Source organism: Streptosporangium sp. G12, assembly GCF_052983175.1.
Genome location: NZ_JBRIQO010000015.1, coordinates 1 through 57409, shown reverse-complemented (window position 1 = coordinate 57409; position 57409 = coordinate 1). Strand labels below are relative to the sequence as shown.

Genomic DNA, 57409 nt, shown 5'->3' with positions numbered 1-57409 from the left:
GCTCATACCGAAGTGCGCCCTGAAGCGGCGGGCGAAGTGGTTCTGATCCGGCCAGCCGACCAGGTACCCGACGCGCGACACCGGGTGGTCGGTCTGCATGAGCAGCGTCGCCGCCGTCTCGGCCCGCAGGTGGGTGAGGTAGGCCATGGGGGGCATGCCGACGCTCGCCTTGAACAGACGGACCAGGTATCCCGGTGTCAGGAAGGAGGCGTCGGCCAGCTCGCCGAGTGACCAGCCGTGCCCGAGGTCGTTTTCCATCCGCCGGATGACCTCGGCCACCGCGGGGGGAATCGCCGGCTCGGTCGTGTCGTCCTGATCGGGTGGGCCGGTCCCGGCGCGGGTGAGCGCGCTGAGGAACAGCAGGAGCCGTCCGATGAGATCGGCACGGTGGGTCGTCGCGGATTCGGCGGTCAGCTCGCGCAGGGTATCGAGATGCATGACGCAGTCAGCCAGTGCCCGCGGATCGAGGACCGGTTCCCGGCGGCCCGGGATCGTCGCCTCTCGGCCGGCTGCGGGAACATCCGGCTTCTTCCGGTACGGTCCATCGCGTCCGGCGTCGTCGCCGAACAGCCGGGTGAGAAGCGGATCATCCCTGATCCAGGCCAGCTCGCGCAGGAGCAGACCGAGCCGCAGGCCGCAGGCGTACAACTCCAGCCGGTCGCACTCCTCGTAGGCGTGCGGTGTTCCGGCGGGCAGGAGGATGACGCTGCCCTGCCGGACGCGGTGCCTTCCGACGGGCGTGCGGTGGATCGCCTTCCCCGCCGTGACGACGGCGATTTCGGCATGGGGGTGCGCATGAGGGGGCTCGGTCACCGATCCGGGCTGGAAGCGGTCGATCCGCAGATCGAGGGGGCCGGTTTCCTGGCAGGTCGTCTGAGCGCTCCTGGCATGGGTCCGGTACGGAGCCACCCGGTGGCGCGCATGCGGGGTGGTCGGCTGCCCGCCGTTCACGAGATCACCGTGCCCGAAGCGGGAGCGGTGGCGGCCGGAGAAGCTCTCCGAGGAGCGGATTCGCCTCACCGGTGGGAGAACCGGCGGGAAACGCGTTCACCACGAGTCTCCTTTCGCGGGGGCGAAGGCCCGGAGCCCGGCAGCGCGAACGGGCAGGAGGCGGACGGCGAACGTCCGCAGGAACGTGGAGAGGAGAGGCTTCTCCGGGCCCGTTCGCCCTTATGGTTCTCATCACTCTGCGACAAGCGGGAAGATTTGGGAAATAGATAAGTCGGATAACCGCATTCGCCAGGTGGATGGCCAGGTGGCATCCCGCCCCCCCTTTTGCGGGAGGTCATCCCGGTGGGCGCCGTCCGTCAGGCGGTCCCGCCGGGTGTCCCGGGCCGAAGTTCCTGGCGGAGTTCGTCGCTCAGCGTGACGGACCGGTGGGTGAAGCTCTTGCGGTAGCCGGAGGGGTTCATGCCGAAGTGGGCCTTGAATCTCCTGGCGAAGTAGTTCGGGTCTCCCCAGCCCACCTGCTCGCCGATCTGGGCGATCGGCCTGTCGTCGAGCAGGAGCAGGGCCGCGGCGGTCTCGGCCCGCTGTCTGGCCAGGTACGCCATCGGCGGCAGCCCTGTCGCGGTCGTGAACAGGCGTACCAGGTATCGCGGGGTCAGGTGCAGGTGCTCGGCCAGCTCCGTCAGCGTCCAGTCGTGAGCCACCCTGGCCTCCATCAGCCGCATCGCCCGCATGACGGCCGGATGGGCGGGGCCGGCGGACTCCTGGGCGCCCTCCCGGGTCCGGGCGGCGGCGCGCGCGAGGTTTCCCAGGAGCACCGACAGGTGGCCGATGATGTCGCCGCGGTGGCGGGAGATCGGGCGCGTGTGCAGCCGCTCCAGCCCGTCCAGGTGGGTCAGGCACTCCTGCAGGGCGTCCTCGGAGAGGTTGAAGGAGAGTGTTCCCCTGCAGCCCATCGAGTACGGGCCGGTCCACAGCAGGTAGCCCAGCAGCGCGTCCTCCCTGATCCAGGCGAGCTCCCGGTTCAGCAGCTCGGCGCTGAAGCAGCAGTTGTACAGCTCCAGCCGGTCGCACTCCTCGTACCCGTGCCAGGCGCCGGGCCGCAGCAGGACGACGTCTCCGCGGCTCAGCGGCTCCCGGCCCGTCGTCGTGTGGTGGACGGCGCTGCCGCCGGTGACGACCGCCACCTCGACGAAGCTGTGGGTGTGGGTGTGGAAGAAGCCGTGGTGGAGGTACCGGCCGGCGTAGGCGAGCGAGCCGTCGGTGAAGTAGAGCAGCCCTTCTGCCTCCGCCACCGGATCGTTATGCATGGGCGCACCCTACCTGGCCCCACCTCACCAGCCGAGGTGAATTTCGTGCTACTAACTGGCGAATAGCGGCCTATCCGCCCGAGCTCTGCAGGGTGCACGATCCAGTGCACACACCGAGAAACCTGCTGGAAACATCCGGCGCTGGACTAGGGGCTTTCGCAGCCGATTAAAACGTTCCACCGGCCGGGCCACGCGGGATGCCGCACGGGCCCCTCGCCGGGGGCGTTCGGGGGTTCGGCGGCTCACGCGCACAGCCTCACCGCCGCGGTCGTCCGGCCAGTCTTAGCAGAACCCCAGGGAGACGAAGTGAAACTCAAGGCATCACTGGCGCTGATCTCAGCGTCCCTCCTGCTGACCGCCTGCGGTAACGGCTCGGGCTCCGAGCCCGCCGCCGACGGCGGCCCGGTCACCCTGTCCTTCCTCGTCGACAAGGACCCGCTCACCCTCGACGGGGCCACGGCGCTCGCCGACGCCTTCATGAAGGCCGACTCCTCCGTCAAGATCGAGCTGGAGACCCGGCCGGGGGGTACCGAGGGCGACAACATCGTCAAGACCCGGCTTTCCACGGGCGACATGGCGGATGTGTTCTGGTACAACTCCGGCTCGCTGCTGCAGGCCCTCAACCCCGCCCAGAGCATGGTCGACCTGACCGGCGACGCGGTGCTCAAGAACGTCCAGAAGGACTACCTGCCGGTGGTCAGCCAGGCCGGCAAGGTCTACGGCGTGCCGGCCGGCGCCGGCATGGGCGGCGGCATCCTGTACAACCGCACGGTCTACGACAGGCTCGGCCTGAAGGTGCCCACGACCTGGGCCGAGTTCATGGCCAACAACGAGAAGATCAAGGCGGGCGGGATCACCCCGGTGATCACCACCTTCAAGGACACCTGGACCTCGCAGCTGTTCGTGCTGGGCGACTTCCACAACGTCCAGGCCGCGGTACCGGACTTCGCGCAGAACTACACCGCGGGCACGGCCAAGTTCGCCACCACCCCGGCCGCCCTGGCGGGCTTCGAGCACCTGGCCGAAGTGCACGCCAAGGGGTATGCCAACAAGGGCTTCGGCTCGGCCACCAACGAGCAGGGCCTGAAGATGCTGGTGGAGGGCAAGGGGGCGCACTACCCGATGCTCAGCGCCACGCTGCCGCCCCTGCTGAAGGACAACCCGCAGGTCGCCACCGACATCGGCTTCTTCGCCGTCCCGGGCGCCGACGCGGCCACGAACGGCGCGACCCTGTGGGAGCCGCCGGGCATCTACATCGCCAAGAGCACCGAGCACCTGGACGCGGCCAAGAGGTTCCTGGCCTTCGTCGCCTCACCCGCCGCCACCGAGGCGGTGGGCAAGGTCGTCAAGCCCGCCGGACCGTACCGGATCGAGGGCGCCAAGCTCCCCGACGATGCGATCCAGGCGGCCAAGGACCTGCAGGCCTACATCGACAAGGACGCCAGCACGCCCGCCCTGGAGTTCCTGTCCCCGGTGAAGGGGCCCTCCCTGGAGCAGATCACCGTCGCCGTCGGCTCGGGACTGACCCCCGCCGCCGAGGGCGCCGCCCAGTACGACAAGGACGTGGAGAAGCAGGCCAAGCAGCTGGGACTCGAAGGGTGGTAACCAGGCAACGGCCGAACACCAGGGCGGCCGGACCCCGCGGCGCGGGGTCCGGCCGCCCGGCCCGGCGCGCCCACGCCCACCGCCGGTGGAAGGCCGGTCCCGCCTACCCCTACGCCCTCTACCTGCCGGCCGCCGTCGTCTACATCGTGATCTTCCTCATTCCGACGGTGATGGCCTTCTACTTCGCCCTCACCCGCTGGACGCTGTTCGACAGCGAGTTCGTGGGCCTGGACAACTTCCGGGACTTCCTGGCCGAGCAGAACCTGAGCGTCGGTTTTCGTAATACCGTCGTCTACGCGGCGGTGACCAGTGGCCTGAAGGTCGTGCTCGGGCTGGGCCTGGGGGTGCTGCTCACCTCCAAGCTGCGGCTGCGCGGGTTCCTGCGCTCGGTGGTGTTCTTCCCGGTGCTGGTCTCCACGGTCGCGGTCGGCATCACCTTCAGCGTGCTGCTCAACCCCGACACCGGGCTGGTGAACCAGGTCCTGGCGCTGGTCGGGATCTCCGGCCCGGACTGGCTCGGCGACGCGGGCACCGCGCTGCTGTCGGTGGCGCTGGTGGACGTCTGGAAGGGCGTGGGCCTGGCCACCGTCATCTACATCGCCGGGATCCTGTCCATCCCGCAGGACTACTACCAGGCGGTCGCGGTCGACGGCGGCAGCGCCTGGCACCGGTTCCGGCACATCACGCTGCCGCTGAGCTGGCCGGCCACCTACTCGGTGATCATCCTCTCCTTCATCGGCGGCCTACGCTCGTTCGACCTGATCTGGACGATGACCCGCGGCGGTCCCGGCTTCACCAGCGACGTCATCGCCTCGATCATCTACAAGCAGTACCAGGCCGGCTTCTTCGGCCTGTCCACCGCGGGCAACGTGCTGCTGTTCGTCGTCGTCACCGCCATCGTGATCCCGCTCAACTGGTTCCTGGGCAGAAGGCAGGTCGCCCCATGAGAAGCCTGCGCAAGACCGGCGCCGAGGTGGCCGCGCTCGTCGTGGCCGCCGTCGTCTTCCTCGTCCCCTTCTCATTCATGCTGCTGACCGCCGTCAAGGACAGCAAGCAGGCCGCCGACCTGGACTTCTCCTGGCCCACCAGCTGGCCGATCGTGGCCAACCTCATCGAGGTGATCTCGGCACGGGACTACGTGCTGCTGCGCGCCTACGTCAACAGCACGATCCTCACCGTGGCGTCGGTGGCCCTGATCGTGGTGTTCGCCGCGATGGCCGGCTACGTCCTGCAGCGGCGAGCCGGGAGGATCGGCACGCTGGCCAACTTCCTGGTGCTGTCCGGGCTGATCATCCCGCCCGCGATCGTGCCGACCATCTGGCTGCTGCAGGCGATCGGCCTGTTCAAGACGATGCCCGGATTGATCCTGGTGGAGGTCGCCTTCGGCCTGTCGTACGCGGTGCTGCTGTTTCGCGCGTTCATCGCGGCGATCCCCCGGGAGCTGGACGAGGCCGCGATGATCGACGGCTGCGGCGGCCTGACCCTGTTCTTCAAAGTGATCTTCCCGCTGCTGCGGCCGGTCACGATCACCGTCGTCCTCACCCAGTCGGTGGCCGTCTTCAACGACTTCGTCAACCCGCTCTACTTCCTGCCCGGCGACGAGAACGCCACCGTGCAGGTCACCCTCTACAACTTCCAGAGCCAGTACAGCACCCAGTGGAATCTGCTGTTCATGGACATCGTCCTGATCACCATCCCGCCGCTGCTGGCCTTCGTCTTCTTCAACCGCAAGATCGTGGCCGGCATGACCGCCGGCGCGGTCAAGGGTTGAACATGAGGAGCACCACGTCCGTGTCCTTCCTGAACGTCACCGCCCCCGGCTACGAGCACCACCGAGACCCCGTGGGCATCGGCGAGAGCGCCCCGCGCCTGTCGTGGACGGTCCGCACCGACCTGCCCGGCTGGGTTCAGCGGGCCTATGAGATCGAGCTCGACGACGGGAGCGCGACCGGGCCGATCGAGTCCGGGCAGTCCGTGCTGGTCGGCTGGCCGGGTACGGAGCTGGTCTCGCGCGAGCGGCGCGGGACACGGGTGCGCGTGCACGGATGCGACGGCTCGGTCAGCGACTGGAGCCCCTGGTCCTGGGTGGAGGCGGGCCTGCTGGAGACGGCCGACTGGCGGGCGGGCGCGACCGCGCCGCCGCCGGAGCTGCTGGGCGCGCCGGACGGCCCCGCGCCGCTGCTGCGGCGCGAGTTCACCGTGCGCGCCCCGGTGGCCGCGGCCCGCCTGTATGTCACGGCCCATGGCCTGTACGAGGTCGAGCTCAACGGCTGGCGCGTCGGCGACGACGTGCTCGCACCGGGCTGGACCAGCTACTCCCATCGGCTGCGCTACCAGACCTTCGACGTCACCGCTCTGCTGCGCGAAGGCGGCAACGCCGTCGGCGCCACCCTGGCCGATGGCTGGTTCCGCGGCAAGGTCGGCTTCGAGGGCGGCCGGACCCGGGTGTACGGCGAGCACACCGCGCTCGTCGCCCAGCTGGAGATCCGCTACAGCGACGGCACCGTTGACGTGGTGGTCACCGACGAAGACTGGCGCTGCGCGCCGGGTCCCGTCACCGCCGCGAGCCTGTACGAGGGCGAACGCCACGACGCCCGGCTGGAGCAGCGCGGCTGGTCCTCACCCGGCTTCGACGACTCGGACTGGCAGGCGGCCCGCGTCGTGCCGCACGATCCCGCCCTGCTGACGGCGCCGACCGGTCCCGCCGTGCGCCGCATCGAGCACCGGGCCCCGGTGAGGGTCCTCACCTCACCCTCCGGCAGGACGATCCTCGACTTCGGGCAGAACATCGCCGGACGGCTGCGCATCCGGGTCCGCGGCGAGGCCGGCCGTACCGTCACCCTGCGCCACGCCGAGGTGCTGGAAGACGGTGAGCTGTGCGTGCGCCCGCTGCGCGCCGCCTCCTGCGTCGACACCTACACCCTGCGCGGGGGCGGCGTCGAGGAGTGGGAGCCGCGCTTCACCGTCCACGGCTTCCGCTACGCCGAGGTCGACGGCTGGCCGGGCGAGATCGGCCCGGCCGACGTGCGCGCGGTCGTCTGCCACACCGACATGGAGCGGACCGGCTGGTTCGAAAGCTCCGACGAGACCCTGGACCGGCTGCACGAGAACGTGCTGTGGAGCATGCGCGGCAACTTCGTCGACATCCCCACCGACTGCCCGCAGCGCGACGAGCGCCTGGGCTGGACCGGCGACATCCAGGTCTTCGCCCCCACCGCCGCCTTCCTGTACGGCTGCGCGGGAATGCTGACCTCCTGGCTGGCCGACCTGGCGGCCGAACAGGCCGAGCTCGGCACGGTCCCGGTCTACGTGCCGTGGGTCCCGCTGTCGTTCCCGGCCGAACCCGTCGCCGCTTGGGGTGACGCGGCCGTCGTCGTGCCCTGGACGCTGTACGAGCGCTACGGCGACCTGGAACTGCTGCGCGGGCAGTACCCCAGCATGAGGGCCTGGGTCGACCAATGTGCCGAACGCGCCGGCGATGACCACCTGTGGAACACCGGCTTCCAGCTCGGTGACTGGCTCGACCCCGCCGCCCCCGCGGAGCGTCCCTTCGAGACCCGTACCGACCGTTTCCTCGTCGCCACCGCCTACCTAGCGCACTCGGCGCGCCTGCTGTCGGAGACGGCCTCGCTGCTGGGCGAGGAGAAGGACCACCGCCGCTACGGCGACCTCGCCGACCGCGTGCGCGCCGCTTTCGACGCCGAGTACCTCTCGCCCTCCGGGCGCCTGGTCGGCGACTCGCAGACCGCCTACGCGCTCGCTCTGCGGTTCGATCTGATCGCCGGGGCCGGGCGCCGTGCCCGCGCGGGTCGGCGGCTGGTCGAGCTCGTGCGCGAGAGCGGCCACCGCATCGGTACCGGTTTCGTCGGCACCCCGCTCATCTGCGACGCCCTGGTCGCGGCCGGCGCCGTCGACGACGCCTACCACCTGCTCATGCGGCGCGAGTGCCCCTCATGGCTGTACCCCGTCACCATGGGGGCGACGACGGTCTGGGAGCGCTGGGACAGCCTGCTGCCCGACGGCACGGTCAACCCCGGCGACATGACCTCCTTCAACCACTACGCGCTGGGCGCGGTCGCCGACTGGCTGCACCGCACCGTCGCGGGCCTGGCCCCCGCAGCCCCTGGGTACCGGCGCATCCTGGTGCGCCCGCTGCCCGGCGGGGGTCTTCGCCACGCGCGCGCCGCGCTCCGCACCCCCTACGGCAGGGCGCAGGTGCGCTGGCAACGCTCCGGCGGCCGACTCGACCTGGAGGTCCTCGTCCCCGTGGGGGCGACGGCCACGGTGGTCCTGCCCGACGAGCCCGGAGGGGAGATCGAGGTCGGCGCGGGACGCCACCACTTCGCGTGTGCCTTCCGCGACGCCGACGACGACCCGGTCGCCGAGCGGCCCGCCTTCTTCGGCCCGCCGGGCCCGCGGCCGGACGACACCGCGGACCTGGTCGTCGAAGGCGCCTGAGACGGCCCCGAGAACGCCGGGAAGAACGCAAGAACAGGGAGACAGCACCGGCATGACAGCCGCCGAGCCGTACCGGGACTCGTCCCGTTCCGTCACCGAACGCGTCGAGGACCTCCTCGCCCGGATGACCCTGCGAGAGAAGGCGGGACTGCTCTTTCACGACATGGCCACGCTGGACGACACCTTCCCCGAACCGGTCGCCACCCGCGTCGGCGAGCGGCTGATGAGCCACTTCAACCTCGTCGGCGGCGGCTCGCCCCGCGAGATCGCCCAGTGGCACAACCGCGTCCAGCAGGAGGCGCTCGCCACCCGGCTCGCCATCCCCGTGACCGTCTCCAGCGACCCCCGCCACTCCTTCTCCGACACCCCCGGGATCGCCGCGGCGGCCGGGGCGTTCTCCCGGTGGCCCGAGCCGCTGGGCCTGGCCGCGATCGGCGACGAGGCGCTGGTCGAGCGGTTCGCCGACACGGTCCGCCGGGAGTATCTCGCCGTCGGCATCCGCCTGGCCCTGCACCCGCAGCTCGACCTGGCCACCGAACCGCGCTGGGCCCGCGTGAGCGGCACCTTCGGTACGGACGCCACCATGGTCTCCCGCCTGGCGCGGGCCTACATCCGGGGACTGCGCGGCGATGCTCTCGGCCCGCGGAGTGTGTCGTGCATGGTCAAGCACTTCCCGGGCGGCGGGCCGCAGAAGAACGGCGAGGACCCGCACTTCCCCCACGGGCGCGAGCAGGTCTACCCCGGCGGCCGTTTCGAGTACCACCTCGCCCCCTTCGAGGCGGCCCTCGCGGCGGGCGCCACCCAGGTCATGCCCTCGTACGGCGTACCTGTCGGCACGCCGTACGAGGAGGTCGCCTTCGCCTTCAACAAGGGGGTGATCACCGGGCTGCTGCGGGAGCGGTACGGCTTCGACGGTGTGGTGTGCACCGACTGGGGTGTGCTGACCGACGGGTCGTTTCGCGGCGAGCCGATGCCCGCGCGCGCCTGGGGGGTGGAACACCTCACCCCGGCGGGTCGGGCGCGACGGGCACTGGAGGCGGGCGTCGACCAGTTCGGCGGGGAGCGCTGCCCGGAACTCGTCGTCGAACTGGTCGGCGACGGCTCCGTCACCGAAAGGCGCGTCGATGGCTCCGTGCGCCGCCTGCTCCGGGAGAAGTTCACGCTGGGCCTGTTCGACCGGCGGTTCGTGGACCCGGACGAAGCCGAGGAGGTCGTCGGCCGATCGGAGTTCCGGAATGCCGGGCTGCGGGCGCAGAGCGAGGCCGTCACCGTTTTGAAGAACGGCGCGCTGCCGCTGCGCGCGGGAGCGAGGATCTACTGCGAGGGTCTCGACGGCCGAACGGCCGCGGCCTACGGCGAAGTGGTCGCCACCCCTGATGACGCGGAGGTCGCGCTCGTCCGGCTCGCCGCGCCGTACGAACCGCGGCCCGGCGCGTTCGAGTCGTTCTTCCACGCGGGAAGCCTGGCCTTCCCCGACGCCGTGATCGGCCGGCTGCGGGACCTGGCCGGCCGGGTACCGATCGTCGTCGACGTCCACCTGGAGCGTCCGGCCGTCCTGTCGGAGATCGCCGAGGCCGCGGCCGCGCTGCTGGGGAGTTTCGGCGCCTGTGATGAGGCCCTGCTGGACGTCGTCTTCGGCCGTCGCGTACCTCGTGGCAGGCTCCCCGTCGAACTGCCCCGGTCGATGGAGGCGGTGCGTCACAGCAGGTCCGACGTCCCTGGTGACACCCAGGATCCTGTCTTCCCGCTGGGGCACGGCCTGGAGTTTCCCGATGACACCCACTGGCAGGCTCAGGACGGGACAGCGGCGTCAGCATGAGTTTCCACAAGATTAAAACGTTTTATCCACATGACCGCCCGAAGAACGGAGCCACCATCATGATCCAGAGGGACCAGACGAGCACCGACGACGTCAAGCGAGCGCTGCGAGCACAGCACATCGAGACACCGTCATGGGCGTACGCCAACTCCGGGACCCGCTTCAAGGTGTTCTCCCAGCAGGGCGTCCCCCGTGACCCGTACGAGAAGATCTCCGACGCGGCCCTTGTGCACCGGCTCACCAGTGTGGCTCCTACTGTGGCGTTGCACATCCCCTGGGACAAGGTGGATGACTACGCCGCCCTGGCCGCCCACGCCGCCGACCAGGGGATCGCGCTGGGAGCGATCAACTCCAACGTCTTTCAAGACGACGACTACAAGCTGGGCTCGGTGACCAACCCCGACCCGCGCGTGCGCCGCAAGGCCACCGATCACCTGCTCGAATGCGTCGACATCATGGACGCCACCGGCTCGCGGGACCTGAAACTGTGGTTCTCCGACGGCACCAACTACCCCGGCCAAGACGACATCCACGCCCGCCAGGACCGGCTGGCCGAGGCGCTGCGCGAGGTCTACGACCGTCTCGGCGCCGACCAGCGGATGCTCCTGGAGTACAAGCTCTTCGAACCGGCCTTCTACACCACCGATGTGCCGGACTGGGGCACCGCCTACGCCCACTGCCTGGAATTGGGACCCAGGGCCCAGGTCGTCATCGACACCGGCCATCACGCGCCGGGCACCAACATCGAGTTCATCGTGGCGTTCCTGCTGCGGCAGGGAAAGCTCGGCGCCTTCGACTTCAACTCCCGCTTCTACGCCGACGATGACCTCATGGTCGGCGCGGCCGACCCGTTCCAGCTGTTTCGGATCATGTACGAGATCGTGCGGGCTGACGCGCTGCGGCCGGAGTACGGCATCGCGTTCATGCTGGACCAGTGCCACAACATCGAGCCGAAGATCCCCGCGATCATCCGTTCGGTGATGAACGTCCAGGAGGCCACCGCCAAGGCCCTGCTGGTGGACCGCGACTCGCTCGCCGCCGCCCAGCACTCGGGTGACGTGCTCGGCGCCAACGCCGTCCTGATGGACGCCTACAACACCGACGTGCGGCCACTGCTGGCCGACCTGCGCGTCGATCTCGGCCTGGACCCCGACCCGATCGCCGCCTACGCCCGCTCCGGGTACCTCGAGAAGATCTCCGCGGAACGTGCCGGCGGACAGCAGGCTGGCTGGGGCGCCTGAACTCCGAACCCGCCCATCTCACCGGCACCTCTCTCAGGAAGATCATCATGACCAATCCCGCAGTGCACGATCTGCTGGCCCGTAGCAACCGGCTCGGCGCCGACCCCCGAAACACCAACTACGCCGGCGGCAACACCTCCGCCAAGAGTGAGACCATCGATCCCGTCACCGGGACCTCGGCAGAACTGCTCTGGGTCAAGGGCTCCGGCGGCGACCTGGGCACCCTGACCGAGGACGGGCTGGCCGTGGTGCGCCTGGACCGGTTGCGCGCCCTCGCGGACGTCTATCCCGGGGTGGAACGCGAGGACGAAATGGTCGCCGCGTTCGACTACTGCCTGCACGGCCGCGGCGGGGCCGCGCCCAGCATCGACACCGCCATGCACGGCCTGGTGGAAGCCGCGCACGTCGACCACCTGCACCCCGACTCCGGCATCGCCGTCGCCACCGCCGCCGACGGTCCCGCGCTGACCAAGGAGATCTTCGGCGAGCGGGTCGTCTGGGTGCCCTGGCGGCGCCCCGGTTTCCAGCTTGGCCTAGACATCGCCGCCGTCCACCGGGCCAACCCGCGGGCCATCGGGATCATCCTCGGCGGCCACGGCATCACCGCCTGGGGTATGAGCAGCCAGGAGTGCGAGCGCAACTCCCTGGAGATCATCGAAACCGCGGCGCGGTACATCGCCGAGCACGGCCGGCCCGAGCCGTTCGGTCCTGTCGTTCACGAGCCCCTGGCCCAAGACGAGCGCAGGGAGCGGGCCGCCGCCCTCTTCCCGGTCCTGCGCGGCCTGGCCTCAACCGACCGGCCGCAGGTCGGCCACCACACCGACACCGACGTCGTCCTGGACTTCCTCTCCCGCGCCGAGCACCCCCGGCTGGCCGCGCTCGGCACCTCCTGTCCCGACCACTTCCTGCGCACCAAGATCCGGCCGATGGTGGTGGACCTGCCGCCCACCGCGCCACTGGAGGACGTGATCGCCCGCCTCAAGGAACTGCACGCCGCCTACCGCGAGGACTACCGCGCCTACTACGAGCGGCACGCCGTACCCGGCAGCCCCGCGATGCGCGGCGCCGACCCGGCGATCGTCCTGGTACCCGGTGTGGGCATGTTCAGCTTCGGCGCCACCAAGCAGACCGCCCGGGTGGCGGGCGAGTTCTACGTCAACGCCATCAACGTGATGCGCGGCGCCGAGGCCGTCTCGGCGTACGCGCCGATCGACGAGGGGGAGAAGTTCCGGATCGAGTACTGGGCGCTGGAGGAGGCCAAGCTCCAGCGCATGCCCAAGTCCAAGGCGCTGGCCACCCGGATCGCTCTCGTCACCGGCGGCGGGTCCGGCATCGGGCGGGCGATCGCCCACCGGCTGGCCGCCGAGGGCGCGTGCGTCGTGGTGGCCGATCGCGACGCCGAGGCCGCGGCGAGGGTCGCCGCCGAGCTCGGCGGCACAGACACGGCGCTCGCCGTCACAGCCGATGTGACCGATGCGGGCGCGGTGGCGCGGGCGGTGCGGGCGTCGGTGCTGGCGTTCGGCGGGGTGGACCTGGTGGTCAACAACGCCGGGCTGTCGGTCTCCAAGCCGCTGCTGGAGACCGATGAGTCCGACTGGGACCTCCAGCACGACGTCATGGCGAAGGGCTCGTTCCTGGTCTCCCGCGAGACGGCCAGGGTGATGGTCGCCCAAGGTATGGGGGGTGACATCGTCTACATCTCCAGCAAGAACTCGCTGTTCGCCGGTCCGAACAACGTCGCCTACGGTGCCGCCAAGGCCGACCAGGCCCACCAAGTGCGGCTGCTCGCCGCCGAGCTCGGTGAGCACGGTATCCGCGTCAACGGCGTCAACCCCGACGGTGTGGTCCGCGGTTCCGGGATCTTCGCCGGCGGCTGGGGAGCTCGGCGCGCGGCCGTGTACGGCGTGCCCGAGGAGGAACTCGGCGCCTTCTACGCTCAGCGCACCCTGCTCAAGAAGGAGGTGTTGCCAGAGCATGTGGCGAACGCCGTGTTCGTGCTGACAGGCGGGGAGCTGTCGCACACCACCGGCCTGCACATCCCGGTCGACGCCGGCGTCGCCGCGGCGTTCCTACGATGACAGCGGCGCCCCCAACGCTCCCCTCCCGCACGGCCGGCGGCGACCTCGCCGTCGCGGCCGTCGACCTCGGCGCCTCCAGCGGACGCGTCATGGTCGGCCGCCTCAGCTCCGGCCGACTCGATCTGACCCAGGCGCACCGCTTCGCCAACGAGCCAGTCCGCGTAGGCGCCACCCTGCACTGGGACATCCTGGCGCTGTACGCGGGCGTGCTGCGGGGACTGCGCGCGGCCGGACCGGTCACCGGCATCGGCGTCGACTCCTGGGCGGTCGACTACGGGCTGCTGGACCTCTCCGGCTCGCTGCTGGGCAACCCGGTGCACTACCGCGACGCCCGCACCGACGGCGTCGCCGACCAGGTGGCCGAACGGCTCGGCGCCGAACGCTTGTACGCCACCACGGGCTTGCAGCACCTGCCCTTCAACACCCTCTACCAGGTAGCCGCCGCCACGGGCACGCCCCAGTACGAGATGGCACACCGGCTGCTGCTCATCCCCGACCTGCTCACCTACTGGCTCACCGGCGAGATCGGTGCGGAGGTCACCAACGCCTCCACCACCCAGCTGTACGACCTGCGCCACCGCGCCTGGGCCTTCGACCTGATGGTCGAAGCGGGCATCAGGCCGGAGCTGTTCGCGCCGCTGCGCGAGCCCGGCACCCGGATCGGCCCGGTGCTGCCCGGGGTCGATGTGCCCGGTAGTCCGCAGGTGGTGGCCGTCGCCTCACACGACACCGCCTCGGCCGTCGTAGCGGTGCCCGCCTCCGCGGAGCACTTCGCCTACATCTCTTGCGGTACCTGGTCCCTGGTCGGTGTCGAGCTGGACCGGCCGGTGCTGAGCGAGGCGAGCCGACGGGCCAACTTCACCAACGAGGTCGGCGTCGACGGCACCATCCGCTACCTGCGCAACGTCATGGGGCTGTGGCCGCTGCAGGAGGCGCTGCGTTCCTGGGGCGAAACAGACCTGCCCGGCCTGCTGCGCCGGGCAGCCGAGCAGCCGGCGTTCACATCCCTGGTCGACCTGGACGACCCGCTCTTCCTGCCGCCCGGCGACATGCCCGCCCGCATCGCGGCCCTCTGCCACGCCACCGGCCAGCCCGTGCCGCGGACCCCGGCTGCCACGGTGCGCTGCATCCTCGAAAGCCTCGCCCTGGCCCACCGTCGCGCCGTACGGCAGGCCCAGGAACTGTCCGGCAGGCACGTCGACACCGTGCACATCGTCGGCGGCGGCGCTCGCAACGCGCTGCTGTGCCAGTTGACCGCCGACGCCTGCGGCCTACCGGTGGTGGCCGGACCGGTGGAGGCCACCGCGCTGGGCAACGTGCTCATCCAAGCCCGCGCCGCGGGTGTGACCGGCCCCGGCCTGCCGGACCTACGGGCCCTGGTCCGCGACACCCAACACCTTGTGCGATATGAGCCAGGCGGCGACGCCCGTGCGTGGACGGCGGCGGAGACCCGTCTGAGGGGCAGGGAATGAGCTGCACGTCGTTCTGTTCGTGACCCGTCCCATGGATACGTCCCGGACCGCCCGCTCACCCGGCTCCGTGGGAAATCAGTCGCCGCAGCCGGATCGAGATCGTGAGGCCTGCTCACGCAAGGTGTACGCGTACCGGCAGCGAGCGCCAGGCGCGCAAGGTGTTGTTGTGATGACGTCGGGGCGAGACGGTGATCTCGAAGCGCTCGACCCTGTGGGCCAGCGCGGCCAGCAGTGCCTCGGCCTCCAGCCGGGCGACGTGCTGGCCGACACACTGGTGCAGGCCCATCCCGAATCCGACGTGCCCAGAAGGATCGCGGGACAGGTCGAAGACGTCGGGGTCGTCCCAGCGGCGCGGATCGCGGTTGGCCGCCGCGAGGAACATCAAGATCTTCCTGCCCTCGGGGATGACCGCGTCGCCGATCCGGACGTCGCGGTCGGCGGTGCGAAAGAAGGTCTGCACGGGCGACTGCCAGCGCACGGCCTCGTCGAACGCCACTCGCGCCAGGCTCGGATCCTCACGTAGCCGCCGCCACTGGTCAGGGTGGGTGGCGAAGGCGTACAGCACGGCCGCCAGGCCGTGGACGGTGGTGTCGACCCCAGCAGACAGCAGGGAGCGCACCACCAGCGGCGCCTGCGCGTGGGTGATGTCACCGTGGTCGGCCGCCGCCCATATCTGCGCACCGAAACCGCCGCCGGCCAGCACCTCGCGCCGGCATTGGGCGTTGACCCAGGCCGTCAACTCGCCCACGCGGGGATCGCCCTTGGCCACCAGGTCGTTGGCCGGGCCGAAGGCGTTGAAGAGGTGGTCGCCATAGGGCAGGAGGTTCTCCCGGCCCTCGCGGGGAATGCCGACCACGTCAGGGAACACCCGCAGCGGGAACGCCTCGGCGAGCGCCGTGACCGCGTCGAATTCCCGCTCGGCCAGTACCTTCTCCACCAGGCTCTCGGCCTCGGCGAACCATCGCTCGCGCAATCTGCGCAGCGCCCGCGGACCAAGAATCCTGGTCAAGACGGTGCGCGGGGCATCATGCCGGGGCGGATCGGCCTCCAGCAGCAGGCTGGGCGGACGCCATGGCTTCTCGTGGCGGAAATTACTCAGTCCCACTCCGGCCCCGGAGGGAAAGTTCTGCCAGTCGGTCAGCGCGGCGTGCACATGCTCGTGACGGGCGAGAGCGTAGACGTCGTATCGGGGCAGGTGGACCACAGGGCCGGCGGCCAGCAAGGCGGCGTGCAGCGGCACGGGATCTTCCAGCACGTCATGGGCGAACGGGTCGGCGTCGAGCACCGGCAGGGCGGTCATGGCGGGATCCTTCACAGATCGAGGACGAGGCGGTCGGAACGGGATCGGGAGACACAGACGAACATGCAGTCCCCGGCCGCTCGTTCGGCGTCCTCCAGCAGTGCGTCCCGGTGATCCGGCACCCCCTCCAGCACGCCGGTCTCGCAGGTGCCGCACAGGCCTTGCCGGCATGAGGACAGCACACCGACTCCGGCGTCGTTGATCGCTTGCAGGACGGACTGGCCGGGAGCGACCGTCACCGACAGTCCCGAGCGGCGCAGTTCGACCTCGAACGGCTCGTCGCGGGCGGGCGCGCCCACGTTCTTGGCCGTGAACCGTTCGGTGCGCAGTGATCCGGCGGGCCAGTGCGCCGCCCGCCGCTCCACCGCCTCCAGCAGCCCGACAGGGCCGCAACAGTAGACCCTGGTGCCGGGCGCGGGCCGCTCGGGCAGGCCGAGCAGGCCGCGTTCGTCCTGCGGGGCGAGGGTGACCCTGTCGCCGTAGCGGGCCAGCTCGTCGGCGAAAGCCATCGACGCCCGGGTCCGCCCTCCATACAGCAGATGCCAGTCCGTGTTCAGCAGCTCCGCCTGGTAGATCATGGGGAGTAACGGCGTGATGCCGATGCCGCCGGCGACGAACAGGTACCGCTCGGACGGGACGAGGGGAAAGTTGTTGCGCGGCCCGCCGATCGCGACCGTCTCTCCCTCGGCCAGTACGTCGTGGACGTAGGCCGATCCGCCCCGGCCCTCCGGCTCACGAAGCACGCCGATCCGATAGGTGCGCGGATCCCAGCGGTCGCCGCACAGCGAGTACTGGCGGGTCAGCCCATTGGGCAGGATGAGGTCGACGTGCGCGCCGGGCGTCCAGTCCGGAAGCCGACCGCCGGACCGGTGCTCCAGGGTCAGTGCCACGACACCGTCGGCCACCTGCGTCTTCGTTGCGACTCTCAGGTCCAGTGAGGTCATCGGTTCTCCTCGGACGGGATGCGGAAGGCGTACACGACCAGCCCGCCGACGGCCAGGACCACGGCCACCAGCAGGTAGAGCTGCCCGGCTCCCCAACCGGCGTCGAGCAACCACCCCGCCACCAGCGGAGACACGATCGCGCCGATCCTGCCGACGCCGATGCCCCAGCCGACGCCGGTCGCGCGCACCTGCGGCGGGTAGATGGACGGGGTCAGGGCGTACAGGCCGGCGACGCAGCCGTTGATGAACAACCCGATCAGTACGCCCAGCGTGAGCACCAGGGCGTACACCGAGATGGCGGGCACGAATACCGCCAGCAGCGCCGCCGTGGCGAGCGCGTAGCCCAGAAGTACGCGCCTGAGCGCGAAACGAGCGGCCAGCAGGCCCAGCAGCGTGGTGCCGAAGATGCCGCCGAGATTGAGCAACAACCCGCCGGTGATGCCTTGGGTGGCCGACATCCCGGCCTCCACCAGCAGTTTGGGGGTCCAGCTCGTGACGAAGTAGAAGCCGAACATCACGGCGAAGAAACCCGCCCACACCAGCAAAGTGTTGCGACGCTGGGCCCGGGAGAGGATCTGCTGGATGCGGGGCGCCGGCTCGGCGGCGGACGGGTGCTCGGGCATCGATTCCAGCCGGGGCCGCCCCATCCTGGTCAGCAGGCTGTTGAGCCGGTCGAGCGCGCGCGGCGAGCGCTGGGTGAGCAGGAAATCCAGCGACTCGGGCAACCGCCACAGCACCACGCCGATGAGCAGAGCGGTGGCGATGCCCCCGAAGGCGAACACCGACCGCCACCCCGACGAGTCCTGCAACGCCACCGCGACGACGCCGCCCACCGTGGCGCCGACGGCGTACCCGGTGGAATTGAGACTGACGGCCAAGCCGCGCCAGCGCCGGTTGGCGTACTCGGCGGCGATGACGTTGCTGCTGGCCAGGATGCCGCCGATGCCGATACCGGTGAGGACACGCAACAACCCCAGTTGAACGGCGTTCTGGCTGATGGCCGACAGCAGCATTCCGGAGGCGGCCACCACCAGGCAGGCCAGGATCAGCGCGCGCCGTCCGATCCGGTCGGCCAGCGGCGCCAGGAACAGCGATCCCAGCGCCATCCCGGCCAGTCCCGCGCTGAGCAGCAGGCCCAGTTGCGAGCCCGACAGGGACCACTCGGCCGACACGGTGGCGGCGGTGAAGGACATGACCAGGACATCGAAGCCGTCCAGCACGTTCAGCAGGACGCACACGGCGATCGCCGACCATTGCAGGCGCGACATCGGGGCCTCGTCCATACGAGCGCGCGACACCTCAGGATGAGTGCGCATCTAACCGGCCTTTCGGGGGGTGGGTTAGCAGCCGATGATGAGCCTGTTACGGGCGCCCTTCCACCGCACATCCATTCAATGGACGACGGCGCGCCAAAAGGACCCTGACCAGCGATGATGGAAAGCATGGCCAGATCGTCCAGCGGTGAGTCGGTACTGACGCGCGCCGTGCGCATCCTTGAGGCGTTCAGCCCTCAAGAGCCGATGCTGACGGTGAGCCAGATCAGCCGCAGGGCCGCGCTGCCGCTGGCCACCACCGTCCGCCTGGTCGAGGAGCTGACCCGGCATGGGCTCCTGGCCCGAGACGAGCAGCGCCGGGTGCGGATCGGCAACCGGCTGTGGGAACTCGCCCAGCGGGCCTCACCGGTACGCACGCTACGGGAGACCGCCATGCAGTTCATGAGCGATCTGCACAGCGTGGTCGGCCACTCCGCGCAACTCGGCATCCTCGACGGCGAGGAGGTGCTGTTCATCGAACGCCTCATCGCGCCGGGCGCGGTCGTCACCGTCACCCAGATCGGCGGGCGACTGCCGCTGCACGCCTCATCGGCGGGCCTGGTCCTGCTGGCGCACGCTCCCGCCGACCTCAGGAACCGGGTGCTGCGCGGGCCGTTGCAGCCGTACACCCCGCACACGATCACCGACCAGCGGACCCTGCGCACGGCCCTCGCAGAGGTACGCCAGAACGGGTTCGCCTTCTGCCCGGGCCACATCCGCCCGAACGCCACCGGGATCTCCGTGCCGGTGCGGGTAGCCGGACGCGTAGTCGCCGCGCTCGGCCTGGTAGTGCCCAACGAGGAGCACGCATGGTCACTGGCCCGGCCACTGCAGATCACCGGGATGGCACTCAGCCGAGCCCTCGACGTGCAGGCCGGCCTGTCGCAGCAGATCGAGCCGTAGCGGACGCCGGAAGGCACCCGCCTCAGCCTTCGGATGAACCACACTGGGTGGGTGCAAAGTTGTCCCTTTGAGGTACATCAAGAGCGTCCATAAAAACCGGGGCGGTTCAGGTCGTTGTCTGGCTCTGCTGTGGTGGATGGGCTTCGCTGGCCTGGCTAACGAGGAGCTGGCTGATTGTCTGCTGCGCGGCGGCTTCGCGTTGTTCGGCGGCCTGGGCGCGGTGGTCGGCCTGCTCCAACGCCTGCTGCAAGGTCCCTAATTGGGCGGTGGCCACCGCGGCGGCGGTCCGGGCCTCGTCGCGTTGGTCACGGATCTGCTGCAGAGCCTGAGCTTGGGCGGTGAGTTCCTCACGGACCCGGCCGGTCTCGGCGCGCGCCGCCTCAGCTTCCTGGTACGCCTGCTCACGGGCGACCTCAGCGCGTTCGGCGCGGCTACCAACGGCTTTCAGGTCGGTACGCGCTTGATCAAGAGTGGTGGTCTGCTCGGCCAGCGCTGATTTCAACGTGGTGGTCTGCCGATCGTGTTCGGCGGCTGCGGCGGTGGCTTGTCGGCGTTCGGCGTCCAGGACTCCCTGTAAGGCGTCGCGCTCAGAGGTGGTCCGCCGGATTGTGCGCTCAGCGGTGGCGACGCGTTCGGCAGCTGCCGTGGCGTCCTGCTGGGCGCGAGCGCGTTCGGATTCGTGCTCACCGGCCGCGCGCCAGGCCGCCCGTTCGGACTCCTCGGCACGTTGTTGCGCCGCAGCGGCCTGCTGGACGGCCTTCTCACCTGCGGCGATCGCAGCCTCGGCCTTGTCTTGGGCGGCAGCGACGCGCCGTTCGGCTGCGGCGATGTGTTCAGTGGCGCGCTGTTCGGCGGCCGCGGCGGCGGCCCGGGCCTCTTCCGCGGCCTGTTCGGCAGCGTCGATCTGAGTGAGCGCACCGGTGGTGGCCGCGGTCAGTGCCTCGGTGAAGGCGGCCAGCTGAGTCGTCCACTGCTCGCCCGCGCTCAGCAGATCGCCGCTCAACGCACCAGTTCGCCGTAGTGCTTCGGTGACCAGCGGTGTGTGGGCGGCGGTGCGGGCGCGGTGCGCGGCGGCGCGGCAGGCGTCCCCGCAATACAGCGCCGGACGGCCACTGCGGCTGGAAGGCTCCAGCCGGTTGACGCACCCAGAACGGGCGCACATCCGTCCGGTATCGGAGGTGTCGCTACTCATGTCGAGGTTCACGGGATGCTCAAGCGTGCCGGAAGGGCCATCGATCACTCAATGAGATTATCAACGTACCGTTCGCGAACGTTTGATTTTCGTACGCGCAAAAATGAAAACCTAAGGACGGTGCGCGTTCGGGCTGACCCGCGATAACATCACTTATCGCGGGTCAGGGCGACCCCCTCGAAACGAGGCCTTTGGAGGCTGCCGAGTGACGGATGACGGACATCGCGAGAAACCGCTCACCGGGCAGGTCGTCCGAGTGGGGGAGCGGGGGCCGGAGAGCGCCATCACGACCGCCGACGGAAGGCGGTACACCGCGGCGGACCACGTGCTCAGCGAAGAGGCCCGGGCTCGCATCGCCGACGGTGTCCCTCCCAACACCCGGCGTGCGTATGAACGCCAATGGACCGCTTTCTCCACCTGGTGCATCGAGCACGGCCGGGTCGAGATGCCCGCCACCGGCAACACGCTGGCCGAATACGTCGAGACGCTGTGCGCGGCCGATCGGGCTCCCGCCAGCATCGAGCAGGCCATCGCCTGCGTGCGCACCATGCACCGCCTGGCCGGCCACCACAACCAGCCTTTCACCGACGCCGCCCGCCTGGGACTGCGCGCCTACAAACGCGCCCGCGCCGAGGCCGGCACCCGCGGCCAGCGCGAAGCCCCACCGGTAGGCATCGACGCGCTGCGCGCCATGGTCAGCGCCTGCGACCTGAACACCCGCACCGGCCTGCGCGACCGGCTCCTGCTGGTGCTGGGCCTGGCCCTGATGGGCCGCCGCTCCGAGCTCGTCGCCCTGACCTGCGACGACGTCCGGCAGGTCCCCGACGGGTTGGAGGTCACCATCCGCACCTCCAAAACCGACAAGGACAGCCGCGGCGAGACCGTCGCCATCCCGCGTGGCAGCCACCCCCTGACCGACCCCGTCGCCGTCTGGAGCGACTGGATCACCGTGCTCACCGAGGCGGGAGAGACCTCCGGGCGGCTGCTGCGCCGCATCGACCGCCACGGCAACCTCGGCCCCCGCCTCGGCGCCGACGCCGTCAACGTCATCGTCCGCGACCTCGCCGTCCGCGCCGCCGTCCCCGGCGCGGACACCTTCACCGCGCACAGCCTGCGCGCCGGCGGCGCCACCGTCGCCTACGCCGCGGGCGTCCCCGTCTCCGTCATCGCCAAACACGGCCGCTGGGCCCCCGCCTCCCCGGTCGTCCTGCGCTACATCCGCGCCGTCGACCGCTGGCGCGACAACGCCATGCGAGGCGTCGGCCTGTGAGCCCACCCGAAACCGGACGACACCCCCGGACCTTCACCGATCCCTTCGTCCCGCCTTCCCGGAGACGTCGCGTTATGTCAGTTACGCTGAGTCATGGCCAGTGTTCAGCGGCAGGGAATCCCCGTGCCTCGTAGCGGCGGATCCCGCCATCATTTCTAATTTCGTTTCGAACGAATGAAAAGATGATCGTTTGCAAACGGTACGGTGTACCCTTTGCGGGTGAGCGACGACTCCTCCCACGCGACCGAGACCGATCGGGCCCACGATGCGAGTCTGGACGATGCCGATACGGGGCGTGTGTGCGCCCGTTCGGGGTGTGCCAACCGGCTCGAGCCGCTGGGCCGCGGTGGCCGTCGCAGCGGCCGTCCGGCCCTGTACTGCGGAGACGCCTGCCGCGCCGCCGCGCACCGTGCCCGCACCGCCGCCCACACCCCGGTGGTCGTCGAAGCCCTGCGCCGCACCGGCGCGCTGAACGGCGATCTGCTGAGCGCGGGTGAGCAGTGGAGCGCCCAGCTGGCCGCCTTCACCGAAGCGCTGACCGCCGCGACCACCGGCGCGCTCACCCAGATCGACGCCGCCGAACAGGCCGCCGAAGAGGCCCGCGCCGCCGCGGCGGCCGCCGAGCAGCGCGCCACCGAACGCGTCACCGCCGCCGACCGGCGCGCCGCCGCCGCCCACGACAGCGCCGAGGCCGCCATCGCCGCAGGTGAGAAGGCCGTGGAGAAGGCAGCCGCGGCGCAACAGCGCGCCGAGGAGTCCGAACGCGCGGCCTGGCGTACGGCCGGCGAGCACGAATCCGCCCGGGCCCGCGCCCAGCAGGACGCCACCGCGGCCGCCGAGCGTGCCGCCGCCGCCGAGCGCGCGGTCCGGCGGATCACCTCCGAGCGCGACGCCCTGCAGGGGGTCCTGGACGCCGAACGCCGCCACAACGCCACCGTGGCCGCGGAACACGACCGGCAGACCGCCACCCTGGAAAACGCCCTGGCCGACCGCACCGCCGACCTCGATCAGGCGCGTACCGACCTGAACACCACCACCGGTCGCGCCGAGCGCGCCGAGCGCGCCCGCGAGAAGGCCCACCGGGAAGCCGAGGCGGCCCGCGCCGAGACCGGCCGCGTACGCGAGGAACTCACCGCGCAGCTCACCCGCCTGGAGGAGGAGCTCGCCACCGAACGTGCGGACCTGCGGCGAACCCAGGCCCAGCGCGACCAGGCACAGACCGCGATCGCGGTGGCCGACACCCGGCTGAAGGCTCTGCGGCAGGCGCTGGAACGGGCCGAACACCGCGCCCAGGCCGCCGAACAGCGCGAAGCCACCGCCCAGCAGACGATCAGCCGCCTCCTCACCCTTCGGACACCTCCGCAGGCCCCGTCAGCCGAGGATCCGGGTGCCATCCCGCCTCATGAGAACTTCCCTGAGCGCCCCTGAGACGCTCGCCCCCTTCCGCGTCGGTGTCGAGTGTGAGGCGGACGGCCTTCCTCGTCCAGCCGAGACCGAGGTACGGGCGCGCGAGGTTCGCGTCCAGCTTCAACGGCACCCCAAGCTCGTCATGCACCGAACGCTGTGAGGCCTTGCGGCCGGGGGAACGGCAAATCGCCTCCCGGTCCGTCGCGGGCGGGAAGGGCGGTCCGGGCCCTCTCCAGGCGCGAGACATCGCCGGAGGTCACCGAGCCGGTGCCGGACCGGGCCAGCTCCTTCATTCGCCCGGCCCACCACGACAGCTCCGCCGCGGCCTCGCCCGTTGCGAACATCCCGGCCGCGCGCTGGAAGCGGATCAAAGTGTCCAGACGCCGCTGGTCATGGGTGGTGTCCGACGCCCAGAGCCGCGCGAGGCACGCGTTGGCCGCTGCCACCAGGACAGGCGCGTACGGCTCGATCCACGCTGACCCCTCTCCCGCGGCGAGCAGGCCGTCGGCGGCGGCCTCCAGGTCGTTCCCGCTGCCCGTCCGCTCGTGCCGCCTGAGGAGCAGCGCCGCGTGGAAGCCGCGAAGCAGCGGCGCGTACGGCGCCAGGTCCGGCGTCGCCTCCCGGGCCCGCCGGGTGAGCTCGACGGCCACATCGAGAGCGGGCACGTCCCGGCCCGACAACACATGAGACAGGGCGGCGGCGCCCTGGAGCAGGCCGTGCACCGCGGGCGGAAATATCTCGCCCGCCGAAGGCGCGGTCACGGCCGGGGCCGTGACCGGTGTCCCCGCCACGTACCCGATCATCGCCCGCAGCGCCTCGGTGAGACCGGCGACGGTTCGCCGGGCGAGGGCCGCGGGCACGCCGATCGCCCGGCACTCGCGCAGGAGTTCCCAGCGCGCGTAGTAGCGGGCGGCGCCGACCTCGTCCTGGCGGAACAGCGCATCGGCGACGAGTGCTTGCGCGAAGGCGTCGAACCCGTCCTCCGCCGTCATCGAGAACTCGACGACCGCCGCGGCGGCGGCTGGGAGGCACCGGGCGTCGATCAGCGCCTCCCAGCCCTCGATGACACGGTCGGACACGTACTTCCCGAGCGAGTATTCGATGCCCAGAGCGGTCCTCGCCGACCGGTGCCGGTCAATCATCATGACGACGGCGGCCGCGGCCCGAGCGTCGGGCCCGGCGCCCTGGAGCAACTCGTGCAGCCGCCAGGCGAATTCCGGCGTCTCCACCAGAGGATTGCCGGAAATCCGCGAGACCAGTTCGCGGGTGTCGCCGGCGGCGTCCAGGCAATCTCGCACGGCGGCACGCACATCCTCCTCGCGCGTCATGGCACCGCCCTTCCGGAAACGGGGACGGAGCCGGGCTCGGAGCCGGCCAGTCGCCGGCGGACGGACTCCAGGCGGCCGGCCAGCGTCGCGTCCCTCTCGCGCAGCGCCGACAGGTCCGAGCGGGCGGCGAGGAGATGGGACCACAGGACGCTGCATCCCTGGTCGAGGAAGGCGACGGCGAGAGCGGTGTCCCCCGCGTCGAGCGCGGCGCCGGCGGCGTCCCCGGCCAGGAGCATCGTCGGCCGCAGCATCCGCTCCTGATCCGTGCGGGGCAGCCCAGGCCAGGCGAGCACGGGCAGGAGCTGGATCGCGGTGCCGAACGCCTCGATCGTGTCCGGCGAACCCGGTGACGTCCGCGCAGACATCCTGGCCCAGGCGATCGCGCAGGTCATCCGGACCGATGTGGCCGCCGTGGGCGACAGCGCGGCTCGCCGCCAGCAGTCCAGGGCCCGGTCGCGGGCCGCTGGATCGCCCGACTGGTCGAACAGGTGGGCGTTGGCGCCGCCCAGGTTCAGCAGGAGTTCCGCGTGGACCGGTGACTCCGGCGGGGTGTGGGCCAGCCCCGCCTCCGAGACCTCCACCGCCCGGCGCAGGTCGGCGGGGTCGGCCGTCTCGGAGAACCTGTCCCGCAAGTGCCTGCCCAGGTTGGAAAAGAGGAACGAGCGCATCGGGTCGTCGTCGGCCACCCCGGCCAGCGCGCGTTCCAGCAGGCCGATCGCCCGGCGCAGGTCGGGGCCGGGCGCGTCGCCCGAGCTGCGGGTGGCCAGGGCCGAGGCGTGCCCGGCCAGGGCCGTCGGGGTGAGCGAATGGCCCTCGGGCAGCAGGTCCGCGGCACGTTCCATGAGGGCGACCGCGGCGGTCAGATCCTCGTCCGAACGACGTGCCCGGTGCCGGTCGAGCAGCGCCTGCGCCAGGTTCGTCAGGGAGACGGCCTGCCGGTCCGGGCTGGGGAGGGGGCCGGCCAGGGACTGCCGGTAGAGGTCCACCGCCCGGTCCAGGTCGGCCGAGTCGCCGAAGTGGCCGTACCTGGTGTGCAGCGCGGTGGCGAGGTTGACGAGGTGGTCGATCCGGTCAAGGGCGTTCTCGGGCGTGGCCGCGACCGCGTCCTCCGCGACTTCGATCGCCTCGTCGAGGCTGTGCCGGTCGCCGCTGAGCTCGAACTCGTTGCGCAGCGCGAAGGCCAGGTTGGACGAGGCCGCCGCCCGATGCTCGCCCTCGGGGGCCTCGGCCGTCGCCGTGCGGTGGGCCGCGATGGCCTCGCGCAGCGCCTCCCTGCTGCCGCTGCGTTCGTGCAGCTTGCGCAGCACGACAGCCAGCTGCCTGTGGTCGGCCGGAGTGGCGTCGGCGTCGGCGGTGACCTCGCGCATCAGGCGTACCGCCTCCCGCAGGCCGTCCAGCTCCCCGATGTTCTCGAACCGGAAGGCGAGGACGCGCGCCATGAGGCTGCGCGCCTGCCGGGCGTCGTCGCTGCCGGGCGGGGCCGCGGCCGTCAGCCGGTGCGCCAGCCGCATCGCCTCGTCGAGGTCACCGGGCGCCCCGAAGCCGCGATAACGGTCGGCGAGCAGGGTGGCGAGCGCGCGCAGGAGCCCTTCGGCGTCCAGGCCGGGGGCGGGCGGCATCCGGCCGGCCGCGCGCAGGAGTTCCACGGCCTCGTCGAGGTACGCCCGTTCGCCGGTCAGCTCGAACCTGTCATGCAGCAGGCCCGCGGTGGCGGCGCAGGCCACAGGCCGGATCTCCGGCAGATGCTCCGAGCGGCTGATCGCCTCCCTGCCGGCCGCGATGGCGCGGTCGAGATCCTCGGTCCGGCCGCTGCGCTCGGCGGCTCGCCCGAGTGAGGTGGCCAGGTAGATCAGCCTCTCCGCGCGTTCCGGGGCCTCGGGGCCGGTGCTGTCCACCAGCCGCTGGGCGGTGACCGCGGGGGCGTACGGGGTGCCCGCGCCGGGCGGCGGCTCTGACCGGAGCTGGAGGTGGTACAGGCTGGTCAGGACCGACGGCAGATCGGCGTCGTCCCGCGCCGCGACCTGCTCCAGGATCGCGATCGCCTCTTCCCGGTCACCGGGGTGCCCGTGCCTGTGGTGGCGGAGGCTCAGCGCCGCGCCCAGGTTGGTGAGGTCGCTCGCGTGGGTGGGATCGTTCTGGTCCGGCGTGTACGCGATGGCCAGCCGCAGCAGCTCGACCGCCTCGTCGAGAGCCGGTCCGTCCGGCTCGGCCACGCTGCTCAGCGTCGCGTGGGCGCGGTTGCCCCAGAGGTCCGCCGCGTGCCGGAGGCCCACGGCGAACCCCGACCGCAGCGGCTCCGGAAGTCGTGTGTTCCCGAGCCGGGCCGCGGTCTCGAAGTACACCAGAGCGAGTTGCAGGTACGGGAGGTGCTCCCGCGGCGCGGCGCGATACAGGCACCAGCACGACCAGCCCAGCGTCTCGAGCAGCCGATGTTGCCGAGTCGCGTCACCAAGCTCGCCGGACGCCGTGATCCGCATGAGCGCCGCCGTCTCGGCCAGGGCGGACGGGCCGGCGAAGGCGTTCCGGTCGCCGCGGTCGGCGAACCGTGAGATCCGCCGCCACGCGGTTCGGACCAGGCGGTCGGCGTCCTTGTAGTCGCGGTTACTCACACTTCTCGACCGCCTCGATCGCCGTAGCCGCGGACAGGTCCGCGGTGACCTCCCCGGTTTTGGTCTTCAGGACGGCGCGGCCGCCGCCGACGCGTACGACGGACCCGCATGTCGTACCCGCCGGGCTGGTCACCGACAGCGACGGCTTGCCGGCCTCGGGGCCGTACCAGGTCGCGCCGACCGCGGCGACGAGGAGCGCGGCGCACAGGAGTGTCAGCGCGATGCCGCGGCGCATCGCCGCGGCCGAGACGAGCGCTTCGAGGTGGTCGGCGGCGCGGCGCGGCGGGAGCGTCCTGGTCGAGGCGACCGAGGGCCGCCCGTGCGCCGCGCGGATGAGCAGAAGCGCGGCCACGGCGCCGACGACCAACGCGACCAGGAGCAGCACGCCGACCACGACGGCCCATCCCCGGTCGAGTTGCCCGACGTCCGTGCGGCCCTTGACCAGGCTGAACCCGATGAGCGCGGCCAGCAGCCCGCCGAGACCGTTGCGCCAGGCCGCCGCGGCCTCGCGGACGCGGGGGAGCTCGGTGCGCAGCAGATGGTCCCGATCCTGGGCGGCCAGCAGGTGGGCCGGGGCGGCCGGGCCGGGGCTGGGGGAGAGGCGGCGACTCACCGCGGCTGCGCCGAGATGGTGAGGGTCCAGTAGGCGCCGCACCCGTAGCGGCCCTCTGGGCGGGCGGGGTGATCGTCCTCACAGGTGCACATCATCGGTTCGACCGTCTCCGAGGCCGCCGGCGGTCGCGGCCTGCGCCGCAACCGGTCGCGTGCCGAGCGGGAGGACCGCACGATGCCGCTTACGAGGGGTATCTCGATGGGTGCCCGGCAGCGAGGACAGGGACCGCGGAGGATCAGGGTGCCGGGATACGGTTCCTCGACGGTGAAGCTGTCCGCGGCGAGCCGGGCGTACGCCTCGTCGGTGATCTCCTTGTAGGGCAGCGGCTCGCCGTCCGCCGGCGAAGAGGCGCTGGCCGTCATGGACTCTCCTTCAGGGACCGATGTGGACGAACGGCGTCCAGGCGCTCGGTGGCAGGCGTCGGACGTCGCGGAGCAGGTGGATCGCCCCATGCAGGGCGTGGGCGGAGCGGTCCGGCTCGAACCGCCCGGACGAGGTGAGATCCGCGTACACGGCCTCGGCGACGTCGGCCGCCATGTCGTCGTACACCGACCAGAGAGTGCCGATGACCTGCCGGTAGCCGGTGTAGTGGAGGGCGGCGGCCAGGGTGATCGCCTCGTCGGGCAGGTCGACACCGCCGGTGGCCGTCATGCACGCCGACAGGAACGCGAACTCGCCGCGGTACTGCTGCGCGCTGATGTCGGCGATGGTGAGACTACGGTCGTGCAGGACCAGCCCGCCCTGCGACGGGGCGGCGAGGTTCTGGCCGCCGTGGCAGCAGAAGTGCGCCCACCTGTGCCGGGGCAACTCGGCCTGTACCGCCTCCGTGGTCGCGACCTCGCCCTCCAGCAGGGTGATCCGGGAGGCGAACAGGGAGGCGAGCAGGTCCCTCTCGCGCGCCACGTCGGTGAGCGGCACTTCGCCGGCCGTCTCCTCCAGGGCGACGACCAGCATGCGCTCGTCGTCGGGCCGCAGGTCCAGGGGTTGCCGGGCTTCTCGCAGGGCGCGCAGGGAGGGTGTGTAGGAGGAGATCACCCTGTCCACCACGGCGCGGCCCGTCCCGTCGTGATAGCCGGCCGCGTGCAGGGGCAACAGGGTCAGCAGCCCCGTCGGGCACCACCACACGCGCGGCCAGGGCCGCCCGTTCGCCGGAGCGCCGGTGAGGTCCAGGTCGGCGAGGACGGGGGCGGCGATCTCGTCCCAGAGCCAGGCCAGGAGCCCGGTGAGCATCGTCTCCCGGGCTCTGGCGGCCCGTCCGAGGGCGAGCTTGGCCTCGGTGTAGCGCCTTATCGTCTCGGGGGTGTGGTCGCCATCGTCGTAGAGCTCTCTGGCGGCGTACAGGTCGTGGGCTGCCTGGTCCACGACGTGCAGCACGCGGAGATAGCCACCGGTCCGCTCGGTGACGGCCTTCAGTGTCACCCCTGGCAGGGTCACAGACCGTACGCCGCCGGCGCCGACGATGAGCGCGTCGCAACGCCACTGGCTGATGTTGACCACGACGACCGGGCCGTGCGCGGCGGCCGGCAGCAGGTTTCGCAGGCGCGGCGGCCGGAGGAAGTCCTCGAACCCGTCGAGTTCGCGGACCTGACGGACGAGCTCGTCCCACTCGCGGGCCAGAGCAACCCGCCGGTCGACCGCGCGGGACATGTCCGTCCGTTCATCGGGCATCACATCGCATCACGCCCTCCAGAGGTCCCGGTCGTTCTTCGTACTGTAACCGCGGCGCTGCGACCGGTGAAGGCCGTCCCGATCATCGCCCGCTGTCCCGTCTCACTCAATCTGAGGCATATCGGCAAATCTAATTTCGGCTCGTTTTTTCGAACACAATAGCGATATTACCCTCCTGATTACGGTGAGATCGTCTCGTTCAAGATGAAGCATCCTGCAGTTTTTCTCATCTGTTTGAGGCGGTTGGCGCCCTGAGCAGGCACGATCATCCTGATCCCTACGGGCGAAGCGAAGACATACTTCATGATCAATGAGACGAACGACCTGTCTCCGGCAGAGGCGGCGCCGGTCACAGGATGTACTTCTCCATCAGTGAACCCGCAGGGGCGGATGCGTGGGCTCTGCGTGGTCGTGTCGTGCCCGCAGCGGCGAGGGCCGGGCCTACGAGTACCCCGCTCGTCCGGCCCGGGAGCCTGCCACCGCGCGAACGGCGAGTCGGTGGAGGACATCTGCCCGAACCTGATCATCCCCACCGGCAAGCGCAAGGGACAGCACCCTAGCCTGGCGAGCATCTACCGGGCGCCGGCCGCGCACGAGAAGCAGGCCCACACCGACTTCGCCATGCTCCAGCCGACGACCCCCACGACGACCTCTACGACGAAGGAGTGAGCGGCTGTGGCCGGCGGACACACCCATCAGCTCTACCGGCCGCTGGACACGGCCGTCCACCGGTTGCCGCCGCACTGCAAGCTGGTCGCGATGATCGCGTTCACCCTGGTCGTGGTGGCCACCGACCGGCAGCGATTCGCCGCGTTCGGCCTTTACGCGCTCATCTTGGGCGCAGTCGCCCTGCTGGCGCGGCTACCGGCGGCTTTCATCCTTCGCCGGATGGTCGTCGAAGTGCCGTTCGTGGCGTTCGCCGTGGCGCTGCCCTTTCTCTCCGAAGGTGAGCGCATCAGCGTGCTCGGCCTGCCGATGAGCGTTGACGGGCTGCTGGCCGCGTGGAACATCCTGGCCAAGGCGACCCTCGGAGTGATCGCGTCGATTCTGCCGGCCGCGACCACCGAACCGCGCGCCCTGCTGCTCGGCCCGAACGGCGCGGGCAAGACCACACTGGTGATGCACCTCAACGGCATCCTCACCCCCGGGCTCGGCACGGTGTCGGTGGGCGGGCTGCCCGTGAGGCGGGAGAACCTGCGCGAGATCCGGCGCCGCGTCGGACTGGTCTTCCAAGACCCCGACGACCAGCTGTTCATGCCGACGGTCGGCGAGGACGTCGCCTTCGGCCCGGCCAACCTCGGCCTGCGAGGACAAGAGCTGAACCGGTGCGTCAACGCCGCCTTGGAGCAGGTCGGCCTGCTCCACCTCATCGACCGGCCCCCGCACCATCTGTCGTCCGGCCAGCGGCGCCGGGTCGCGGTGGCGACCGTGCTGGCGACGCGGCCGGAGATCCTGGTCCTGGATGAGCCCTCATCCAACCTGGACCCGGCCTCGCGCCGCGAGTCGGCCGACATCCTGCGCGGCCTGGACGTCACCGTGCTCACGGCCTGCCCTACGCCCTCGAACTCTGTGAACGATCGCTCATCTTGTCCGGCGGAACCATCGTCGCCGACGGCCCGAGCCGCCGGATTCTCGCCGACGCGACGCTGCTGGCCCAGCACCGGCTGGAGCTTCCCTACGGGATGGCCGTCACCGGGTCCTGACCGTCTTAACCCCCGTTCACCCCTTGGCGTGGTGGTGCGGGCCTCGGATGACCGGCCCCCACCCCGGAGCGCGTACCGCTGATCGCGAGAGAGAGCATGCAGACCCGCACAGAGTCCTTCTTGGAACCATCGGACAAGACGCGAATCCAGTGCGAAGGCTCAGACGTCGCGCAGGTGTGCGGGTCTGCCCGCCACCTGCGATCGCGGGGCGCGTACGCCATGTTGCGCATCGCCGTTCCCGACAAGGGCGTCCTGGCCGAGGCCGCCCAGACGATGGTGCAGGAAGCCGGTTACCGGCCGCGCCAAGACAGCACCGAGCGTGTGGTCTCAGATCCGGAGAACTCCTGTGAGGTGTTTTTCCTGCATCCTCGTGACATCGCCGTGTACGTCGGAGAAGGGATGCTGGATGCCGGTATAACCGGCCAGGACATGCTCTTGGAGTCCGAGGCCTCCGCCGAGGAGATCACCACGCTCGGCTTCGGTGAGTCGACGCTTCACCTCCTGGCCAGGGCAGGGAAGTTCACAAGTGTTCGAGACCTCACCGGCCTACGGGTCGCCACCGCCTACCCGCGGCTGCTGGAGAAGTATCTGGCCGAGCGGAAGGTCGATGCTCGGGTCGTCTCGCTGGACGGCGCGGACGAGACCGCAATCCGGCTCGGCGTCGCCGACGCTGTCGCCGACGCGCTTGAGCCGGAGACAACGTGGCCTGACGTCGGGCTGGAGATCTTCGGTGACCCGATTCTGCGTTCGCAGGCCGTGCTGATCAAGCAGGTCTGGGCGCCGGAGAGTACCGGGCTGCGGCAGCTCGTGCAGCGGCTTCGCGGTGTTCTGGTTGCCCGCGACTACGTGATGATGGACTACCGCATCCCGTCCAGGCGTATTGACGAGGCAATCGCGCCGATCCCGGGCATGGAGACCTTCGTGGTCTCGCCCCTGCACCGCGAGGGCTGGGCCGCCGTCCGTGTCATGATCCCCCGCGCGGGGCACCAGCTGAGCATGGACCGGCTGTGGCGGATCGGCGCGCGTGCCCTCCTGGTCACCGACATCTACGCCTGCCGCCTGCGTCATCGCGATACCTCCGGGGGCGTTCGCGTCGCAGGCGGCGCCGCGCACGCAACAAGCTGTACCCCCTGCCATACGCGGGCCGACGCGTCATGGTCGGCGGGCGGGGCGGCCCGTGGTCAGTCCGGGTGGCGGGGGATGCCGGAGACCTCGTGATCGGCGTGGAAGAGAGCCTCACCGATGAGGGTGCGGACATGGACGTCGCGAGCCCGGTACAGCACGCGGCGGCCGTCTCGGCGGGTGCGAACCAGCCCGGCCAGACGCAGTTTGGCCAGGTGCTGGGAGACCGAGGGGCGTGCGACCGCGAGGGCCTCGGCGAGGGAGCCGACGTCGTACTCGCCGGAGGACAGCAGCCACATCAGGCGCAGCCGGGTGGCGTCGCTGAGCATCCGGAAGGCCTCGACGGCGGCCTCCACCTGGGCGCCGGTGGGTTGCTCCTGCGAGGAGGTGGCACCTGAGACGTTGTCGCGTGCATACATGAATACATATACTGCTCGACAGAGTCACCGCTCGCAAGTGAGGTAGCGATGTCTGGTCAGCACAACGCCGATTCTTTGTCTCCCCGTGAGCCCGGCGACCACGGACATGGTCACGGACATGGTCACGGGCACGGTCACGGGCACGGGCACGGGCACGGGCACGAAGAAGCGTCCGCGAGCGGCCGGCTCAGGCGCCTGGCCGGGCGCGTCGGCCACGCTTTCACCCCGCACAGCCACGACAGCGCCGACAAGAGCGACGCGGCGTTGGAGTCCAGCAGCCAGGGGATGCGGGTATTGGCGATCTCTTTCGCCGTTCTCATGGTGACCGCCGCCATCCAGGTGGTGATCGTGGCCTTCTCCGGCTCGGTCGCCCTGCTGGGCGACACTTTGCACAACGTCGCCGACGCTCTGACCGCGATCCCGCTGGCGATCGCCTTCTCCCTCGGGCGCCGGGCGGCCACCCGCCGCTTCACCTACGGATACGGCAGGGCCGAGGACCTGGCGGGCATCGCCATCGTAGTGATCATCGCCGCCTCCGCCGCGTTCGCCGGCTATGAGGCCGTGCGGCGCCTGATCGACCCCCAGGAGGTGCAGGCATTGGGGTGGGTGGCCGGCGCCGGGGTGGTCGGGTTTCTCGGCAACGAGTGGGTGGCCCGTTACCGGATCAAGGTCGGCAGGAAGATCGGCTCGGCTGCTCTGGTCGCCGACGGGCTGCACGCCCGCACCGACGGTTTCACCTCGCTGGCCGTGCTGCTGGGCGCGGGCGGCGCGGCGCTGGGCTATCCGATCGCCGACCCGGTCATCGGCTTGGTGATCACGGTGGCGATCTGCTTCGTCCTGCGGGACGCGGCCCGGGAGATCTACCACCGCCTGATGGACGCGGTCGATCCGGCCCTTCTGGACCAGGGCGAGCAGATCCTCACCGCCACTCCCGGCGTGCGGCGGGTCGGATCGATGCGGCTGCGCTGGATCGGTCATACGCTGCGCGCCGAGGTCGACATCGTGGTCGATCCCGGCCTGTCGCTGCTGCGGGCGCACGCCGTGGCGGTGGAGGCCGAGCACCGGTTGATCCATCATCTGCCCCGCCTCGGCGCCGCCACCGTGCACGCCGACCCCGACAGTCTCGATGGCGCCGACCATCACGCCCCGCTGGCCTCCCATCGCTAGCCTGAGGGATTTTCGCCCCGTCAAGGAGTTCGTCGTGGCCAGCTTCTCCCTGCACCACATGCCCGCTCCTGCTGTGCCCGCCGCGATCGGCGAGATGTTCCGCGTCCTGCGTCCCGGCGGGCTCCTGCTGATCGCCGAGTCCCGCCCGCCGGCCAACCGGTGGGCCGCTCACCTGGTCGGCCGCCTCACCGGTCCCGCCATGCGCGAGGACCTGCGCGGCCGCCTCACCACCTTGATCGAGCAGGCCGGGTTCGACCTGCGGGGCACCGGCCCGCTGGGACCCGCCCTGTACTACCTGCGCGCCGTACGACCCGCCGCCTCTCGTAGCCTCGGGCAAGACTGAACGCGAAGGTCGGCGGGTGGTGCGGTCGCCGTGGCGCTCATCCCCCGGCCTCAATGGTGGCCACCGCGTCCCGTGCTCACAGCCCGGCGTAGGAGTGCAGGGAGCTGAACAGCAGGTTCACCCCGACCAGGTTGAAGAGCAGGCAGGCGTAGGCGCCGATCGCGATGGCGGCCACGCGGTGGGCACCCCATCCCCGGGTGGCCCGGGCGTGCAGGCGCTTGGCCAGCAGGTCGAGCGCCGCCGCCGACGGCCCGTGCGCGACGCCACGATGCCGGGCGCGCAAAAACAGCCCGGAGGTGATCGCCCCCAGGGTGAACGCGCCGAACGCCACGACGGCCGCGGTGACATGGATCAGCAGCCAGTACGAGCGCAGCGCGGGGATGAGGGGACCGGCCTGGGCGTACAGGCCGGTGATCGCCGAGCCGAGCGCGACGCTCATCGCGCCGGCGAGGTAGAGGCCGGCGGAGCGGATGACCGGTTGAGCGCGCGCGACGATCAGGTAGGTGAGCGAGGCGGCGAGCGCGGAGGCGGTCACGAACTCGTACATGTTGCCCAATGGCATCGCCCCGGTCGCCGCTGCGCGCAGGCCGACCGCCAGCGTGTGCAGCGCGGTGGCCACGACCAGCCACAAGGCCGCCGCCCGGCCCGCGATCTGCCGTCGCGTGTGGCCGCCGGGAACAGGCGCGAGCCGTGGGGGGATCGCGGTGGGCGCTCCCACCCTGACCACTGCCGGAACCTCGACGGGTGGGCGATGGCGCAGCACGGCTCGTTCGACGGCGAAGGCGGCCAACGCCAATACGTAGACGATCAGTGCCACGAACATCGCGGCGTCACTGATCAGGGCCAGCTGCTGGTTCATTGCCTCATCTCCCTGCTCTCCCGAAGGGCATCTACTACACGCTGTAGCATTACACGCTGTAGTAGCGGTGGCCGATTCGCCCCCGCCGAAAAATCAGGGAGTGTGCGGTGCGGCGTTCGGCGCAGCTGGTCATCTGCTTGACGGTCTTCGTGGACCTGCTGGGATTCACGCTGATCTTGCCCGCGTTGCCGTTCTACGCCGCCGAGCTGGGGGCCGGTGGCCTGTGGTTCGGGGCGCTGATGGCGTCGTACTCGCTGGCGCAGTTCGTCTCGGCGCCCGTGCTGGGCCGGTTGTCGGACCGCTACGGCAGGCGCCCGCTGGTGCTGGTGGCCCTGATCGGATCGGTGTTGTCGCTGGCGTTGACGGGGGCGGCCGGATCACTGGGATGGCTGCTGGCGGGTCGGCTGCTGGCCGGGGCCTTCGGCGGCAGCATCGCCGTCGCCCAGGCCTACATCGGCGACGCCGTCGCGCCGCAGCGGCGCACGGGCGCCATGGCCCAGATGGGGGCCGCCATCGCGATGGCGTTCGTGGTCGGCCCCGCGCTGGGTGCGGCGCTGGCGCCGTGGGGTTTCGCGGCGTCGGCCTACGCCGCGGCGGCCCTGGCAGCGGTCAACCTGCTGGCCGCGGCCCTCTTTCTGCCCGAACCGGCTCGCCGTCCACGCGAGGAGCGACCTTCGCGGGCACCCGCCGGGCAGGTGCTGCTGCTGACCACCACGCAGTTTCTGGCCATGGCCGCGTTCGTGGGCATGGAGACGACCCTGGCCTTCCTGGGGCAGGCCAGGTTCGGCTGGAGTGTCTCGGCGATCGGCCTGGTGCTGGCCGCCGCCGGGCTCGCCATGGTCGTGGTGCAGGCCGGGCCGGTCGCGCTGCTGGCGCGCCGCTGGGGAGAGGCCCCGGTGGCGGCGGCCGGCGTGACGGTGATGGCGATCAGCATGCCCGTCGTCGCGCTGGCCTCCCAGGTGTGGTGCGTCGTGGCGGTGTGCCTGCTGGCGGCCGGTCACGGCATGGTGACGCCCACCCTGGCCAGCCTGCTGGCCGCGGCGGGCCCGCCGCAGCAGCGAGGAGCCCGCCTGGGCCTGGGCCAGTCGGCGTCGGCCGCGGCCCGTGTCCTGGCGCCCGCCGGCGCCGGAGCGCTGTTCGACCTGACGGTCGTCGCCCCCTACCTGGCCGGGACGGGCCTGGCGGGTCTGGCGGCGGCCTGCGTCCTGGCCGCCCCGGCAGCCGTCCGGGACGGCGAGCGCGCCTAGATAGGCTTCGACGACGCCAAGGGAGGATGCGTGAACAGTCTCGGTGACCTCGAAAGATCCATCATGGACGTGCTGTGGGGCAGTGACGACTCGCTCACCGTCCGGGACGTGGTCAACCGGCTGAGCGATCGGAGCTTGGCCTACACGACGGTGATGACGGTGATGAACCGGCTGGTGCGCAAGGACTTCATCCGGCGCGAACGCGACGACGACGGGCGGACCTGGCGCTACACGGCCGCGGCCGGGCGCGAGGTCTACATCGCCGAGCTGATGTTGTCGGCGCTGAGCGAGACCGGTGACCGCATCGCCGCACTGAGCCGCTTCGCCCGCTCGGTCAGCCACGACGAGGCCGAAGCCCTGCGCGAGGCACTGCCGCACCACCCCGGCGGCACACCGTCATGACGTACGTCGCCCACCACCTGATCGTCCTGCTCACCTGCCTGGCCGCCGCCCTCGTGATGGCTCGCGGCACCTGGTCGTGGCGGGCACCGCGAACCGCCCTGTTCATCTGGCAGGCCATCGGCCTGTCCACGCTGCTGTCGGTCGTCGGTACGGCGGTCGCGGTGGGACTGGCCCCCTACCGGCTCGGAGTGCTGCCCGCCCTGGGGCGGTTCGCCGCCGACCTGGCCGGTGGCCGCCCGCGGCACGACCTGTCGGCCGCACAGGTGACCCTCACCGTCGCCGGGGTCGCGATGGCCGCCTGGGTGCTGGTGGCGTTCGCCGTGAGCGCCCTGTCGGTGGCCTCGCTGCGGCGTCGCCACCGCGCGCTGCTGCGCCTGGTGGCCCGCACCGATCCCGGTGCCCGGCAGGCCCTCGTGCTGGAACATCCCGACATCGCCGCCTACTGCCTTCCCGGCCGTCGCGCGACCATCGTCGTCAGCACCGGCACCCTGGGACTGCTCGGGCCCCGCGAGCTGGAGGCCGTGCTCGCCCACGAGCGCGCGCACGCCCGCGAGCGCCATGACCTGGTGTTGCTCCCGTTCGCCGCGCTGCGGCGTGCCTTTCCGTGGAGCCGAGGCATCCAGGTGATGCTGGAGGCGGTGGCGCTGCTGGTGGAGATGCGCGCCGACGACCGCGCGGCCCACGAGCGCGACCGCCTCGTGCTGGTGGAGGCGCTGCGGCGCTTTCGCGACTGTGACCGTATCCTGTCGCCGGCCGGCACTCTCGGCGGCGCCGGTCAGGACATGGACGCTCGCATCAGCCGTCTGCGCACCCCGGCGCGGATGCCCCTGGCTTTGCGCGTGCTGGCCCTCGCCGCCGCGCTGACCGTGGCCAGTACCCCGCTCAGCCTGTTCCTGCTGCCGATGTGACCGTCGTCCGCGTCAGCGGGGGCGTTCGGGGGGCGGTGTCGGCAAGGCGGCGGGAAGATCGTGGAGGCGGTGGGCGTCGTCGAACAGGGCGGTGCGAGCCAGACGTGCGGAGACCAGGGCGGCCAAGGTGGCGGCGGCCAGCAGCATGTACATCACCACGATCTGGTAGCGGATAGCGGTCAGCGGGTCCACGCCGGCCAGGATGAGGCCGGTCATGGCGCCCGGCAGGCTGATCAGCCCGACGACCTTGGTGGCGTCGACGGCGGGCATCACCGCGGTGCGCAGGGCGGTACGGGCGTGCGAGGCAAAGGCGGCGGCGGCGTCCAGCGCCGAGGTGGGCTCATCCAGCAGCAGGATCTCCGGACCGGTGGCCAGCGCGCGAGCCAGGCCCAGGCGCTGGACCTGCCCCCCGGACAGGCCCTCGGTGGAGCGGGGCAGGAAGGAGGCACCCACCTGCTCCAGCAGGTCGGCGGCGCGAGCGGCATCCAGGCCGGGACATCCCACGGCCAGCTCCTCGGCCACCGAACCGGTCAGCAGCACCATGTGCTGGGCCACCGGAGCGACCCGGCGGCGCAACAGCAGCGGGTCATGGCCACTCAGTGGCCGGCCGTCCAGCAAGATCCGTCCGGCGCTGGGTTCGGCGAGACGGTTGAGCAACCGCAGCAGGCTCGATTTACCCACCCCGCTGGGCCCGGTCACCAGCGTGCAACATCCCGGCGGCAGGTGCGCGGAGATCTCGGCCAGGACCGGTGTGCCCCCGCGATGCAGGCTGACCTGCTCCAGGACGAACCCTTTCTGCCCCATCCGCGCTCTCCTTGCCCTGCTTGGTCGCCACGCCTGCGCCAGGTGAGTGCCGTGCCGACCCTCTTCCTCTTTAATAGTAACCGTGGTTACAGTGACCATAGTTACCGATACCAAGGAGTGCTTCGTGGATCATGATCCCTTGGCGCCGCCCGGCCAGGTGGGGCAGTGGGTGCTGCTGGCCTACCGGATCCCGCGCCAGCCCTCGGCGCCGCGGATCGCCGTCTGGCGCAAGCTGGAGCGGCTGGGGGTGGCCCGCCTCGGCGACGGCCTGGTGGCGCTGCCCGCCGACGCGCGCACCCGTGAGCAGCTCGACTGGATCGCCGAGGAGATCGGCGCCGCGGACGGCACCGCCACGGTCTGGCTGGCCACCCCCGCGAGCCTGGCCCAGGAGCGGGCGATCGCCGAGCAGATGCAGGCGGCTCGCCGGACCGAGTACCTGGCGGTCGTCGCCGCGGCCCGCGCCGTCGAGGGCGCCGGGGCGGGGGAGCGCTCGCGGGTGGCGGGCCGGTTGCGCGCGGAGCTGCGCCGCATCGGCCGCCGCGACTTCTTCGCCCCCGCCGAACGCGACGTGGCCCACCAGGCGGTTCGCGCCCTGACCTCGCCCGAGCAGGCGTCTGAGCAGGTTTCCGCCCGCCGCGGTGACGACCCGGTGGTGGGCAGGGCCGATGAGGACCCAGCGGCCGTCAGGGGCCAAGACGCCGAGACGGCACCGACTTCGAAGGCGGGCCCGCGATGAGGTGGGCGACCCGGGCGGGGGTGCACATCGACCGGGCGGCGTGCGCCTGGCTGATCCGCCGCCACCTCGACGCCGAGGCGCGCTTCACCTTCGTCGACGACCCGGCCCAGGTGCCATCTGAGGCGACCCCGTTCGACATGCGCGGCGTGAAGCTGTCCCACCACGGCGCCGACTGCAGTTTCGAGACGATCCTGCGCACCTACGAGCTGACCGACCCGGTGCTGTGGAAGATCGCCGAGATCGTGCACGAGGCCGACGTCGACGACGAGCGCTACGACGCTCCCGAGGCCCCGGGCCTGGACGTCGTCCTGCGCGGGCTGTCCATGGTCTGCGACGACGAGCGCGTCCTGGAGCTGACCGGCCCGCTGTTCGACGGACTGTACGAGTACTACCGGCGGGCGTTCCTGCTCGGCCGCCCACCCGCCTGAACCGGAGCACCCGATGACCACCAACCCGCCCACCACGACTTCCACCACCTCGGGGGACGTGATCCCGTTTCGCCAGGCGGTGCGCGCCTGGTTCGGCATCTCCCTGCAGACCTTCGGCGGCCCGGCCGGGCAGATCGCGGTCATGCAGCGCACCCTGGTGGAGGAGAAACGCTGGATCGGCCAGCAGCGTTTCAACCACGCCCTCAACTACTGCATGTTGCTGCCCGGCCCCGAGGCCCAGCAGCTGGCCATCTACGTCGGCTGGCTGCTGAACGGCACCCGCGGCGGCCTGGTGGCCGGCACCCTGTTCGTCCTGCCCGGCATGCTCGCGCTGCTGGCCCTCTCGGCCGTCTATGTCATCTGGGCCGACACCTCCGTGGTGGTCGCCCTGTTCGCCGGGATCGCGCCGGCCGTGCTGGCCATCGTGGCCCAGGCCGTCATCCGGGTCGCCAGGCGCTCGCTGACCCACCCGCTCTTCGTCGCCGTCGCGGTGGCCGCCTTCGCCGCGCTCGCGCTGTTCGCGGTTCCCTTCCCCGTCGTGGTCGCCGCGGCCGCGCTCATCGGCTGGGCGGTGTACAGGTTCCGACCCGCCCTGGTGAAGAAGGGCGGTGGCGGGCACGGCGCCGACGACGGGCCCGCGCCGCTGATCTCCGACGACGCGCTGCACCACGCCACCCCCAGCTGGCGCTCGGCGGGCAAGATCCTGGCCGTCGGGCTGGTCGCCTGGTGGCTGCCGGTGGCCGCCGTCGCCCTGCTGACCGGCACCGGCAGCGTCTTCACCACCCAGGGGCTGTTCTTCTCCGGCACCGCCCTGGTCACCTTCGGCGGCGCTTACGCGGTGCTGGCCTTCGTCGCCCAGCAGGCCGTCCAGACCTACGCCTGGCTCACCCCCGGTGAGATGGTGCGCGGCCTGGCGCTGGCCGAGTCGACCCCCGGGCCGCTCATCATGGTCGTGCAGTTCGTCGCCTTCCTGGGCGCCTTCCGCGATCCGGGCATGCTCAACCCCTGGGCGGGCGCGCTGCTGGGCGCCCTGCTGACCACCTGGGTCACCTTCGTGCCCTGCTTTTTGTTCATCTTCCTGGGCGCCCCCCACATCGAGCGGCTGCGCCACAACGCCGCGATCAGTGCCGCCCTGACCGGCATCACCGCCGCGGTCGTCGGCGTCATCGCCAACCTGGCCCTCTACTTCGCCCAGCACACCCTGTTCACCCGGACCTTCACCTGGGCCCAGGGCCCCTTCAGCGTCCAGCTTCCCGAAGTCGCCACCGTCAACGTCGTGGCGCTGGTCATCACCGCCGCGGCCCTGGTCATGACGTTCGCGCTGCGCTGGCCGATGCTACGCATCCTGGGCATCTGCGCGGCCCTGGGCATCGCCTCCCTCCTGCTGCCCTGAGCGGAACCACAGGCTGCCGTGCCCGATGACCGTGGGCTCTGCGCCGGGCGGACCGTCCATCACGGCCGGACCGCCCGGCCTTGGCTCATATCCACGCGGATCTTCATCGTCGTGATGACGGGGGCGGGTGTGGAGGTCGCGCGGGCGAGGTTCATCCGAGGATTCGGCGAGCCACCGCGCTGACGTGCAGTTCGTCGGGGCCGTCGAGGAGGCGGGCCATCCGGCCGGTGCGAAACGGCGCGGGCAGCGGGGTGTCAGGCCCGAGTCCGGCCGCGCCGTGAACCTGGATGGCCGCGTCGGTGACCTGCTGGATCATCCGGGCGGTGGCCACCTTGGCCAGGCCGGTCTCGACTCCGGCGTTCGACCCGGCCTCCACCAGGGCCACGGCCTCGAACACCGGCGGGCGGGTGGTCCTGTTCGCGAGCAGGGCCTCGAAGACGAGCGCTTGGACGAGTTGCAGGTCGGCGACCCGCGCTTCGCCGCTATCCGAGGGTCACGGCCCGCGACACCCGACGATACTTTCGGTAATGCTATAGTCACGCTTCGCTATGGAAATTATCAGCGGAGTGCCGCGTCATCTGGCTTGTGTGATGGATGGGAACGGGCGGTGGGCCACGCGGCGATCGCTGCCGCGCACCGCGGGCCACGAGGCGGCGGAGACGGCCGTGATCGACACCATCGAGGCGGCACGCTCGGCCGGTGTCGAGTGGCTGAGCCTGTACGCCTTCTCCACCGAGAACTGGCGGAGACCGGCGGGCGAGGTCGACATCCTGATGAGGCTCGTGCGCCGGGCCATCCGTAAGCACGCACCGGCGTTGCACGCGCGAGGTGTCCGGTGCAGATTCCTCGGCATGACCGATCCGCGGATCCCACCCCTGCTGGCTCAAGACATCACCGATCTGATGACTCTTACCGGTGACAACAGGCAGATGACGCTGACGATCGCCTTCGATCACGGGGGACGCCACGACATCGTGGAGGCCGCCCGTTCGCTGATCCGCGCCGCCGTACCCGCCGAGCAGGTCACCGAGGCCACCTTCGCCCGGCATCTTCCGTACTCCGACACGCCGGATGTGGATCTGGTCATTCGCACCTCCGGAGAGCAACGGATCTCCAACTTCATGCTCTGGCAGGTGGCCTACGCCGAATGGGTCTTCCCGCAGGTGCTGTGGCCCGACTTTCGCGCGACCCACCTCTGGGAATGCCTCGACGCCTACCGGCGGCGCCGGCGCCGGTTCGGCGATGTCCGCCAGCCGATCACCACGACGGGAGAGGGACTTTGACGAACCAGCCCACCGCGCGGGAGACCGTCGACGTCTTCGGTCCGAACTCGATGCTGCACCGCCTCGTCAACGAGGCACGCTGGGGCCTTGCGGTGACCCGCGCCACGGTTCTGGAAGCCGCGCACCCGCAGATCGGCGCGGCGCTCATCGGCAACTCGACATTCGTGACTCATCCGTGGCGGCGTCTGCGCAACACCGTGGTGAGCACGCAACGGCTGCTCGACCCGGATCGGCATGTCCGCAGCCGAGAGGCGGCTCGCCTCAACCGTCTGCACGCCCGCATCTCGGGCACCGACCCGCAAGGTCGCGGCTACGACGCGATGGACGCCGAAGCACGCGCCTGGGTGGTGGCGACCCTGTTCGAGTCGGCGGTGACGATGTACCGGCTGAGCGGTGAGTCGCTCGACGGGCCCGCCGTAGAACGGCTCTACACCGAGTTCCGAACGCTTCTGACCCTGCTCGAGGGCGACAGCGACCAGCTTCCCGCGACGTTGCAGGACTTCTGGCACTACTACGACGACATGATCGACCATCGTCTGGAGAGCACCGAGGCGGTGCGCGTCATCCTCTACCGGCTCTTCGCCAACGTGCCCGCACCGCCCCTGCTGCGCGGCCATCCCGCGGTGTGGGCCGCGGGCCGGGCTGTGGCAGGCCCTGTGGCCGCCGCGGTCACCATCGCCTCGCTGCCGGAATCCTTCTGCCGGCGTGTCGCCCTGCCTGACCTCCCAGGGACGCGGGCGCTCATGCACGGGGTCTACCTGACCGCCGGATTGGCTACTCGCCTGCTTCCAGACGGCTGGGTGCACACCAGCTCGTTCATGAGTCTGCTGGATCCCCACCACGGCGATGGGGCCGGGCCGTGGGCGGACCTGCGCCGCAAGGCCGGCCAGGCCGCGGCCATGCTCAGGCTCATCACCCCCGCTTCCGAGGAGGCCGATCAAGCCACACGCTCGGCTGACCGGTTCTTCGCCGAGGTTCTGGACCAGACCGGCGACGGCTACCTCGCCTGGCCCGACCTGGCCGCCATGGCCAGAGAGGTCGCCACTCGGCTCGACCTGGAGGAACGGGACGAGGAACGGCTTTACAGCGCCTACGCCGCCTGGTGGGGGGAGTTGCGGGCCGGTCTCGACGCCGACGGCGACGGGCGTGTCACGCGCCAGGAATACGCCGCCTCGGCCGCCTGCCTGCCCAGCTCCGGGCTGGTCAAGATCGCCGAGGTGCTGTTCGACGTCACCGACGTCGACGACGACCAGATGATCGGCGTCCAGGAGTATCAGGCATTGTTCCGCACGGCCTTCCACCGCGACCTGACCGGCAGGGGGGACAGCTACTCGCGCAGCGCCTTCGTCAGCCAGTTCCTGTCCTTCATGTCCGGGCAGCAGCACTCGGTCGCCTACACCTTCCTCCTGTCCTAGCTGGTCGGCATGATCGCGTTCGCTCACCGGCGGGAACGAGATCATGGTCGCGGCCGGGATCCTCGTCATCGTGGTGGCGGGAGGAAGTCCGGCACCGTTCGAAGGTCTCCGACGCCGCCGAACCGACGACCCAGCCGTCCCGCAGGAATTGGACGGACGTCCGTCGCCGGTTCACCACCCCCTCGGGACAGTGGCGGCCGATCACAGCGGGCGAGACCGCGTTGCGTCCGGTCTCGGCGATCCCGGTACCGCGCCCCGGGCCTACTCAGCGACCCGAGATGGAGTAAGGGCTCGGAAGATTGCTTCCTGGGATCATCGTGATCGTTTCTCGGGGGGGAGTGAGTTCCTTGCTCCGGGAGGGAAGCCGGCGGGATCCGCGCGGCTTTGTCGACCGCACCCTCGGCTACTGATGACTCACTTCCCCGCCGCCGGTTGTAGCCGGTGTACGGCCGGGAGGCGTTCGGCTCACGATGGCGGAGCGGAGGCGGCGTGCCATGGTTGGGATGATCGGCGGGTCAGCCAGTCGGTAGGGTGTTGCCTGACCTGGTCGATGGAGGTCAGGGCGGCGCCGATGGCGGCGGCGTCCGGGCCGAGCAGGGCGGGCCGGACCGTGATGGGTGCCCACGCGGCGCTGAGGACACGTCGGTCGATCTCCACTCTGACGTTCGTGGTGAGCCAGGACGCCAGGAGGGAGAAGCTGCCGCCCAGCAGGACGGTGTCGATGTCGAGGATGTTGAGCATGTCGGCCAGAGCGATGCCCAGCGTGGTGCCGGCGCCGTCGAGCGCGGCGAGGGTGGCGGGGTCACCGGTCTCGGCGCGGTCGGTGATGGCGATGTCGGGCGTGGTGCCGGCGGGCGCGGGTTCGTCGCCGAGGATCGCGGGGAGGCTCGCGTACGCCTGCAGGCAGCCGCGCGAGCCGCACGGGCAGGGCTTGCCGTCGGGGTACACCGCGACATGCCCGAGTTCGCCGCTCCAGCCGCGGGCGCCGCGCATGAGGTGCCCGTCCAAGACGATGCCGGCGCCGATACCGAGCCCACCGGAGACGTAGACGAAGCTGCTGAGGGTGTTGTCGCTGGCGTACAGCTCGCCGAGTGCGGCGAGGTTCGCCTGGTTGTCGACGGTGAGCGGTAGATCAAGGGGGTCGAGGGCGGCGCGCAGCAGTGCCTCGGCGTCGACGTCGCGCCATCCGAGCTCGGGCGCGGACCGTACGATGCCGGCGTGGACGGGGCCGGGGACGGCCAGGGTGGCGGTGACGACGGTGAGGTCCTGCGCAGCTGCGGCCTCGATCGCGGCACGGGCCATGTGTGCCAGGCGGGCCAGCACGTCGGGGGCGTCGGCTCCGGCGTACGCCGAAGGGGCGAACGCGAGATGGCGGACGGTGCCGGTGAGATCGACGACGCAGGCCGCCAGCGCATCGGCGCGGATGTCGAGCCCGAGCCCGGCCGGTCCCCTGCCGGACAGGGTCAGGCCGACGCGGGGACGGCCCGCGCGCCCGTTGTGGGTCAGGCCTGTTTCGGTGATGAGCTGACCGGCCAGGAGGTCCTCGGCGATGCGCGTGATGGTGGGGCGGGTCAGGCCGGTGACCGTCGCCAGCTCGGTGCGGGAGATGGGGCGTCCGGCGGCGACGATGTGCCGGAAGATCAGTTCGAGGTTGAGGGTGCGCAGGTTCTCCTGCCGGACGGGACTTTGCGGTTGCCGGGGCCGGCTCGGCCGGATGTTTCCGGTCATGTCGCCGCCCGGGCAGTGACGGCGAGCCCGGCGGCGGCTGCGGCAGAGAGGGCGCCGTCGGCCACCACGGCGGCGACGTGCCGCTCGACGCTCTCACCTGGAGCGAGCGTGAACGGCTCGTCCCAGGTCAGCGACGAGCAGACACCGAGGTAGTCGCGAGCGCGGACGAACCACCTGTTTCGCGCGGTGACCTCGTCCGCGGGGGTGAAGACCATCGTCCAGGGGCGTCCGTCGTGGTCGGTGCCGGTGACGGCGACCCAGTCGGCGCTGTGGCCGTGGACGTGGGGGAGGTCCGTACCGGCCGGGCTAAGGACCTGGGCGACGCCGGTGACGGCGGGGCCGCGCCAGAAGACACCGCCGTATCCGGCGCCGGTCCGGCCCAGCGCGGCCGGGCTGCGAAACGTCAGCGGCCGTTCGGCGGCATTGGTGAGCCGGGTCCGGATGCCGAGTGACCAGGCGGTCTCGCTCAGCATCCGGCAGGTGATCGAGCGTCGCTCCCGCAACAGTGTCGCCTGCTGGGCGCCGATCCACTGGAGGGTGTGGTCCAGCTCAGTGCTTGTGCGGCGTGTCCAGCGCTGGTGGCGTTGGGTGCCGTGGTTGTCCAGCCAGGCCGGGCCGTGGCCCGCGACGAAGGTGCGGCCACCCCAGAAGTTGCAGCCGTCTAGCTCGGGGAAGGCGACGCTGATCCCGAACTGGTGGGTGTGGGAGTCGGGGGCGGCGTCGGTGACGGTGACCCCGGCCAGCGTGCGTACGGGATGCAGGTAGGGCCGCGGCGACGCGGACAGGGGGATGTCGGGCCCCCATACGTACCGGGCGACGTCGTGTCCGCGCAGGCGCAGCACGGCGACGCCTCGCGGCTGGTCGGCGAGCACCGGGTGTACGCCGGGAGCATGCATGATCGTATCGCCGTCTCTCTCCGCCTCGACGAGGCCGAGGGTCCATCCCCAAGGTCGCTGTGTTTGTCGAGCGTACGACAATTCTCGGTGTCACCAGGCTCGAGAGTGGTGGGTGGTCAAGGCCCCTGCCCCATGATCGAGGCGTTGTTCAGCGGCGATCGGCCGCGGGAGCCGGTGACAGCCCGAGGTCGTCGAGGCACACCGCCTGCGCGGTGCGCAGCGACTCGTTGCCCGCGATGCCGACCATGACGCTCGCCGCGCCGTCGGCGAATCCGGCCTGCCGGTGCAGCGGGTCCCCGGCAGGAGTGCGGAACACATCGTCGAGCAGCATCGCGTCGCCTCCTCCGTGTCCGCCCCGGGCGGTGGGAATCGGTACCAGCATGGCGCGCTCCCAGTGGCGTTGCAGGAGCAGCCGCGCCCCCCTCGTGCGCGGCTGCTCCCGCCCATCACGGTGGTCATCCTCGGCGGCGCCGGGGTCCGCGACGGCTTCTGCGGTCCGGGAGACGGCGCGCGGGGCGGTGGCGGCGCCGATCGTCGCGCCGGCCGTGTCGGGTTCGACGTGCGCGCGCTCGACGACGTCGAGTTCGATGCGCCCCTCGGTTCCGTTGATCGCGACACGGTACCCCTCCCATGGGCTGTGCGCGTGCAGGGTGTATGACATCGACGCGCCGCGACGGTAGCCGACTACGACATTGAGGTTGTCTTCGATGGTGATGCCCTCGGAGAAGACGTCGCGGTCGCGGGTGTAGCCGTCCAGGTGTTCGCCGTCGTAGTAGAGCCGGCGCAGCCGGTCGTCGGCGAGGATGTCGAGCGCGAACGGGTCGGCTGAGCCGACGGCGTCCCTGCTGCGCTCCGGCCGCGGCCCCAGGCCCCGCTCGCGGGCGTTGTCGGCGCCGTAGAAACGCAGGCCGCCGCGGGCGAACACGACGGCGGGCGTGTCGGCCAGCCACCAGTTGACCAGGTCGAAGTGGTGGGTCGCCTTGTGGACCAGCAGGCCGCCGGAGACGGCCTTGTCGCGATGCCACCTGCGGAAGTAGTCGGCGCCGTGCACGGTGTCCAGGCACCATTCGAACGCCACCGAGGTGACCTCGCCGATGGCGCCGTCAGCGAGGAGCCGGCGCACCAGGGTGTTGCGCGGCGAGTAGCGGTAGTTGAAGGTGACGGTTAGCTGCGCGGTACTCGCGGCGAGCGCGTCCTGGATCTGCCGCAGCCCGGCGACGTCCACGGTCAGCGGTTTCTCCACCACCACGTCCGCGCCGTGGCGCAGCGCCTGGCTGATGTAGTCGGCGTGGGTGGCGTCCGGTGAGGTGACGACCACGACGTCGGGGCGCTCGCGCGTGAGCATCCGCCCGAACCGGTCGGCGGGGTGGTGGGAGATCCGCAGATCCGGCCGGGCTTCGGCGACGAGGCGGTCATAGTAGGCCATGCGCACCTCGTTGGTGTCGCAGAAGGCCACCGGGTACCCGACGTCGGCGTACGGGCCGAGCAGCGCCTCCAGATACATGCGGGCGCGCGATCCGGTGCCGACGAACGCGTACCGGCGTCCTGCCGGTCCCTGATGATGGGGCATGAGCGGGAAATCCTCCCAGATGCTATTTCAGGCCGGTGGTGGCGATGCCCTTGACCAGGTACTTCTGGCCGGCGATGAAGAACCCGATGACCGGGGCGAGCGACAGGAAGGACATGGCGAACATCTGCCCCCACTGCGACTGGCCTTCGGAGTCGATGAACTGCCGCAGGGCCAGCGGCACGGTGTAGAGCTCGGAGTCGGTCAGGTAGATCAGCGGGCCGAAGAACTCGTTCCACACCGAGATGAAGGTGAAGATCGCCGTGGTGGCGAACGCGGGCAGGCACAGCGGCATGATGACTTTCCAGAAGGTGCGAAACGGTCCGCAGCCGTCGATGCGGGCGGCGTCGTCGAGTTCCTTGGGCAGGGCGCGCATGAACTGCACCATCAAGAAGATGTAGAACGCGTTGGTGGCCAGGAAGTTGGGCACCAGCAGCGGGTAGTAGGTGTTGAGCCAGCCCAGGTTGGCGAAGACGATGTACTGCGGCACCAGCAGCACGTGACCGGGCAGCATCATGGTGCCGAGCATCAGGGTGAAGAACAGTTTGCGGCCGGTGAACTTCAGCCGGGCGAAGCCGTAGGCCGCCAGCGAGCAGGAGACCAGGTTCCCGACGATGCTCAGCACGACGATCACCAGCGAGTTGACCAGATAGACGGTGAACGGCTGCTCCAGGGCGGTCCAGCCGTCGATGTAGTTGCTCACGTCCACCGTGGCCGGCCACAACGACAGATCGGTGAAGATCAGCTCGTCGGGTTTGAGCGAGCTGGAGATCATCCACAGCAGGGGGTACATCATGACCGCGCCGACCAGGCACAGCAGTATGTGCTTGGCGTACCGGGATCGGCGGGTCCTGCCCACGCGCTCGACGAAGCTGTCCTCTTCCGGCGAGGGCGGGGCCGGGGTGGCGATCGACATGACGTGACCTCAGTTGTCGTAGAAGACCCAGTACTTCGCGGCCAGGAAGTTGATCGCGGTGAACGCCGCGATGATCACCAGCAGCATCCAGGCCATGGCCGAGGCGTAGCCCATGTTGAACTGGGAGAAGCCCTGCTGGTAGAGGTACAGGTTGTAGAACAGGGTGGAGTTGGCCGGTCCGCCGGTGCCGCCGCTCATGATGAATCCCTGGGTGAAGGTCTGAAAAGACGAGATCAGGGACTGGATCAGGTTGAAGAAGATGATCGGGCTCAGCAGTGGCAAGGTGATCGAGCGGAACCGCTGCCACCGGGAGGCGCCGTCGATGGCGGCGGCCTCGTAGTACATGCCCGGGATCTGTCGCAGCCCCGCCAGGAAGATCACCATGGGTGAGCCGAAGGTCCAGATGTGCAGGACGATCAGCGTGGTCAGGGCGTAGTCAGGGTCGGACGTCCAGCCGGGGCCCTCGACCCCGAACCAGCCGAGAAACCCGTTCACGACGCCGTCGAGGCCGAAGATGTAGCGCCACAGCAGGACGACGGCGACGCTGCCGCCGAGCAGGGAGGGCAGGTAGAAGATCGCCCGGTAGACGGGCAGCCCTCGGACGCCACGGTTGAGCAGCATGGCCACTGCCAGCGCCGCGACCAGAGACAGCGGCACCGACACGAACGTGTAGATGAAGGTGACCTTCAGCGACTGGTGCAGCACCGGGTCGCGCAGCATCTGCGCGAAGTTGTCCAGGCCGGCCCACCGTGGCGTGTTGAGGAGGTTGTAGTCGGTGAACGCCAGGTACAGGGAGGCGAAGAACGGGATGACGGTGAACAGCATCCCGGCGAACCAGGGCAGCAGGAACAGATAGCCGGCATGGTCCTGGGGCGGCTTGGAGCGCCGCCGCGGCCCACCGCGCCGGGCCGCCTCCTGCTGGTTCGCGGGCCCGGGCGCGGCGTCCGCCGGCGTGTTGGGGATCGAGCGATCCAGAAGGGCGCGGCCCGGCGCGCTCTCCTCGCCCGGCGGGCGTCTCGCGTGCGTCACCCGCCGAGCGCCTTCCTGCCCGCCTCGACGATCGCGGTGGCGGCCTGCTGGGGGGTCTGCCGCTTGAACTCGACCTCGGCGGCGATCGACTCCAGGGTTGAGGCGATGCTGCTGGCACCCGGAGGGTAGGCGTAGGCGCGCGGCAGTTCCTCCTTCTGCAGGCGGACGAGGTAGTCGGTGGCGACCTGGTCGTCGGGCGGCAGGGACGCCTTGATCTCACCGGCCACCTTCGTGTTGGCCGGCACGCCCCGGGTGGTGCCGGTCGCTCTGGAGGCGTCCGGGTCGTTGATGAGGAAGTTGAGCAGTTTCAGTGTCTGGGCGGAATGCTTGGAGGCGGCCGCGATCGACCACAGTGCCGGGGTGTCGATCGACTGCCCGCGCCGCTTGCCGGTGGTTTCGCCGGGCATCCGGAGCAGGGCCAGGTTGCCGCCGGCCGCAGCGTTGTAGGCCAGGAAGTTGTTGGTGGGGATGATCTGGGAGGCCACCGTGCCCTTGGCCAGATACGACTGCTCGGCCGAGGAGCCGACGTTCTCGAAGAAACCGGCGGGCGGGTAGCCGCCCTCGTCCCGCATCGCTCCGAACATCTCGAACCAGGCGACGATCGTGGCCTCGCTGACGCCCAGCTTGCCGTCCTCGGTGAAGAACTCCTCCCCGCGCTGGCGGGTGAAGGTGATGACGTTGGCCAGAGTGTCGGCGTCGAATCCGGTGCCGTAGACCTTCTTGCCGCTGGCCGTGGAGATCTCTCGCGCGAAGGTGGCCAGGTCCTCCCAGCTCCAGGTATCGCCGTCCGGGATTTTCACGCCGTACTTCTCGGTCACGGTCTTGTTGACGACGAAGCCGAGGGTGTTCAGGCCGGAGGGGATGCCGAAGACCTTGTCGCCGACGGTCGACAGCGACCGGGCGCCCTCGCTCAGCCCGGACAGGTCGACGGCGCCGGTGTGCGCGTTGAGGTCGAGCAGTGCTCCCCGGTCGGCGTACTCGCGCAGGCTGTCCATGCGCATCATCATCAGATCCGGCGGATTGCCCGCGGCGAAGCGGGTCGCCAGCTTGTCCTTGTACGGGCCGCTGTCCTGGTATTCGGTCTTCACGGTGACGCCGGGGTTCTTCTTCGTGAAGATGTCCAGCGCGGCCTGGGTCTTCTGCGCTCTGGCGGCGTCACCCCACCAGACCATGTTCAGTTGAACGCCACCGGCCCCGGGATCGGCGCCGCCACCGCCGAATCCACGGCCGCAGGCGGTCAGGCCCAGGGCGAGACCGGACAGCCCGGCCGTTCTCATCAGATCGCGGCGGCTTAATCGGGCGCCGGCCATTCGTGCGGGTCGATCGGTCATCGGAGCGCAGTCCCTTCGCGAGGTGCCGGTGAGCCGGCGTCACGGCGTGTGGTTTCTGGGGGGTGTCGGGTCATCGGGCCGGCCCGGGAGGGACGCGGGCGTGTACCGGCGCGGTGACGGTGAGGGAGGCGACGCGGGTCGGCGTACCTTTGACGGCCGGATCACGGCGGGGGTCGGCCGTGCTCCAGGGGTCGTGACGCGTGCCGCCGCCCGTAGAAGCGGGGCGGGCAGGTCGCTCCCACGGTGGTCGTTCGCGTCTTTCCGACAGCGGCGACCCGCGGTGGCGGGGCGCACGCCTGATGTCGAAAGTCACGTTACGACAGCGTTTCAGGTTACGTCAATCGAAGAAACAAATGATTACCGAAAGCCATTGACTCTAATTACCGCTCTCCTTACAGTGAGGGCGCGCCTCCCGTTGTCGAGGGCTTTGTCAACATTTGCGCCTTATCGATGCGGTGAAGCCACGTGCAGTTCTCCGTGACATCGCCCCGGCCTCCGAGATCCCCTCAGAGGCAGACCGGGCTCCTCAACGTCACCACCGCACCGGCCCCACGCGGTGAACGTCACGACGGACCGCCCGGCCGTCACACCACGACGTCCGGCCTCGGCCGGTGCCACGGATCCGCCGTGCCCCAGAGCCACGCCCCCGGAAAGGAAGACCACCTCGTGACATCGTTCGCCCCACCCCTCCGCCGCCGCCGCGGCGGCACCGCGGCGGCCGCCGCGGCCCTGCTGTTACTCGCGGCCCTCGCCATCATCGCGATCATCACCCCCGCCGGGGCCTCGGCCGGCGAGGCACCCGTCGCCGGCGGCGTCTACCAGCTCGTCGGCGACCAGAGCGGCGCGTGCGCCGAGATCGAGGATCACGGGACCGCCAACGGTGCCAAGCTGCAGCAGGGTGCCTGCGCGGCGGCCACCGCCACCTGGCAGCACTTCCGGGTGGTCGCCTCCAGCGGGGGCCGCTTCAAGCTCGTCAACGTCAACAGCGGCCGCTGCCTCGACGTGACCGGCGCCAGCTCCTCGCCCGGCACGCAGATCCAGCAGTGGGGCTGCGGCAGCGGTGACAAGCCCAACCAGCAGTGGACCTTCACCGGCCAGGCCGGCGGCCTCTACCAGATCGTCGCCACCAACGGCCTGTGCCTGGCCGGCTCCTCCGGCGGAGCCGTCACCCAGCAGACCTGCGCCACCGTCGCCGGCCAGCGCTGGACGTTCCAGCGGCCGACCACCCAGAACCCCACCCCCACCCCCACACCGACGCCGACCCCCACGCCGACCGGGCCCCGGACCTGGCCCTCCACCCCTGACGGTTTCGCGGCCCTGCCCGGCCTCGGCCGCGGGCCCACCACCGGCGGCGCGGGCGGTCAGACCGTCACCGTCACCAACCAGACCGACCTCAACCGCTACGTCACGGCCGTCGAGCCGTACATCATCAAGGTCGCGGGCACGATCGACATCACCCCCAAGGGCACCGAACTGCGGGTGGCCTCGAACAAGACCGTCATCGGCGTCGGCACCAGCGGCGAGATCGTCGGGGGCGGCTTCTTCCTCAAGGCCGGCGTCAGCAACGTGATCATCCGTAACCTGACCATCCGCGACACCCGGATGCCCGATGACGACCCGGGCGATGACTCCTACGACTACGACGCCATCCAGATCGACACCGCCGACCACATCTGGATCGACCACAACCGGCTGACCAGGATGAACGACGGACTCCTCGACAGCCGCAAGGACACCACGAACCTCACCGTGTCCTGGAACCACTTCGCCGAGAACAACAAGACCTTCGGCATCGGCTGGACCGACAACGTCACCTCGCAGATCACGATCCACCACAACTGGTTCCAGAACACCAACTCACGCAACCCCAGCGCCGACAACATCGCCAACCTGCACCTGTACAACAACTACCTGCAGAACGTCACCGGGTACGGCCACTTCGTGCGCGGCCTGACCAAGGCGGTCATCGAGAACAGCTACTTCGACACCGTCAAGGACCCCTACTACGTCGAGGCCGGCGAACTGGTGCAGCGCGGCAACACCGTGGTCAACAGCAACTGGGGCAGCGGCAAGGTGAAGGAGAAGGGCACCGCCTTCGACCCCAGGAGCTTCTACTCCTACACCCTCGACCCCACGGCCGACGTGCCGAACCTTCTGCGGGCCTACACCGGCCCGCAGGCCAACATCGGCACCTGAGGAACGCTGAGCCGAGCCTCGCACAACGGCGTGCGAGGCTCGGCCCGCCCGGCGGCGGGGATGACCCCGCCGCCGGGCGGCTCCTCCAGCGCCCCGCGTCTTGCCGGCCTCGATCCGTCATACGAACACGAAGCGGTGAACAGATGAGCCCTTGGCAGCCTGACCTGGGGGATGGCACCTACCGCAACCCGGTGCTGAACGCCGACTGGTCCGACCCCGACGTCATCCGGGTGGGACATGACTTCTACCTGACCGCCTCCAGCTTCTCCAAGGTGCCCGGCCTGCCCATCCTGCACTCGCGGGACCTGGTCAACTGGACCATCCTCGGCCACGCCCTGCCCCGGCTGGAGGGTCTGACCACACCGGAGCCCGGAGGCCGGGTGTGGGCGCCTTCCCTGCGCCACCACGACGGCCGATTCTGGATCTTCTACGGCGACCCCGACCGGGGCGTTCACGTCGTCACGACAAGCGACCCGCGCGGCCCATGGAGCAGCCCCCACCTGCTCAAGCCCGGTCTCGGCCTCATCGACCCGTGCCCGTTCTGGGACGACGACGGCAATGCCTATCTCGTCCACGCGTGGGCCAGGAGCCGCGCCGGGGTGAACAACCGGCTGACGTTGCACCGCATGAGCCCCGACGGACAGCGGTTGCTCGACGACGGGCAGGTGATCATCGACGGGGACCTGCTACCGGGCTACCGGACGTTGGAGGGACCCAAGGTCTACCGGCGTGACGGGTACTACTGGATCTTCGCGCCGGCCGGAGGTGTGGCCCGCGGCTGGCAGTCCGTCTTCCGCTCCCGCGACATCGCGGGGCCCTACACCGACCGGATCGTGCTGCGCCAGGGCGGCACCGATGTCAACGGCCCGCATCAGGGCGCCTGGGTGGACACCGCGGACGGGTCCGACTGGTTCCTGCATTTCCAGGACCGCGGGCCCTTCGGGCGGGTGGTGCACCTGCAACCCATGCGCTGGGCCGAGGACGGCTGGCCGGTCCTGGGCGCCGACGGCGAACCCGTGCCCGGCGGGAGCAAGCCTGTCGGCGGGTTCCCGGCGGCCGTGACGGCCACGAGCGACTCCTTCCAGAGCTTCCTGTTGCGGCCGCAGTGGCACTGGCCGGTCAACCCCAGCCCCGACTGGTGGCGCGTCGGAGGCGGGACGCTGGCGCTGGCCTGCCTGCCCGGTCCCGACGACCTGCGCGAACGCGGCACGGTGCTGGCACAGCGGTTGCCCGCCGCGCCGTTCGCGGCACGCACGCGACTAACGCTGCGGGCCGGGCTCGGCTCGCGGGCCGGGCTGGTGATCTGCGGAAACGCCTACGCCTGGCTCGGAGTGGAACTCACCGCCGACGGACCCATGCTGGCCTGCCGCGCGGCCGGGCCGGGAAAACCCGAACGCGACCTGGTTCCCCCAAAGCCCCTGCGACAGCCCGAAGCCGAGCTCAGCGTCGAGGTGGACACCGGCGGACGATGCCGTTTCGGCACCGGAGGGATCTTCGACGCCGTACCGGGACAGTGGGTGGGCGCCGTCCTCGGCCTGTTCGCCGCGGGAAAGGCGGGATGGGCGAGTTTCCGGCGCTTCGACGTCGAGTAGTCGAGTAACGGAGAACGGGGAACAGCCGGTCGGCTTCTCTTCGGCGGCCGTCCACCCGACAAGGAAAACGTCCGGGACCGGCCCCAGCATGCCGACCATGACCGACGACACCGTCATCAACGAGCCGTCCCTGACCGCCGGCGAAGTCGAGATGCTGCTGTTCGCCCTCGACCGTTCCCGCGCCACGTTCGCCTGGAAGACCGGCGGCCTGGACGCCGCCGCCCTGAACTCAATTCCCACCCACAAGTGCGAAGAACACGAAATCATCGCGCTCCCGCCCGAGGACACACGGGAAGCACCCCGTCCTCGCATCGACGAGAGCGCGGGACCATCCCCGCGGGCACGGGGCCGCCCCCGACGCGTTCCTCCGCTCTCCTCGCCGACCCTTACCCACGGCGCGGGACGTGCGGGCCGGTCATCGTAAAGTGATCTTGAACCCCTCACGCTCTGGGGGACGACCCTTCAGACCTCCTCATCTGGGACGCGGACATCGCCGGGAAAGCGCTTACCGCATTTAAGCACAGAGCGGGGACGAGGAGAAGCTCTCCGTTGCCGCGACGAAGCCGATTCATCATCCGGCCAGGTCAAGCCGCATTCCCGGCCCTCGCCCGGGGCGGGTGCGCCATGGGAGTCCCATCGCGGGCGCGACGGGCTGCGGCACGGGGAACCGCACACCCCGCCATCGCCGCAACGCCGCGGCAGGTGACACCGGCAGGCTCCTTGACCGCGAGCTCGTACCGCGGAGTCATGCGCTCCGACGGTGCGGCCGCGACGTGTGCGGCCGGCCGCAAGAGCGGGCTGAGGTCTGCGCGCCCGCGGCGACCACGCGCACCCCCTGGCCTTGACCTGCGACGACAGGAGCGCATCCGAGGTCGAAGCCGCGTTACGACAGGGTGTCGCTTTAGGGTAATCCGCGAAACAAATAGATAACCGAAAGCCATTGACTCTAATTAAGGTGGCTCCTTACAGTGAGGGCGCATCCCCGAACCGCGTGAGGGCATCGCCGGGATCCCTTCCCTCACCACTGGCCGGTGTGCCACGTGAGATGCCTCACCGCCGAACCGCGATGACGTGCCGGATCCCGGCCGGCCGTAACGCGTGTCGAACGGCACCGCATCTCCGCCACTTTCTTCGCCGGTCCTCATCATGTGCCCGACGCATCAGCGTCAGGCTGCTCGAAACCCCCCGGCACCGGCGGCCGCACCCCTGTCACGCCACGTTCCAGAACCGATCAACCCGATGTCTCACCAGGTCGTCCCCACGAGAAAGGAACAGAATGTCGTGAGACCGATCACGCCTCCCCGCAGCCGAGTCACCGGCCCGTAGACCACCCTCGGCACCTGAACCGGCGTAGCCCCTGCCTCGCGCGTATCGAGCACCCAGAGTGACCGCAGCAGCTCAACGCTGCTCTGATCATCCGCGACGGTGCTCGACGCCTCCTCGGCACCGCCCAGTCATGGACGAACATGCCCAAAACCTGTGGACCCGTAGCCGGGCCTGCGAGTACCGCAGCACCAGCCCAGGCTCAGGCGTCACAGGCAACGGGCTCGACCTCTCACCGGCCGCCCGCCAGGCCGTCAGTTACACCACACAGCACTACCTGTCCGGCGTCGACGGCTGGAACCCGGCCGGATCGCCACGAACAGATCCCCTCCGTTCACAGGAAGGCAGACCGTGAAGTTATCCGCGCCATTTCGTCATTGCCATCGCTGGCGTGCGACCGCGCTGGCGGCGGGGCTCACCGCCCTGGCCGTCGTGGCCGTCACCACCGGCACCACCGTCGCCCCGGCGAACGCCGCCACGGCGTTCAGCGACGATTTCGAAAGCGGCTCGCTGAGCGGCTGGTCGAAGTCCGGCGGCGACTGGTCCATCGTGACCGACGGCAGCAAGGTCCTGCGCCAGGCCAACGCCGGCAGCGGCAACGCCCGCCAGTTCGCGGGCCCGGGAACCGGCTGGAGCGACTACACCGTCCAGGCCAGGGTCAAGCCGTTGAGCCTGGGCGGCAACGCGACCGTCGGCCTGCTGGCACGAGCCGCGTCGGCCACGAAGTTCTACCGGCTGGCCCTGCTGCCCGGAAACAAGGTGCAACTGCAAGCGGTCAACGGCAGCTCCTACACCGTGCTCGGCACCGCCTCCCGCACCGTGACGGCAGGCACCTGGTACACGCTGTCCATCACCACCAGTGGATCGACCGTCAGTGCCAGCGTCGACGGCACACCGTTCGCCACGGCCACCGGTTCACTGGCCACCACCGGCCGTATCGGCCTGCAAACCCTGTCCTCCTCGGCCGCGTTCGACGACGTGCTCGTCACCACCGGCGGTCCGTCACCTTCGCCCACACCCACCCCCACCCTCAGCCCCACGCCGAACCCGCCGGGCGACACGCTGTACGTGGCGCCGAACGGCACGGACAGTGCGGCCGGGACGGAATCGGCCCCGACGACGCT

Annotated in this window: 47 protein-coding genes and 2 pseudogenes (1 of these 49 cut by a window edge); 28 read left to right on the top strand and 21 right to left on the bottom strand. The window is 70.5% G+C overall.

Annotated features, from left to right (window positions below):
- Nucleotides 1-1020, bottom strand: partial view of an AraC family transcriptional regulator gene (locus ACVCAG_RS22940; protein WP_447190260.1) — the 5' portion only. 33 nt of this gene lie to the left of the window's left edge; 1020 of the gene's 1053 nt are visible here — the first part of the coding sequence; it begins with the start codon at nt 1018-1020; its stop codon lies beyond the left edge, outside the window.
- Nucleotides 1021-1307: 287 nt separating this feature from the next.
- A complete protein-coding gene (locus tag ACVCAG_RS22935; protein WP_440086009.1) occupies nt 1308-2258 on the bottom strand; it encodes a helix-turn-helix domain-containing protein in 951 nt (316 codons plus the stop codon).
- Nucleotides 2259-2564: 306 nt separating this feature from the next.
- On the opposite strand from ACVCAG_RS22935, the gene ACVCAG_RS22930 reads away from it, so the two are divergent.
- Genes ACVCAG_RS22930 through ACVCAG_RS22895 form a run of 8 tightly spaced genes read left to right on the top strand, consistent with a single transcriptional unit; the run spans nt 2565 to nt 14931 of the window.
- On the top strand, nt 2565-3863 hold the full coding sequence (locus ACVCAG_RS22930; protein WP_440086010.1) for an extracellular solute-binding protein: 1299 nt from the start codon (nt 2565-2567) through the stop codon (nt 3861-3863).
- A complete protein-coding gene (locus tag ACVCAG_RS22925; protein WP_440086011.1) occupies nt 3857-4810 on the top strand; it encodes an ABC transporter permease subunit in 954 nt (317 codons plus the stop codon). Before ACVCAG_RS22930 ends, ACVCAG_RS22925 begins: the two co-directional genes overlap by 7 nt.
- Nucleotides 4807-5634 carry an ABC transporter permease subunit gene (locus ACVCAG_RS22920; protein ID WP_440086013.1) on the top strand — a complete coding sequence of 276 codons (828 nt, stop codon included), beginning with the start codon at nt 4807-4809 and terminating at the stop codon, nt 5632-5634. Before ACVCAG_RS22925 ends, ACVCAG_RS22920 begins: the two co-directional genes overlap by 4 nt.
- Nucleotides 5635-5636: 2 nt before the next feature.
- Entirely contained in the window at nt 5637-8321 is a 2685-nt protein-coding gene (locus ACVCAG_RS22915) for a family 78 glycoside hydrolase catalytic domain (protein WP_440086014.1), read from the top strand.
- 52 nt (nt 8322-8373) lie between these two features.
- Nucleotides 8374-10140: a glycoside hydrolase family 3 N-terminal domain-containing protein gene (locus ACVCAG_RS22910; RefSeq protein ID WP_440086016.1), complete on the top strand. Its 1767-nt coding sequence runs from the start codon at nt 8374-8376 to the stop codon at nt 10138-10140.
- 59 nt (nt 10141-10199) lie between these two features.
- Nucleotides 10200-11381, top strand: coding sequence for an L-rhamnose isomerase (gene rhaI / locus ACVCAG_RS22905; RefSeq protein WP_447190259.1), 1182 nt, complete (start codon nt 10200-10202; stop codon nt 11379-11381).
- 47 nt (nt 11382-11428) lie between these two features.
- On the top strand, nt 11429-13459 hold the full coding sequence (locus ACVCAG_RS22900; RefSeq protein ID WP_440086018.1) for a bifunctional aldolase/short-chain dehydrogenase: 2031 nt from the start codon (nt 11429-11431) through the stop codon (nt 13457-13459).
- Nucleotides 13456-14931, top strand: a complete 1476-nt coding sequence (locus tag ACVCAG_RS22895) for an FGGY-family carbohydrate kinase (protein ID WP_440086019.1) — start codon at nt 13456-13458, stop codon at nt 14929-14931. The genes ACVCAG_RS22900 and ACVCAG_RS22895 overlap by 4 nt, the downstream gene beginning before the upstream one ends.
- A gap of 112 nt (nt 14932-15043) precedes the next feature.
- On the opposite strand, the gene ACVCAG_RS22890 is transcribed toward ACVCAG_RS22895, so the two are convergent.
- From ACVCAG_RS22890 to ACVCAG_RS22880, 3 genes are read right to left on the bottom strand one after another with little or no spacing between them, the layout of a single operon-like run.
- Nucleotides 15044-16231, bottom strand: a complete 1188-nt coding sequence (locus ACVCAG_RS22890; RefSeq protein ID WP_440086020.1) for a cytochrome P450 — start codon at nt 16229-16231, stop codon at nt 15044-15046.
- A gap of 11 nt (nt 16232-16242) precedes the next feature.
- Nucleotides 16243-17175, bottom strand: a complete 933-nt coding sequence (locus ACVCAG_RS22885) for a 2Fe-2S iron-sulfur cluster-binding protein (RefSeq protein WP_440086021.1) — start codon at nt 17173-17175, stop codon at nt 16243-16245.
- Complete coding sequence (locus tag ACVCAG_RS22880) at nt 17172-18443, bottom strand: MFS transporter (RefSeq protein WP_440086022.1); 1272 nt, start codon at nt 18441-18443, stop codon at nt 17172-17174. The genes ACVCAG_RS22885 and ACVCAG_RS22880 overlap by 4 nt, the downstream gene beginning before the upstream one ends.
- 174 nt (nt 18444-18617) lie before the next feature.
- Between ACVCAG_RS22880 and ACVCAG_RS22875 the strand changes: the two genes are divergently transcribed.
- Nucleotides 18618-19391 (top strand): IclR family transcriptional regulator, encoded by a 774-nt coding sequence (locus ACVCAG_RS22875; protein ID WP_447190258.1) that lies wholly within the window; start codon nt 18618-18620, stop codon nt 19389-19391.
- Nucleotides 19392-19497: 106 nt separating this feature from the next.
- Here ACVCAG_RS22875 and ACVCAG_RS22870 read toward each other — a convergent pair whose 3' ends face one another.
- Complete coding sequence (locus tag ACVCAG_RS22870) at nt 19498-20631, bottom strand: hypothetical protein (protein WP_447190257.1); 1134 nt, start codon at nt 20629-20631, stop codon at nt 19498-19500.
- Between the two features lie 157 nt (nt 20632-20788).
- Here ACVCAG_RS22870 and ACVCAG_RS22865 point away from each other — a divergent pair, with 157 nt between their 5' ends.
- Both ACVCAG_RS22865 and ACVCAG_RS22860 read left to right on the top strand, forming a co-directional pair.
- A complete protein-coding gene (locus tag ACVCAG_RS22865) occupies nt 20789-21853 on the top strand; it encodes a tyrosine-type recombinase/integrase (RefSeq protein ID WP_440086025.1) in 1065 nt (354 codons plus the stop codon).
- A 219-nt stretch (nt 21854-22072) separates the two neighbouring features.
- Nucleotides 22073-23281 (top strand): hypothetical protein, encoded by a 1209-nt coding sequence (locus tag ACVCAG_RS22860; RefSeq protein WP_440086026.1) that lies wholly within the window; start codon nt 22073-22075, stop codon nt 23279-23281.
- Nucleotides 23282-23400: 119 nt separating this feature from the next.
- Here the strand turns inward: ACVCAG_RS22860 and ACVCAG_RS22855 are convergent, their stop codons facing one another.
- The 5 genes from ACVCAG_RS22855 to ACVCAG_RS22835 are packed head-to-tail and all read right to left on the bottom strand — an operon-like array spanning nt 23401 to nt 29478.
- Nucleotides 23401-24588, bottom strand: coding sequence for a hypothetical protein (locus ACVCAG_RS22855; protein ID WP_447190256.1), 1188 nt, complete (start codon nt 24586-24588; stop codon nt 23401-23403).
- Entirely contained in the window at nt 24585-27197 is a 2613-nt protein-coding gene (locus ACVCAG_RS22850; protein ID WP_447190255.1) for a hypothetical protein, read from the bottom strand. The genes ACVCAG_RS22855 and ACVCAG_RS22850 overlap by 4 nt, the downstream gene beginning before the upstream one ends.
- Nucleotides 27190-27810, bottom strand: coding sequence for a hypothetical protein (locus ACVCAG_RS22845; protein WP_447190254.1), 621 nt, complete (start codon nt 27808-27810; stop codon nt 27190-27192). The genes ACVCAG_RS22850 and ACVCAG_RS22845 overlap by 8 nt, the downstream gene beginning before the upstream one ends.
- Nucleotides 27807-28172, bottom strand: a complete 366-nt coding sequence (locus ACVCAG_RS22840; RefSeq protein WP_440086031.1) for a hypothetical protein — start codon at nt 28170-28172, stop codon at nt 27807-27809. Before ACVCAG_RS22840 ends, ACVCAG_RS22845 begins: the two co-directional genes overlap by 4 nt.
- A gap of 10 nt (nt 28173-28182) precedes the next feature.
- The gene (locus tag ACVCAG_RS22835; RefSeq protein ID WP_440086032.1) at nt 28183-29478 is read right to left on the bottom strand and encodes a CHAT domain-containing protein; all 1296 of its coding nucleotides are present in this window, start codon (nt 29476-29478) and stop codon (nt 28183-28185) included.
- 372 nt (nt 29479-29850) lie between these two features.
- Here ACVCAG_RS22835 and ACVCAG_RS22830 point away from each other — a divergent pair, with 372 nt between their 5' ends.
- From ACVCAG_RS22830 to hisG, 3 genes and pseudogenes are all read left to right on the top strand, one after another.
- Nucleotides 29851-30147 (top strand): hypothetical protein, encoded by a 297-nt coding sequence (locus ACVCAG_RS22830; protein ID WP_447190253.1) that lies wholly within the window; start codon nt 29851-29853, stop codon nt 30145-30147.
- 6 nt (nt 30148-30153) lie between these two features.
- A complete protein-coding gene (locus tag ACVCAG_RS22825) occupies nt 30154-31263 on the top strand; it encodes an ATP-binding cassette domain-containing protein (RefSeq protein ID WP_447190252.1) in 1110 nt (369 codons plus the stop codon).
- A gap of 137 nt (nt 31264-31400) precedes the next feature.
- Nucleotides 31401-32243, top strand: a pseudogene (gene hisG / locus ACVCAG_RS22820) (ATP phosphoribosyltransferase); the annotation flags it as partial.
- 119 nt (nt 32244-32362) lie between these two features.
- Here the strand turns inward: hisG and ACVCAG_RS22815 are convergent.
- Complete coding sequence (locus tag ACVCAG_RS22815) at nt 32363-32722, bottom strand: metalloregulator ArsR/SmtB family transcription factor (protein ID WP_440086036.1); 360 nt, start codon at nt 32720-32722, stop codon at nt 32363-32365.
- A 48-nt stretch (nt 32723-32770) separates the two neighbouring features.
- Between ACVCAG_RS22815 and ACVCAG_RS22810 the strand changes: the two genes are divergently transcribed.
- Both ACVCAG_RS22810 and ACVCAG_RS22805 read left to right on the top strand, forming a co-directional pair.
- The gene (locus ACVCAG_RS22810) at nt 32771-33889 is read left to right on the top strand and encodes a cation diffusion facilitator family transporter (RefSeq protein WP_447190251.1); all 1119 of its coding nucleotides are present in this window, start codon (nt 32771-32773) and stop codon (nt 33887-33889) included.
- Nucleotides 33890-33923: 34 nt separating this feature from the next.
- Nucleotides 33924-34232 (top strand): class I SAM-dependent methyltransferase, encoded by a 309-nt coding sequence (locus ACVCAG_RS22805; protein WP_440086038.1) that lies wholly within the window; start codon nt 33924-33926, stop codon nt 34230-34232.
- 76 nt (nt 34233-34308) lie between these two features.
- On the opposite strand, the gene ACVCAG_RS22800 is transcribed toward ACVCAG_RS22805, so the two are convergent.
- Entirely contained in the window at nt 34309-35091 is a 783-nt protein-coding gene (locus tag ACVCAG_RS22800) for a cytochrome c biogenesis protein (protein ID WP_440086040.1), read from the bottom strand.
- Nucleotides 35092-35198: 107 nt separating this feature from the next.
- Between ACVCAG_RS22800 and ACVCAG_RS22795 the strand changes: the two genes are divergently transcribed.
- Genes ACVCAG_RS22795 through ACVCAG_RS22785 form a run of 3 tightly spaced genes read left to right on the top strand, consistent with a single transcriptional unit; the run spans nt 35199 to nt 37648 of the window.
- On the top strand, nt 35199-36338 hold the full coding sequence (locus ACVCAG_RS22795) for an MFS transporter (RefSeq protein WP_440086041.1): 1140 nt from the start codon (nt 35199-35201) through the stop codon (nt 36336-36338).
- A 30-nt stretch (nt 36339-36368) separates the two neighbouring features.
- On the top strand, nt 36369-36740 hold the full coding sequence (locus ACVCAG_RS22790; RefSeq protein WP_440086042.1) for a BlaI/MecI/CopY family transcriptional regulator: 372 nt from the start codon (nt 36369-36371) through the stop codon (nt 36738-36740).
- Entirely contained in the window at nt 36737-37648 is a 912-nt protein-coding gene (locus ACVCAG_RS22785) for a M56 family metallopeptidase (RefSeq protein ID WP_447190250.1), read from the top strand. The genes ACVCAG_RS22790 and ACVCAG_RS22785 overlap by 4 nt, the downstream gene beginning before the upstream one ends.
- 12 nt (nt 37649-37660) lie before the next feature.
- Here the strand turns inward: ACVCAG_RS22785 and ACVCAG_RS22780 are convergent, their stop codons facing one another.
- Nucleotides 37661-38452 (bottom strand): ABC transporter permease, encoded by a 792-nt coding sequence (locus tag ACVCAG_RS22780; RefSeq protein WP_447190249.1) that lies wholly within the window; start codon nt 38450-38452, stop codon nt 37661-37663.
- Nucleotides 38453-38576: 124 nt separating this feature from the next.
- Here ACVCAG_RS22780 and ACVCAG_RS22775 point away from each other — a divergent pair, with 124 nt between their 5' ends.
- The 3 genes from ACVCAG_RS22775 to chrA are packed head-to-tail and all read left to right on the top strand — an operon-like array spanning nt 38577 to nt 41009.
- Nucleotides 38577-39188 (top strand): Chromate resistance protein ChrB, encoded by a 612-nt coding sequence (locus ACVCAG_RS22775; protein WP_447190248.1) that lies wholly within the window; start codon nt 38577-38579, stop codon nt 39186-39188.
- On the top strand, nt 39185-39616 hold the full coding sequence (locus ACVCAG_RS22770; RefSeq protein ID WP_440086046.1) for a chromate resistance protein ChrB domain-containing protein: 432 nt from the start codon (nt 39185-39187) through the stop codon (nt 39614-39616). Before ACVCAG_RS22775 ends, ACVCAG_RS22770 begins: the two co-directional genes overlap by 4 nt.
- A gap of 13 nt (nt 39617-39629) precedes the next feature.
- On the top strand, nt 39630-41009 hold the full coding sequence (gene chrA, locus ACVCAG_RS22765; protein ID WP_440086047.1) for a chromate efflux transporter: 1380 nt from the start codon (nt 39630-39632) through the stop codon (nt 41007-41009).
- A gap of 151 nt (nt 41010-41160) precedes the next feature.
- On the opposite strand, the pseudogene ACVCAG_RS22760 reads toward chrA, so the two are convergent.
- Nucleotides 41161-41472: pseudogene (locus ACVCAG_RS22760) on the bottom strand (acyl-CoA dehydrogenase family protein); the annotation flags it as partial.
- Between the two features lie 85 nt (nt 41473-41557).
- On the opposite strand from ACVCAG_RS22760, the gene uppS reads away from it, so the two are divergent.
- Together uppS and ACVCAG_RS22750 are read left to right on the top strand one after the other, a co-directional pair.
- Nucleotides 41558-42292 (top strand): polyprenyl diphosphate synthase, encoded by a 735-nt coding sequence (gene uppS / locus ACVCAG_RS22755; protein ID WP_440086048.1) that lies wholly within the window; start codon nt 41558-41560, stop codon nt 42290-42292.
- The gene (locus ACVCAG_RS22750; RefSeq protein WP_440086050.1) at nt 42289-43707 is read left to right on the top strand and encodes an oxygenase MpaB family protein; all 1419 of its coding nucleotides are present in this window, start codon (nt 42289-42291) and stop codon (nt 43705-43707) included. The genes uppS and ACVCAG_RS22750 overlap by 4 nt, the downstream gene beginning before the upstream one ends.
- 465 nt (nt 43708-44172) lie before the next feature.
- On the opposite strand, the gene ACVCAG_RS22745 is transcribed toward ACVCAG_RS22750, so the two are convergent.
- From ACVCAG_RS22745 to ACVCAG_RS22720, 6 genes are all read right to left on the bottom strand, one after another.
- Entirely contained in the window at nt 44173-45435 is a 1263-nt protein-coding gene (locus ACVCAG_RS22745; RefSeq protein ID WP_440086051.1) for an ROK family protein, read from the bottom strand.
- Complete coding sequence (locus ACVCAG_RS22740) at nt 45432-46331, bottom strand: DUF6807 family protein (protein ID WP_440086053.1); 900 nt, start codon at nt 46329-46331, stop codon at nt 45432-45434. Before ACVCAG_RS22740 ends, ACVCAG_RS22745 begins: the two co-directional genes overlap by 4 nt.
- Nucleotides 46332-46479: 148 nt before the next feature.
- On the bottom strand, nt 46480-47901 hold the full coding sequence (locus tag ACVCAG_RS22735) for a Gfo/Idh/MocA family oxidoreductase (RefSeq protein ID WP_440086054.1): 1422 nt from the start codon (nt 47899-47901) through the stop codon (nt 46480-46482).
- A gap of 22 nt (nt 47902-47923) precedes the next feature.
- A complete protein-coding gene (locus ACVCAG_RS22730; protein WP_440086055.1) occupies nt 47924-48814 on the bottom strand; it encodes an ABC transporter permease subunit in 891 nt (296 codons plus the stop codon).
- Nucleotides 48815-48823: 9 nt separating this feature from the next.
- Nucleotides 48824-49789, bottom strand: coding sequence for an ABC transporter permease subunit (locus ACVCAG_RS22725; RefSeq protein WP_440086072.1), 966 nt, complete (start codon nt 49787-49789; stop codon nt 48824-48826).
- Between the two features lie 50 nt (nt 49790-49839).
- A complete protein-coding gene (locus ACVCAG_RS22720; RefSeq protein ID WP_440086056.1) occupies nt 49840-51120 on the bottom strand; it encodes an extracellular solute-binding protein in 1281 nt (426 codons plus the stop codon).
- A gap of 720 nt (nt 51121-51840) precedes the next feature.
- Here ACVCAG_RS22720 and ACVCAG_RS22715 point away from each other — a divergent pair.
- The 4 genes from ACVCAG_RS22715 to ACVCAG_RS22700 all read left to right on the top strand — a co-directional run.
- Nucleotides 51841-53370 (top strand): RICIN domain-containing protein, encoded by a 1530-nt coding sequence (locus ACVCAG_RS22715; RefSeq protein ID WP_440086057.1) that lies wholly within the window; start codon nt 51841-51843, stop codon nt 53368-53370.
- A 143-nt stretch (nt 53371-53513) separates the two neighbouring features.
- A complete protein-coding gene (locus ACVCAG_RS22710) occupies nt 53514-54962 on the top strand; it encodes a family 43 glycosylhydrolase (protein WP_440086058.1) in 1449 nt (482 codons plus the stop codon).
- A 97-nt stretch (nt 54963-55059) separates the two neighbouring features.
- The gene (locus tag ACVCAG_RS22705; protein WP_440086059.1) at nt 55060-55386 is read left to right on the top strand and encodes a hypothetical protein; all 327 of its coding nucleotides are present in this window, start codon (nt 55060-55062) and stop codon (nt 55384-55386) included.
- Between the two features lie 1250 nt (nt 55387-56636).
- Nucleotides 56637-57409 (top strand): family 16 glycoside hydrolase (locus ACVCAG_RS22700; protein WP_440086060.1); only part of this gene is annotated, 773 nt, incomplete at its 3' end.

What these genes read in the sequence shown, in the direction of transcription:
- chrA (WP_440086047.1), top strand. Translation starts at nt 39,630, where the DNA reads ATGACCACCAACCCGCCCACCACGACTTCCACCACCTCGGGGGACGTG.
- rhaI (WP_447190259.1), top strand. Translation starts at nt 10,200, where the DNA reads ATGATCCAGAGGGACCAGACGAGCACCGACGACGTCAAGCGAGCGCTG.
- ACVCAG_RS22885 (WP_440086021.1), bottom strand. Translation starts at nt 17,175, where the DNA reads ATGACCTCACTGGACCTGAGAGTCGCAACGAAGACGCAGGTGGCCGAC.
- ACVCAG_RS22935 (WP_440086009.1), bottom strand. Translation starts at nt 2,258, where the DNA reads ATGCATAACGATCCGGTGGCGGAGGCAGAAGGGCTGCTCTACTTCACC.
- ACVCAG_RS22880 (WP_440086022.1), bottom strand. Translation starts at nt 18,443, where the DNA reads ATGTCGCGCCTGCAATGGTCGGCGATCGCCGTGTGCGTCCTGCTGAAC.
- ACVCAG_RS22745 (WP_440086051.1), bottom strand. Translation starts at nt 45,435, where the DNA reads ATGACCGGAAACATCCGGCCGAGCCGGCCCCGGCAACCGCAAAGTCCC.
- ACVCAG_RS22815 (WP_440086036.1), bottom strand. Translation starts at nt 32,722, where the DNA reads ATGTATGCACGCGACAACGTCTCAGGTGCCACCTCCTCGCAGGAGCAA.
- ACVCAG_RS22915 (WP_440086014.1), top strand. Translation starts at nt 5,637, where the DNA reads ATGAGGAGCACCACGTCCGTGTCCTTCCTGAACGTCACCGCCCCCGGC.
- ACVCAG_RS22810 (WP_447190251.1), top strand. Translation starts at nt 32,771, where the DNA reads ATGTCTGGTCAGCACAACGCCGATTCTTTGTCTCCCCGTGAGCCCGGC.
- ACVCAG_RS22800 (WP_440086040.1), bottom strand. Translation starts at nt 35,091, where the DNA reads ATGAACCAGCAGCTGGCCCTGATCAGTGACGCCGCGATGTTCGTGGCA.
- ACVCAG_RS22855 (WP_447190256.1), bottom strand. Translation starts at nt 24,588, where the DNA reads ATGACGCGCGAGGAGGATGTGCGTGCCGCCGTGCGAGATTGCCTGGAC.
- ACVCAG_RS22740 (WP_440086053.1), bottom strand. Translation starts at nt 46,331, where the DNA reads ATGCATGCTCCCGGCGTACACCCGGTGCTCGCCGACCAGCCGCGAGGC.
- ACVCAG_RS22890 (WP_440086020.1), bottom strand. Translation starts at nt 16,231, where the DNA reads ATGACCGCCCTGCCGGTGCTCGACGCCGACCCGTTCGCCCATGACGTG.
- uppS (WP_440086048.1), top strand. Translation starts at nt 41,558, where the DNA reads ATGGAAATTATCAGCGGAGTGCCGCGTCATCTGGCTTGTGTGATGGAT.
- ACVCAG_RS22835 (WP_440086032.1), bottom strand. Translation starts at nt 29,478, where the DNA reads ATGCCCGATGAACGGACGGACATGTCCCGCGCGGTCGACCGGCGGGTT.
- ACVCAG_RS22785 (WP_447190250.1), top strand. Translation starts at nt 36,737, where the DNA reads ATGACGTACGTCGCCCACCACCTGATCGTCCTGCTCACCTGCCTGGCC.
- ACVCAG_RS22705 (WP_440086059.1), top strand. Translation starts at nt 55,060, where the DNA reads ATGACCGACGACACCGTCATCAACGAGCCGTCCCTGACCGCCGGCGAA.
- ACVCAG_RS22710 (WP_440086058.1), top strand. Translation starts at nt 53,514, where the DNA reads ATGAGCCCTTGGCAGCCTGACCTGGGGGATGGCACCTACCGCAACCCG.
- ACVCAG_RS22780 (WP_447190249.1), bottom strand. Translation starts at nt 38,452, where the DNA reads ATGGGGCAGAAAGGGTTCGTCCTGGAGCAGGTCAGCCTGCATCGCGGG.
- ACVCAG_RS22840 (WP_440086031.1), bottom strand. Translation starts at nt 28,172, where the DNA reads ATGACGGCCAGCGCCTCTTCGCCGGCGGACGGCGAGCCGCTGCCCTAC.
- ACVCAG_RS22910 (WP_440086016.1), top strand. Translation starts at nt 8,374, where the DNA reads ATGACAGCCGCCGAGCCGTACCGGGACTCGTCCCGTTCCGTCACCGAA.
- ACVCAG_RS22875 (WP_447190258.1), top strand. Translation starts at nt 18,618, where the DNA reads ATGGCCAGATCGTCCAGCGGTGAGTCGGTACTGACGCGCGCCGTGCGC.
- ACVCAG_RS22770 (WP_440086046.1), top strand. Translation starts at nt 39,185, where the DNA reads ATGAGGTGGGCGACCCGGGCGGGGGTGCACATCGACCGGGCGGCGTGC.
- ACVCAG_RS22735 (WP_440086054.1), bottom strand. Translation starts at nt 47,901, where the DNA reads ATGCCCCATCATCAGGGACCGGCAGGACGCCGGTACGCGTTCGTCGGC.
- ACVCAG_RS22920 (WP_440086013.1), top strand. Translation starts at nt 4,807, where the DNA reads ATGAGAAGCCTGCGCAAGACCGGCGCCGAGGTGGCCGCGCTCGTCGTG.
- ACVCAG_RS22730 (WP_440086055.1), bottom strand. Translation starts at nt 48,814, where the DNA reads ATGTCGATCGCCACCCCGGCCCCGCCCTCGCCGGAAGAGGACAGCTTC.
- ACVCAG_RS22895 (WP_440086019.1), top strand. Translation starts at nt 13,456, where the DNA reads ATGACAGCGGCGCCCCCAACGCTCCCCTCCCGCACGGCCGGCGGCGAC.
- ACVCAG_RS22720 (WP_440086056.1), bottom strand. Translation starts at nt 51,120, where the DNA reads ATGAGAACGGCCGGGCTGTCCGGTCTCGCCCTGGGCCTGACCGCCTGC.
- ACVCAG_RS22900 (WP_440086018.1), top strand. Translation starts at nt 11,429, where the DNA reads ATGACCAATCCCGCAGTGCACGATCTGCTGGCCCGTAGCAACCGGCTC.